Here is a 57671-nt window from a genome sequence, read left to right on the forward strand (position 1 = left end):
GGCACGTCGGCGAGCCCACCCCGGTGGACCGGTTCTCCTGGGAGGACGTGCACATCTACGGCGGCACGGACATGGGCTCCGCCTTCAAGCTGGCGGCGGGCGCCCTGCAGACCCCGCCGATGCCGCAGCGCGCGCTGCCGCCGGTGCTCGCCCTCGCCTCCGACGGGCAGCCCACCGACGACTGGCGGGCCGGGCTGCGCGCCATCGACAGCACGCCGTGGGGCAAGCGCGCCGTGCGCGTCGCGGTGGCCATCGGCGACGACGCGGACAAGAGCATGCTCAAGGAGTTCCTCGGCAACCCCGAGCTGGAGCCCCTCCAGGCGAAGAACCCCCGCCAGCTCGCGGCCGCCATCCGCTGGATGTCCACCGCGGTCGTCAAGGACGCCTCCACCCCGAAGGTCGACGACGGCACGAAGCCCGCGACGCCGATCGACGTGCCGTCGCTGACCAAGGGCGAAGACGACATCTGGTGACCGGCCCCGAGACGACGACCGCACCCGGGCCGGCCGGGGCCGCGCCCTGGGGGCTGCTCGACGGCGCGGTCAAGGGCGTGGCCAAGCGGTACAGCCAGGACCGGGGCACCGCGCTGCCCGTCGCGGGGGGCCGCGCGGTCGTCCTCGCGGTCGCCGACGGGCACGGCAGCGCCGCGCACTTCCGCAGCGACCTCGGGGCGCGCTGGGCGGTCGACGAGTTCACGGCGTGCGCCAGGCCGTTCGCCCGGGAGGCCGCGCGCATCGGCGCCGACGCGTCGGGCTGGCCCGCGCTGCGCGAGGAGGCGCGCCGCCTGCCGCAGCAGGTGGGCCACCGCTGGCACGGGCGCGCCACGCTGTACGAGAGCAGCGTCCCGGCGCACGGGGCGCGCCCGCTCGCACCGGGCCGGGCGCCCCGCACCGCACCCGGCGCGCACCCGCACCCCCCGGACCTCGCCGCCTACGGCAGCACCCTCATCGGTGCCGTACTCACCGAACACATGCTGTTCTGCTGGCAGTTGGGCGACGGCGACATCGTGCTGGTGGACGCCTCCGGCAGCCCGCACACCCCGCTCTCCACCGGACCCGACATGGGCGATGAGACCGACTCGCTCTGCGAGTCCGAACCCTGGCGCAAGATGCGCTCGCACTGGCAGCCCTTCACCGGCGGCGCGCCACCGTGCGTCCTGCTCTCCACCGACGGGCTCTCCAAGAGCTTCGCCGACCACCAGGGGTTCCTGGACTTCGCCACCGGCCTCGGCGACCGCGCCGCCGAACAGGGCGTGGCGGCGGTGCAGGCGCAGCTCCCGGACTGGCTGGGGCGGGCCGCCAAGTTCTCCGGGGACGACACGACCCTCGTGGGCGCCATAACGGTGCCCCCACAGCGCAGCGACGAACGATAGGGCAGAGAGGAACAGCATGGTGAACGGCATGCTCGCCGCCGGAAAGACCCTGGTGGCCGAGTCGGGGGAGACGCTGAAGGTCGCGGAGCTCTTCGGCTCCGGCGGCCAGGGCGAGGTCTACCGCGTCCTGACGCCCACCGGCGACCGGGCGGTCAAGTGGTACTACCCCCAGCTCGCCGACGCCCGCCAGCGGGAGATCCTCGAAGGTCTCATCGCCAAGGGCTGGGACGACCCCCGCTTCCTGTGGCCCCGCTCCATCGTGATGGACCCCGAGGGCCGACAGCCCGGCTTCGGCTACCTCATGGACGTACGGCCCGCACGCTTCTGCGACCTGCCCGCCCTGTTCCGCCGCGACCCCTCGGTGGCCTCCGCGACGATGCGCACCCTGGTGACCGTGGCCCTGCACACCGTCGAGGCCTACCGCGCCCTGCACTCCCGGGGCATCGCCTACCGCGACATCAACTGGGGCAACATCTTCTTCGACCCGGCCACCGGCGACGTCCTGGTCTGCGACAACGACAACGCGGTCGTCGAGGGCGCCGAGGCCGCCGTCGCGGGCACCATGGACTTCATGGCGCCCGAACTGGTCCGCGGCGACAAGGGCACACAGCCCGGCACCCAGAGCGACCTGCACTCCCTGGCCGTACTGCTCTTCCTGCTCCTGATGAACGACCACCCGTTCAACGGCGCCCTCGCCCTCAGCATCCGCTGCATGGACGAGGCCGCCAAACGCCGCCTGTACGGCACCGACCCCGTCTTCGTCTACGACCCGGCCGACACCCGCAACCGCCCGGTCCCCGGCGAGCAGCCGACCGTCGAGGCGACCTGGGGCGCCCTGCCGCAGATCCTGCGCGACCTGTTCATCCAGACGTTCACGGACGGCCTGCGCAGCCCCAAGCTGCGGGTGCGCGAGTCGCAGTGGCGCGACGCGCTCAGCCAGGTCCTCGACGCCATCACCCAGTGCGGCGGCTGCGGCAAGCAGAACCTGACCCAGCCCGACGGCGCGCCCCCCGCCTGCTGGAAGTGCCGCACCACCCTGACGCTGCCGCCCCGCCTCGAACTGGTCACCGGCACCGGCACCCTGCGCACCCGGCGCGGCATCAGGCTCGCGCCGAACGCCCGCGTCTACGCCCACCACCTGCGCGACGACCCCGACCGGCACGACTTCTCCGCCGTGGTCGGCGAAGTGACCGAACACCCGCAGCAGCGCGGCCGGTTCGGCCTCACCAACCGCACCCGGTCCGTGTGGACGGCCCGCAAGGACGACGGAACGGTACGCGACGTGGACCCGGGCAAGACGATCGCGCTGCGGTCGGGGCTGCTCATCGAGTTCGGGGGCGGGACGGAGGCGGTCGTCAAGGAGTAGGGGAGAGGGGCAGGGAGGAATACTCTTTCCGTGAGCCGACAGGTCCGGCACTCTCCGGGCGGAGGAACGTGACCGCATCACCTCGTGTCCGCATCGCCTCGTCCTCGCGCGAGCCGCACACCTCCGCGCTCGCCCGCCGGCTGACGGCGGTGCTCAGGGCGCGGGGCGTCACGGTGCTCACGCGTCCGGACGACGCCTGTACGCACTTCCTCGCGGTCCTCTCCGCGGACCAGGCCCCCGAACCGCACCTCGTGGACGCGATCGGGGGCGCCGCGCAGAGGCACCGGACGCACGGGGAACCCGCGCTGCTCGTCCTGGCGCCCGACGGCACCGACCTCGACCGGCTCATCGCGCCGGCCGCCCCGTTCCGGCGCGTGCGCGGGTGCGCCGGGTTCGGCGAGCAGCTCGACGAGGTCTGCCGGGCGCTGGACGTACCGGCGACGGTGCCGGGCGGAGCCGCCGGACTGATCGACGACAAGACCGCGGGCTTTCTGGGCCGTGAGTACGTCTTCGACGCGATCGACGCGTTCGTGGCCACCGCGCGAGGGGGCTACTTCCGCCTGGAGGGCGATCCCGGCGACGGCAAGACCGCGATCATCGCCGAGTACGTGCGGCGTACGGGCTGCGTCGCGCACTTCAACGTACGCAGCCAAGGCATCGTGAGCGCCCGCCAGTTCGTCGGAAACCTCGGCGCCCAGCTGCGCGCCAAGTACGGCATCGGCGCCCCCGCCGACCTCAACGACACCGCCCGCTACGGCGAACTCGTCGGCCGCATGCTCGCCGAGGCCCGCGCCGCCCTGCCCGGCGAGCTGCCGCTGATCGTCGCGGTGGACGCCCTGGACGAGGCGGAGGCGGCCAGGCCGGGGGAGCCGGGCGCGGTGAACGTGCTGTACCTGCCGCCCGTGCTGCCCGACGGCGTGTACTTCGTGGTGAGCAGCCGCCGCGCCGAGGTGCCGCTGCGCATCGAGACGGCCGACGTCCGGTACGACCTGGGCGAGCATCTGGGCGCCACCATGGTCGACATCCGCGCGCTGCTGCACCGGACGGGGAGCACCCGTCCCGCTCTGGTGGCCCGGCTGGCCGAGGAGCACATCCCGCTCGGCCGGTTCGTCGACGTCCTCGCGGCGAAGAGCGAGGGCAACTTCATGTACCTGCGCCACGTGCTGCCCGAACTGGGCGACGGCCTCTACCGCGGCCTCGACATCCAGCAGCTGCCCCACGGCTTGGAGAACTACTACGAGAGCCACTGGCGGCTGATGGGCATGACCGCGCGGCCGTCCCCGCGCACCAAGGTGTGGGTCATGTACGTGCTGTGCGAGCTGGCCGCACCGGTCTCGACCGCCCTGCTCACCAAGGTGATGGGCGAGGTCAACCCGGAGGTGGACGCCATCGCGATCCAGGAAGTGCTCACCGAATGGCGGCAGTTCCTCCGCCGGGAGCGCACCCCGGACGGGCCGCGCCACAGCATCTACCACAGCAGTTTCCGCGACTTCCTGCACCAGCGGGAGACGGTCGCCAGCGCGGGCCTGAGCCTCGCCGGGGTCAACGAAGTGATCGCCGACGTGTTGTGGGAGCACGAGTACGGGCAGGGGTGAGGCGGTTGAACGGAACCGGTCGTATCCCGGTGGGGTATGCCGCCCCGGACTACGGGAGCGTCCCCGACTGGGTGGCCGCCGTGGGCACGGCCGCGGCCACGCTGCTGCTCGCGGTGGGGCTGCTGCGGGAGATCCGGCAACGCCGCCTCGACGACGCCCGGGCGGCCACGGAACGGCGGGCCGCCGAGGCCAACCAGGCCCGCCTGGTGAGCGTGGCCTTCCGGGCGCGCGGCAGCGGGCTGCGCGTGGAATGCGTGGTACGCAACGACAGCACCGCACCGGTCAGGGACACGGTTCCCTGGCTCTCCTGGGTCGATCCGGCAGGCGCCCTGCACGTCCCCGAGACGGAAGCCGGCCCCGCCACACCGCTGTTGGGGCCGGGAGGCACGGCCGAGCTGACCCTGTCCGTCACCGACCGGGCGGAAGCCCCGGACGGGCCCGCGTCGTTGCGGTGCGCGATCGCCTTCACGGACGCCGACGGACGGCGCTGGGTCCGCACGGCGAACGGCGCTCCGACGGCCGTGCTCGACGACGAACCGCGGGCGTTGAAACGGGCCGCCCGCGGCGACCAACGGCGCGGGCTCTGAGAGCCTGTCTTTGAACCCGCCGGACTCACCGGACCCAGACGAACCGGGGCGCGGATGAACACCGACGATGTGCGACTGGACGACGAGATCGGCAAGTTGGCGCTGGACGGCCTGGCCGCTCACCTCGGCGCGGCGGGCCGGGTGGACCGTCTCCTCCAGCTGTTCCGGGACGACCGGCGGCTGCGCAGGCGCGTCACCCCCGAAGCCCGCCTCTGGGACGGCTACCAGAGCGACGTCGACACCGCGTGGGACGCCGTGGACCGGGCCCTGGCCGAAGACCCGGGGCGGGTCCCCGACCCGCTCGGCGGCTGCGTCAGGCTGGCACTCCTGCGCGGCTCGATGAAGGCGGCGGACGACGTCCCCTCGCGCCTCGTCGTCGCCGCGGTGGCCACCGGAGTCTGGACGGCGCCGCGTGCCCTGTCCACCATCGGCCGCGCCGCGTCCCCGGGCGAACAGGCCGACGGCTACTACCGGATGCTCGCGTTCGCGCCGCTCGACGAGGCCACCCGCAAGACGGTCCAGGCGCGGATCGTCGCCCTGGCCTCCCTGCCCGGCGGCGAGATCCCGGGCCGTGCCCTCCTCGAAGGAGCCGTCCTGCTCGACGCCGACGCCCGGGCCGCGGTCGCCGCGGGCGTCGAGGAGACGGCGTCGATCGTGAGCTGGCAGGTGCCCGCCCGGTTCGCGCCGAAGAGGATCAGGCCCGAGGAACTGGAAGCGGGCGAAACGGTGACCCTGCTGCGCGCCGTGCCGGAGCTCCGCCGCCCCCGCCTCGTCGAGCGGGTCGCCCAGGCGCTCGTCGACGACCTGGCCGGGCTGACGCGCAAGGACGCGGAGCCGCGGCCCGCCGAGCGGGGCGACGCGCGCCTCCTCGCCCAGTTGCAGCGGGACTCCTTTGCCTGGCTCACCGACCCGGGGCTCCGCCTGGCCAGGACGGGACAGGCGCTGGCGGAGCTCGCCCCGCTGCTCGCCGGGCACCCGGCACGGGAGCGGCTCGTGGACCGGCTCGGCACGCTGATCGCCACCGTCCGGGACGCGCGGACGCGCTCGCGCCTCGCCGACGCGTACGGGCTGACCGTCCCCGTCGACGCCGATCCGGCCGCTCCCGGCACCGCGTCCGAACCCGACACGGCCCGGGCCCGTCGCCTGTCCCTCGTACGCGACGTGGCCGACCGGCTGACGAGCCCGCTGCCGGAGCCGTCCGCCCCGCCCCCGCCGACGGACTCGGCCGACGACGGCACCGCTGCCGCCACACTCGACGAGCTGACCCGCCGGTGGTTCGCCGAGCAGTGGCCGCACCAGGAGCGGGAAGAGCCGCGGGACGAAGCGCCCGAGGAGCCGGGGGGTGGCGAGGGCGCGCGGCCGGCCGACTCCGAGGGTGACCGGCTGCGGGAGTTCCGCGCCTTCACCCGCAGGTCCGGCGGCCCCGCGCTGATCGCCTCCTTGCTGACCGTGCAGGAACTCTCCGACGACTCGGTCGGCGCCATGGTCGAAGCCGTCTACCTGCCGCACGAACTCCCGGGCCAGCTGGCCCTGGTGGAGCTCCTGACGAACCACCCGGACCTGGTCGACGCCACCACCGCCGTACGGAAGGTCAAGGGACACCTGCTGCGCTGCGCACTCGCGCACACCCCGGTCAGCCCGCAGACGGCGTGGGACGGCCTCTCGGCGGAGCAGCTCCGGGACGCCGACTTCCGGCCCGCGCTCGACTTCGCGCTGGGGCTCCCCGCCGAGCAGCGGCGCAGCGCCTACTGGCACACCGCGTCCGGACACGGCATCCCGCCGGACGTGCGCACCGTCCCGCGGCTGGCCGCGCTGGCCCTCGTCCTGCCCCATCTGGACACCGGTCAACGGGCGGAGGCCTTCGCGAACGTCCTGGCCGTCGAGGACTCCGAGGTGCGCCTGCTCGGTCTCGAACTGTTCGGCCCCTACCTGAGTGCGGAGCAGGTCGCGCGGGCCGTCGACTCGCTGCGCGCCGCGCCCGACGCGCGCGAAGTGACGTGGTTGCTCGGCGAGTTGGCGGCGCTCCTCGACCCGGCCTGCGAGGCGCGCGGCGAGCTGGAGGAGCGGGCCGCCGATGTCCTCGCGCGCGTCGACGCCGGAGCGGACCTCGCCGAGGGCGTCCTGCACCGGCTGCGGCGGGCGGGCCGGCCGCTCGACGCGGCGTCCCTGGGGCCGGAGACGTCGGCCCTCCTCCACCGCATGGACCCCAACAACCGCCTCGACGCCGTGCTCGTCCTGCTCTCCGGGACCGACGGCGCCATCACCGCGGAGCTCGCCGCGGTGATCGTGGGGCTGCCGGTCGTCAACGACTCCACCACCTACAGCTGCCGAGGCTTCGCCCTGGCGGCCGCCGCGGAGCGGTTCGCCGACGACTGGATCCCCGCGGCCTGGTACGCGGCCCAGGAGCTGCCCCGGCGCCTGACCATCGGTGACGCCCCGGCCTGGGGGTGGGACTGGGGTTACGAGTACCCCTACGCCGCGGCCGTCGAAGCCCTCGCCCCCCGGCTGCGCGGGCCCTTGGCGCGGCAGGCGTTCGAGGCGGCGAAGGAGATGCCGTGGGAGCCCCGCGAGCGGATCACGCGGCTGCTCGCCGAGCACGCCGACGACGGACTGAGCCGCGACCTGTTCGACCATGCCACCGCGGTCCACCGTTCCTATCAGGAGCTGCCCGACACGGTGGAGCCGCCGTTCCCGCTGGAGGGCACTGTGGTGACGCAACCCGTGACGGACTTCAAGGGACTGCGGGAGGTGCAGCTCGCCGAGCTGACCGCCGCCGTCGTGACGCGCCTCGACGCCGACCGGCTGGCCGAAGCGGCGCGCCTGGCCTGCGCGTTCTCCAACTGCGGCCCGCGGGCATGGCTTCCCGCCAAGCTGCTGCCCGCACTGCCCGCCTCGCCCGCGCCGGACTCCGGGCTCCGTGCGGCGCTGGTCGCGTCGGGCACGGTCGCGGCCCTGGAGTTCATCGCGGGAGAGACCGACCGCCTCGACCTTCTCGCTGAGCTGCTTCCCCATCTGCGCGAGGCGACCGAGGAACGGGCAGCGCCCGTACGGGAGTTCGTCACGCGGCACGTCCCCCGGCACGGCAGCGGATTCGTCCTGTCCCGCGACGAGCTCGCCTCCCTCGACGGCGAGCGGACCGAGGAGTACTTCCGGCTCCTCGGCGTCGAGGACCGGGCCGAGGTGGAGGAGGGCCTGTCCGGCGGCGACGACGACCGGCGGCGGTTCCTGGTCCGGGTCATCCTGCGCCCGTTCTTCGCGGGCACCCTCGAACAGACCCTGACGCAGCTGCTCGTCGACGCGCCGGTCCTCGCCCGGGCAGCGGTGCTCGACGCGACCGCCGGGATCCTGGAGCCGGGCAACCACCGGGCGATCGTCGACCACACCGTGGCGCAGTTGCTCGGTGAACCGATGGACGAGACGGAACGGCTCGAAGCCCTCGGCGCGATCCTGCCGATGCTCACGCAGGCCCAGCGGGACGAGCTCGTCGAGATCGCCACGGACCCCGAAGGGCCGGGGCTCCAGGAGAGCCGGGACGTGAGCCGGAAGGTGTTCGCCCTCCTCCTGGACGATCTGCGGACGCCCGCGCACGCGGACGTCCGGTTCTCACGCGTCCGGCACAACCGGTATGCCCACACGGTCAGGAACCAGGTGCGCGAGGACCGGGTCAAGGACACGCTGGGTCTGGTCCACGGTGGGCGTGCCGAGTTCCTCGCCGTCCTCGCCGAACACCTCACCGAAGCCGCCGCGCGACGACTGGCCGAGCGCGTCGCGGACCTCCCCGACCTGGAGCGGGCCGACGCGATCGTGACGCTGCTGCCCCTGCTGTCGGGCGAAGCCCGCGCGACGCTGGTCGCGGCGATCCGTGACATGGCGGATCCCTTCGCCCGGTTCTGGGCGGTGTTCGTGAGCCAGGAGCATCTCGACGCGGACGCCGATCCGTCCTGGACCGCGTTCGTCCACGACACGGCCATGGCGTTCGACGACAGGGAGGGCCGGGGAGACCGGGAGGGCCTGGCGGACGCCTGTGCCTGTCTGTGCCTGCTCATCGGGTACGCGGACGCCGACACCAGGCAGACGTGGTGCGCCTGGATGATCTCCCGCCTCGGCGGACTGGGGGACGAGGACGCCCTGCGCGTCACGGCGGGCCTCGCCGCCGTCCTGCGCGACGACGGGCCTCTGAGCGCGGCGCTCGTCGACGCGGTCTGCTCCCGGCCGGCCGACGGGACGGTGCACGCGGGCGTCCTCATCCTGGCGCGCCACGGCATCGACCTGAGCGCACTCGCGGACCCGCACCGAACGCGGCTGCACGCCCTGCTCTCCCGCCGCCTGCGCGGACTCGCCGACCGCGGTCGCCCCGACCTGCTCGCCGCGCTCGCCGCCGAGTCACCCCTGATCGGTGCGCTGAGCACCCAGCAGGAGCTCGCGGCCATCGCCCGAGGGGTGCACGAGGTGTGCTTCACGTGGCGCTGGCCGTGACACCGGCCCCGCGCCCCCGGTCGCCCCGCGCCCCCTGTCACCCCGCCCCCACCCGCCGTCGCCAGCGCCGCCACCACGCCGACCACCAGGGCGTCACCGGCGGTGGCAGAGGCGGCGGGGGCGGGGGTGCCGCGGGCAGGACCGCGCGGGCCGGGGGCGTGGCGATGGCCACCGCGTCGGGACGGGGGAGCGGAGTGACGGTGACGGTGCACTCCGCGGCGGACACGGGAAGGGTGACGGGGGCCCCGGCGCGGTGCGCGCTGCGGGGGATCCGCCGTTCGCCGCCGCGCTGCCCGTCGGTCCAGGCCGCGCGCACCAGGACCGCGGGCTCCGGCCAGTCGAAGTGCAGCTCGGCGCGGTCGACGGCGACCCGGCGTACCGTCAACTCGCTTATGGTCGAAGGGTGTTCGATGACGAGACTCGGCCCGGACACTGCCCGCTCACCGAGCACGCTGACGGCCGTCACCCGCACCCGCTGCTCGGGCCCCGGCGTCAGCTCGGCCCACGATTCGCCGCCCGACGCGGTCGCCGGGATCCGGTCCACGAGGCCCACGATGCCGGAGACGTCGGTGCCCGGCGCGACCGGGCCCGCCGTCCACGGCAGAAGCAGACCGTCGCCGAGCTCGGGCGGACGCCACGCGATGGTCACCCGCCCGCCGTCCGCGTGCCGCCGTACGGTGAGTTCCTCCACCGGTGAGGGCCACTGCTCGGCGCGGGCGGTGACCGTGACGCCGCGCGACCACACCAGGTAGCCGTCCGGATCGCGGTAGCCGCAGCGCACTTCGTAGGTGTACGTCCCCGGCGCGAGCGGCGCGTCGAGCACCCCGTCGTGCTCGCAGGGCACCCGTACGAGCGACGACTCACCCCACCCGCCGGTCTCCGCCCCGGTGCCGGACCGCGTCACCCGCACCTCGGCCGCCGCCGCGTCGGCCCGCCAGCGCAGCCGCACCCCGCCGGGCACGACGGTGCTCCGCAGCTCCGTGACCACGGGCGTGATGAGTACGGGGGCGGTCGCGCGCGGCACTCCGGCGATGCGGCCGCGGCGCAGCGGCACGACGGCGTACCGCACGGGCCTGCCGACGGGTGCGTCCGCGTCGAGGGCGCCGGGCCCGCTCTCGCCCGCCGCCGTCTCGACCGCCAGGTGCGGTGCTCCGTCGGGGAAGCGCAGGACGCGGTACGTGACGCCGTCCGGCCGGCGCGGCGGGGCGCACCACGAGAGGCGTACGGCGCGCTCGTCGGGCACGGCCGTCACGCGCGCATCCGTAGGGGCGAGCGGGTCGTCGGCGATGAGTGCGGCCACCCGCAGCAGACCCGACTGGGCGTCCGCGTCGTCCCTGGCGAGCCGCAGGGCGCCGAGCCAGGCGCGGGCGGCCTCGCGCGTCGCGCCCGCGGCTTCGGCGGCGGCGCCGTCGGCGGAGAGCCGCCGGACCTCGGCGGCCCGCGCGCGGACGGCGCCGACGAGCGCGGCGAGGCGGTGGTCGTCCGGCCCGTCGGGGTAGTCCGCGGCGCGCGGGAGCCGCGCCACGACCCGCTCGGCCTCGCGCAGCCGCACGCCCGGCCAGACGTCGTTGAGGGTCTCGGCGGCGTGCCGCGCGGGACCGGCCGGGGGGAAGCCCGCGGCGACCGCGGCGGCGAGCGGCCCCGCCTCGCCGCGGTGCACGCCGAGGGCGACGGCCTCGGCCTCGCCGGGCCGTTCGCCGCCGTCCCTGAGCAGGCAGCAGACCTCCCACAGGACCAGGCGGCGCAGTCCCGCCGCGTCGTCCCGCACCAGGGTCTCCAGGGTGTCCACCAGCGCCGCCGCCGTGTCGGCGCGCGGATCCGACGAGGAGAGCCACCGCCCGCGCGCCTGCCGCACGTACGGCAGGTCGGCGCGGTGCCAGATGCCGCCGCGGCCGGGGAACCACAACCCGTCGAGCACCCGGAAGCCGTCGTCCGTGGTGGCTCTGGGGAGCGTGCCGAAGACGGAGCCGTGCGCGGGTGCGGGGGCCGGGGCGCGCAGCACGTCGGCGGCGTGCCGGAAGCCCAACTGCCGCAGTGCGTCGTGCAAGTGGACGTAGCTGCGCAGGCCGGGGCAGCGCGGCAAGGTCGGCGGCGGCAGGCGGACGCCGCCCGCCTTCGGGTCGTCGCCCGGGCGCAGGACCGCCATGGCTCAGCCGCCCGGGGTGATGTCGCCGGGGCCGGTGTCGCCGGGAGCCGTGTAGAAGTACACGCGGACCACCGCGGTCTCCGCCCGTCTGCCGAGGCTGTGGTAGTCGTCCGTCGCCGTCTTCTCGGTGAACATCTCCGGACGGGCCCTGCCGAGCAGGCCGTTGACGCGGTGGGCGTAGACCGTGCCGTTCGAGCTGCCGCCGAAGGTGAGCACCAGCGCGGCCTCGCGGCCCGGCCACTTGCGGGTGTCCTTCGCGATCTGCCGGACGATGTCGCCCTTGTCGTCGCCCGCCACCCGGAACTCCTGGGGGTGGCGGTCCACGGAACGGGGCCCCACGGGGGTGGCCGGGCCGCTCTTCGAAGGGGAGGGCTCGGGACGGTCCTCGTCCTTCGCGCCTCCCGGGTCCGGGCGGTCGCCCATCGACACCAGCGCGAGCACGAGCAGCAGATCGGCGAAGAGCCACCCCGCGAGCACGACGATCCCGAGCCGCCCGCCGCGCCGCCGCAGCGCCCGGCCTCGGCTCACGCGGTGCCCCCGTCCCGCGGGGCGGGCGGCGGCAGGCGCGTCGTGGGCGGGTCGAGCGGCGTATCGAGCGGGTGCTCCGTCGGCGGGTCCGTCACCGGGTCGACGGGACGGCTCGGCGCGGGGACGGAACTCCCTTCGGCCGGGCGGCCGTTGACGGGGGCGCCGTACCCGGCGCCGTTCCCGTACCCGTACGTCCCGTACATCATGGCCGACGCGGGCGCGGGCGTCAGCGTGGGCAGCGCGCCCGCCAGCGTGTCCATACGGGCGTCGAGGCGGGCCGCCGCGTCCTGCCAGTGGGCCGCCGCCGCGTCCCAGCGCTCCGTGGCCTCGCGCATCCCGTCCACCGCCTCGCCGGTGCGGCTCGTGCTCGCCACCAGGGCCTGCGAGGCCAGTTCCGTGGCCTTCGCGACCGACTCGGACTTCACGACGAGCGACCGCTGGGCGGTGACCAGGGCCTTGAGGGAGGCCTCGACGGTGTCGCCCGCCGCCTTGACGTGGTCGGCGATCCCCTGCGCCGCGCGCGCGTTGGTGCGGCCCGCCTTGGCGGTCTCCTCCGCGCCGGTGCGCAGTGTGGTGTCGATGCGGTTCGCCGCGTCGCCGAGCTTCGGCACCTCCGCCGTGAGGGACAGCGTCGCCTGCCGGAGGGCGTCGACGGCCTGGCCCACGGAGGCCGTGGCGCCGGTGAGCGCCTGATGGCTCCGCTCCGCCTTCTCCGTCACCAGCTGCATCTTCTCGGCGGCCTTCGTGAGCTGCGCGGTGAACTGCTGCGGGGACGCGCTGCGGTGCGCGGCGAGCAGCATCTGGGTGCGCGTGAGCACCGACGCGAGCTCGGCCAGGAGCTTCTCCTCGTCGGCGTCCTGGGCGTCCTCGTGGCGTTCGGTGCGCACCCGTACGCGCGCGTGCCACACCGAGAGCGCCACGAGCAGGGCGATCAGGAGGACCGCCATCAGGGCCACGTTCTCGAAGCGCCCGAGCGCGCCCAGATGCCCGCCGAAGCCCGACTGCCACAGCTGGAGGAAGGGGCGCACGCTCTCCTCGGGGTCGTCCTCGGCGAGCTCCCCGTAGGCGCGCACGGCCTCGCGCAGGCCGAACCAGGTGATCAGGAGCGGTACGAAGACCAGTACCCCGAGGGCCCCCTCCAGGAGCCGGTCGTGCCGTCCCGGCTCCCGGCCGGGGGACGCCCGGACGCTCTCGGGGCGTACGTAGGCCCGCACGAGGTCGATCTCCGCCCACCGGTCGAGCTGGTTCGATGCGGCCAAGTCCTGATGGAGTACGGCCAGTTCGGCGGACCGGGGGGCGAGCGCGGGCAGGTCCGCCAGTCGCCTCAGCTCCTTGACGATCAAGGCCTTGTCGAGCAGTTGTGCGGGCGTCAAGCGGGTCCCTCCCTGGCTTGCGGGGTGCTTCACGGAGGCGGGTCCAGGGGCCTCTGCCCGAGGACGTCCCCCCGGCCGCGCCGGTTCCTGCCGTCACGGTTCAACCGCCGCAACAGCGCATCCGCGTCGAGGTGTTCAGGGTCCCATGTCAGGCACTTCCCCAGGGCCTCAATCGCCTCATCCCGCTCCCCGCGCCGGTCGAGCTCCACGGCGTGCCGGTAGGTCCGTTCGGCGAGCAGGCCGCGTACGCGCACGTTGGTCGGGTCGTGGTTGTACGCGCAGTTGAGCCACTGCTCGGCGGCGGCGAAGTGCTCGGGCGCCATGTCGGCCATCGCCGCCGCGCAGTGCACGTCGATCATCGCGTCCAGCACGTCGGCGCCGGTCGGCCGGGTCGCCGCGTCCTGCCAGGCGATGTGCGCGGCCTGCACGGCGTGGTCGTACCTGCCGAGCGACAACAGGGTCTTGGCGCGGTCGAGTTGGCGCCGCGACGCGAGGTCGAGGACCGGGGCGGGGGCGTGCTCGGGCGCCGGGGACGGGAGGGGTGCGGGGGCGGGCGGGGTGCGCTCCGGCGCGGGGCGGCGGGACGGGGCGCGGTCGGACGGGGCGCGGTCGGACGGGGTCAGGGGGCGGTCCAGGGAGGCGAGCAGTTCCTGGGCCTCGGCGATGATCTCGCGCAGCAGCGTGGCCGCCTCCGCCGTTCTGCCCTGACGGCGCAGCAGCCGCGCCCGCTCCAGGTCAGGGGCCCCGCCGCCGTGCGGGGCGAGGCGCGGATCGGGCGCGGGGCCCGCCTCGCGGACGGCCCGCGGGTCTGCGGCGCCCCCGTCCCGCCGTACGGTGCTCTCGCCCGCGCTGATCTCCCGTACGCCGTTCTCCGGAGCACCGTGCTCCCGTACGGCGCCCTGCCCCCCCGCGCCCCCCGGCTCCCCGTCCTCCGCGCCCACCACCAGCGTCGCCGCGAGCGGCGGGGCGTCGGAGAGGGTGTCGTGGGACGAGGCGTCCGGCTCCAGCGGGCCCTCCTCCAGGGCGGCGGGGCCCGAGGAGGCCGCGCCGCCCGCGAGGCGCACCGCGTGCTTCAGCGCGCCGAGGGCCAGGAGCTCCGGCGGCGCCTGCACGCTCCGGCCGCCGAGCCCGGCCACCCGCGAACGCACCTGCTCCATCAGTGTGTTGCCGCCCACGAGCAGCAGCGTGTCGACGTCCGCGGGCGTCATCCCCGACTGGTCGAGCAGCGCCCGCGCCCGGTCCAGGGTGCGCCCCACATGACGCTCCAGATAGGTGTCGAGATCCGGCCGCGCGAACCGTACCCACAGGGCGGGCCCGGCGCCGAGCTCCAGGTCGAGGACCGCCGCCGCGGGGCCGTCCGGCGCGCCGAGCGCCTCCCGCGCCTCCTGCCCCCGCGCGCGGAGGTCCTGCCAGACCGCCGCGTCGACCCCGGTGACCGAGCCGGCGCCCCGGTGCCGGCGCAGCAGCCGCACCGCCGACGACAGCGCCTCCGCGTCGAAAGCGCGTCCCCCCGACGTCGCCCCGCCCTCGTAGCCGAGCGAGCGGAAGTGGCCGCGCACACTGCGGATCAGGCCGAGCTCGAACCCCTCGTACCCCATGCCGTAGACCAGGCAGGTGCCGCTGTCCCGGTCCGTCATGTGGCCGATCACCGCGGCCATGGAGTCGCTGACGAGCCGGGCCGGTTCGAGGCCCGCCTCGTGCGCCGCGTCCCGCAGCGCCGCCCGCTGCGCCGAGCCGAAGTGCGCGGGAACACTGATCACGGTCTGGGTCACGCGCCCCGGCGCCGCCGCCTCCACCCGCTCGCGTACCGACCGCAGCAGACGCACCACGATCCGGTCCGCGTCGACCGGCTTCCCGCCGAGGTGGACCGGGCGGCCGCTGCCCAGGCGGCTCTTGAGGCTCGGGAAGGTCACCGGCAGTTCGCCCGCCTCGGCCGGCTCGCACAGCAGCCACGGCCCGTCGCCCCACTCCGGCACCAGGCGCCGTCCCGGCCCGCCCGGCAGTGCGTGGAGCGCGCGGATGCCCGTGGCGCCGAAGTCGATGCCGAGGCTGACGGGCGCCGGGCGGGTCTGCGTCATCCGCCCGCCGTCTCGTCGGCGAACCGCAGGATGCCCTCGTAGTCCGGCTTGTCGGGCAGGATCGGCACGGCCCGCTCGGACTGGGCCACCGCCACCAGGTTGACGAGGTTGCGGGCCTGCTGGGCGGTCTGCACCCGGTTGCCCTGCCGGTGGGCCTGCTTGACGTACTCGACCGCTTCGTTGATCTGCCGGACCGTGTCCGGCGGCGCGCCCTCCGAGGCGAGCTCCGCCTGCCGGAACTGGCTCGCCAGGCCGCACTGGCGGTACATGTCGTCGAGCAGCAGCTCGGTCAGCCGCTTGTACTCACCGCTGTCGCCCATCGCCGCCGCCCGCTGCGCCTGCTCGATGTCGCGGCGCACCTTCATGGCCTGCACCGGCTCGATGTAGGGCCCGTACCGCCTCAGGAAGTGGTCGGCCTCCCGCTCGGCGTAACCGAGCTGTTCGCGCAGCACCGCGCTGTCCAGCTCCTCGACGGGCTCGGGGGGCGGGGTGCGCGGCTTCTCCCGGTTGGGCGTGGCCTCCAGGGTCATGTCGGTGCCGCGCACGGAGATCCGCACCGTGATGATCCGGTCCGCCGAGTAGTTGAAGGAGACGTCCACCTGGCGGTTGACCTCGATCTCCTGCGGCAGCTCGAACTCGACGACGCCCTGCTCGTGGTTCTCGCTCGCCACCTTGCTGTCGCCCTCGTAGACCGGCACCCGGATGCGGCGGCTGTCGGTGGCGTGGAAGGTGCGCTGGCGCGGCTCGGAGAGCGGGTACGGCGAGCCCGCCTCGATGATCTCCACGAAGACGTCGCGCTGGCCGCCCTTGATCGCGGCGATGCCCATCGCCATCGGCGTCGACTCGTACAGACCCGTGTCGCCCTTGGAGCGCCCGTCGGCCAGGCTGCGGCCGCACGCCGTGCAGACGTCGGAGCCGTAGTCGTTGAGCTTGGCGCACTCCGGGTCCGAGCACTCGACGCCGTGCAGCGTCTCGGCGAGCACGCCCGCGCCGAAGGCCACGCACTCCATGGGGTTGATGTTCCGGCGCACCTTGTCCGCGCCGAAGAACGCCTCGACCGCCTCGTACACCGGCCGCGTGAGCGTGCCGCCGCCCACCAGGAGCACGTCGGAGATGTCGTCGGTGGAGAGTTCGTAGCGGGCCAGGGACTCCTGCACCAGGCTCATGGTCCTGGACACCAGCGGCGCGATCATCGACTGGAACTCGCCGCGCGTCAGCTTCATCTCGACGTCCAGGACGCCGTTCTCGCTGCGGTACGCGGCCGGGATCACGATGTACGTCTCGGGCAGGTCGTTCAGCTCCCGCTTGGCGCGCTCGGCCGCCTTCTTCGCCTGGAACAGGAACGCCTTGTCCTCGGCCGGATCGACGTGGTGCTCCTCGCGCATCCACGCGATGATCCGCTCCACGATCGCCAGGTCGAAGTCGTCGCCGCCCAGCCAGATGTCGCCGGCCGCCCGCAGCACCTGGAACTGGCTCCTGCCCTCCTTGTCCTTGACCGTGTTCAGGATCGAGATGTCGAAGGTGCCGCCGCCCAGGTCGTAGACGAGCACCCGGCTGCGCGCACCGCCCGGCTTGTGCAGGCCGAAGGCGACCGCGGCCGCCGTCGGCTCGTCGACGATCTTCTTCACGACCAGGCCGGCCTTCTCGGCGGCCTCGCGCGTGGCGGCGCGCTGCGCGTCCCTGAAGTAGGCGGGCACGGTGATCACGGCGTGCGTCACGGGCTCGCCGAGGACCCGCGAGGCGTCCCTGACCAGCTTGTCCAGGATCACGCTGGAGATCTCCGCGGGGGTCCGGGCGCGCCCGCCGAGCAGTACGTACGCGCGCGGGTCCTCGTCGGGGCCCGCCACGATGTCGTAGCTCATCCGGTCCCGCGCCTTGATCACCGGCGCGTCGGCGAAGTCCCGGCCCATCAGGCGCTTCACGGAGACGATGGTCTCCTTGGGCTGCCTCACCGCCCAGTTCAGCGCGTCCTCACCGACCAGCGGCTGGTCCTTGCCCTCGCGGTGCACGACGCCGACGACGGACGGCGTGAGCCGCTCGCCCTTGCTGTTGGTCAGCACCGCGATGTCCGCGCGGTGCGGATCGTGGGCGGCGACCGCGCTGTTGGTGGTGCCGAGGTCGATGCCGATGGCCTTCATTCCCGATCCGTCCCTTGCTCCGTGCCGCCCTCGACGGCGACGACCACCCGGGCGGCGCGCAGCACTTGCCCCCGGTATCGATACCCGCGCTGCAGAATCTCAAGGACCTCGTCGCCGTCCGTTCCGGGCGGCGCGGCCCGCACCTCGGTGATGTGGTGCGTCGCCGGTTCGGCCCGCTCGCCGACGCGCCCGACGCGTTCGAGCCCTTCCGCCGCCAGGTCCCGCTCCAGCTGCCCGGCCACCAGCGCCAGGCTCGCGCGGTACGTCTCCACGTCGCTCGCCGCGCCGTCGGCGAGGAGCCGGTCGAAGCAGTCGATGACGTCGGCGCAGCGCAGCAACAGCCGTTCGGTGAGCGCCCGGTGGGCAGCGTCACGGGCGGCCAGCGCGCGGGCGTGCTCGTACCGCTCGTAGGCGAGCCGGGCTACCGGGTCAGACATCGAACCGGATCAGGTCGTCGAGGAGGCGTGCGACGGCCTCCTCCGGGAGGGGATCGCCCGGCGGGACCCGCCCGGTGCCTTCGGCGGCCAGCTCCCGGTCGATGTCGGCGGCGGCCGACGGGAGTTCGGCCGCCAGGTCCACGTCGTACAGGAGCAGGTCGACGAGCAGTCTGCGGCGCACGCCGCGCACCTCGTCCCACGCCTGCTGGGCGGCGGGCGTCATCAGGTGCCGGGCCAGCAGCTCGAAGGAGACGTCCTGCATGTCCTTGTGCGTCGTCCAGGGGGTGACGCCCGCCGGGGCGAGCACCTCGTAGGGGGACGGTCCGCCCCCGCCCGGGGAAGGATCCTCGATCACGCGACGCTGCCTCCTGCTTCGTTGTCGTGGGCTTCGGTCCGGGCGGCGAGTTCGGCGAGCCAGCGCCGGGCCGCGCCGAGCAGGGCCCGTCTGATCCGGCTGTCGGTGGGCTCCGCCCGGGTGGCGCGGATCAGGTGGTGCAGGGCCCACAGGATGTCGCCGCCGAGCAGCGCCCGCTCGGCCCGGCCGGTCAACTCCGCCGCCCAGGACGGCAGATCGTCGTCGTCGGGCGGGGTCTCCTGGCCGTCGCTGCGGATCAGGTCGCCCATGCCCTCGACGCCGAGGTGCCGGGTGATCAGCTTCTCCATCTCGTCGAGGGCCTCGCCGAGCGTCTCGCGGTAGCGGTGCGTCAGTGCCTGCCCCAGGCCCACGTCGAGCAGGCCGAGCGCCTCGTGGAGCAGTCTCAGGCGCGCGGGCACCTCGTACGTCCGCTCGTCCAGGGTGAAGACCAGGGCGCGCGCGAGATTGTCGCGGGCGTGGCTGGACTCGGGGTTGAGGGCGAGCGCCCTGCGCAGGTCGGCCTCGGCGCCGCCCATGTCGGAGCGCATGCCGTGCTTGGTGCGGGTGTAGCCGCGCCACACGCCGCGCATCGACAGCAACGCCGAGAGTTTCGCGTGCAGTTGGCTCAGGAGCTCGCGTTCGAGCGGATACAGCACGCCGATGGCCGACTCGACGAGCGTGACCGCCTCGTCCAGGCAGCTGCCGAGTTGGACGCCCTCCTCGTCGGTGAGCGCCTCGACCCGGCCGAGCACGGTGCGGACCACGGCCTTCTTGGAGCGGGCCTGCATCCCCGCGTTGCGGGAGACCTTCACCAGTTCGTCCCAGTGCGCCAGCGCCTCGTCGAGCCCGCCGTCGCCGCGCGTCAGGGCGGTCCTGGCGAGTGCGAGGCGCACGTGCACGGCGAGTTCGACGCCGTCCTGGAGGAGGCGCGCGTGGCGCCGCGGGAGGCGGACGTAGGCGGGGTTGCGCGCCAGGAAGTCCTGGCAGTGGTCGCACGTCTCGGTGTGCCCCGCCCGCGCCGCGGGCCCCGCGCAGTCCTCCGGCAGGGTGATCAGCGTGCGGAAGACCGGCAGCGAGCGCAGCGCAGCCCCGAACTTGCGCACCTCGCAGAGCGCGAAGCTCTGCGCCAACTCCGAGAAGGACCAGCGCAGTTCGCGCACCGCGGACTCGCCGGGGTCCTTGCCCTGCTGGGCGGCCGCGTCGAGGGTGGCGACGAGTTCGGCGAGCGGCTCCTGGAGCCCCAGGAGGCGCAGGTAGCGCGGCCCGCAGGCCAGCGTGGCGCCCGCGCCCGGCACGGACGGCAGGCCGCCCACGTCCTTGAGGACCCGCGCGCCGCCCAGCTCGGACTCCAGGAGGGCCGCCAACGCCTGGTAGGCGTCGGCCTGTTGGGGCCGCTCCTGCTCGGTGTGCCGCTGCTCGTAGGCCGACAGCTGCCCGAAGAGGTGCTGGCTGAGCTCCCAGCGCAGCGACGCCATGTCGTCGTGCGTCAGGTCGCGCCGGTAGGCGGCGGCACGCTCGGCGCGCCAGCCGTCCCAGTACTCGTCGTCGCTGAGCAGCGTCGCCCAGAACGCGAGCGCCGCCTCCCAGGCGTGCACCGCGTGCTCCCACGCCCCGCTCTGCTCCAGCTCCTGCGCCTGCCACAGCCGGGCGGCGGCGAGCCCGTGCACCACCGCCATGTCGCCGGGCGCCTCCTTCAGCCGCCGCTCCCACTCGGCGGCGGCCGCCTCGCGGCCCCGGGCGAGGAGCAGCAGCAGCGGGGCGTCCTGCGGCGAGCGCTCGCACAGGGCGTCCAGGAGTCCGGGCCCGTCGTCCGGCGAGAGCCCGGCGAGTGCGGCGCGCAGCGCGTCGGGGGAGTGCCAGCGATAGAGCAGCGCGTCGAGCTGGAGGCGCCGGCCGGGCAGCCGCAGCCGCTCCAGGGCGACGCGCTCGTGCCACGACATGGTGCCGCGCTCCAGGAGGGTGTACGAGGCGTTCTTCACGACGTCCATGGAGGCGCCGGGGTCGACGCCCGCGTCCCGGAGGGCGAGGTACGGGAACGCCTGGTCCCGTACGGCGAAGGGATCGGCGACCAGGGGAGCGCTGGTCAGTCCGTCCGCCCAGGGCAGCAGCCCGATGAGCCGCCGGAGCCTGCGGCACCGCACGTCGGCCCGGTCCAGGACGCCGCCCGCCCTCTCGTACGCGGCGACGGCACCGCTCCACCACCCGGCCGCCTCCAGCAACCGCCCCTCGGCGTAGTCCAGATGGGCGTCCGCGTCCCGGTACCCCGGGCACTGCCGGAAGGCGTCGGCGGCCCGCTGCCACTCCTGGTGGGCGTCGGCGAGGCGGCCCCGGGCGTAGGCGGCGACGGCGGGCGCGTCGCGGTGCGGCCCCAGGGCGTCTGCCTCGGCGGCCGACGCGGCCCAGTCCGCCTCGGCCTCGGCGGCCCGCACGCGCGCGTACCGCCCCCGCACGGCGGCGTCCGCGCCGCACCCCTCCGCCGACTCCAGCGCCGCGTAGGCCTCGGCGACCCGCTGCCAGGCCTCGGCGTCCCCGGCCGCCTCCTCGCCGAGACGCGCCCGCACGTAGCGCTCCCGGACCTCGCAGTCGGCCCAGTCGCGGTCCAGCTGCCGGTACGCGTCAAGGGCTTGTGCCCACCGCCCGGCCAGCTCGTGGGTACGGGCGAGGGCGTACCGGTAGAGGTGGAGGGGCTCGTGGTCGGGGGGCGGGGTGTCGGGCGTGTCCTGGGGTGCGGCGCCGGGTGCGGGGCCGGGCGGGGCGTGGGGCGGCCGGTCGGGCGGCTCCGGAGCGCCGTCGGGGAAGGCGCGGCCGTGGATCTCGCAGGCCGCCGCCCAGTCACCGTTCTCCTCCGCCCGGCGGCCCTCGGCCTTGCGGCGGAGGGCGGCCACCGCACCCTCGCGGGCCTCGTCCGGAACGCCGGTGAGGAGGCTGAGGACCGCCGCCCAGTCGCCCCGCAGATCGGCGGCCACGCGCGCGCGTGCGTACAGGCGCCGGACGCGCACCTCGCCGCCCGCGTACGTGTCGGGCAGCCGGCCGAACCCGTTGATGACACCGTTCCACTGCCCGCGCGCGTCGGCGGCCCGCCCGCGGGAGTACAGCACCTGGTCGGGTACGTCGGCCAGCTCCGACGGCAGCCCCACGAACAGTGCGAGCGCGTCGTCCCACAGCTCCCGCGCCTGACACAGCCGCCCACGGGCGTACGCGTAGAGGTCGCGGGCGTCGGCGGGTACGCGGTCGTGGGCGCCCGGCGGGCTCGCGGGCCGGGCGGGCCGACCGGGGCGATTCGGTGGGTCCGGCGCCCCGTCGGCGCCTTGGGGGCCGTTCTGGAGGCGATTCTGGAGGCCGTTCGCCTCGTGCTCCACGACGTCCGCACGCCCGGCGCTGTCCGGCTCACCGCCACCGCCACCGCCCCCCGTCGCCTGCGCGCACTCCCCGAACGCCTCCGCCGCCGCACCCCAGTCACCCGCCTGCGCCGCCAACTGCCCCTCCGCGTAACGCCGCAGGGCCCGCGTGGCGCGGTAGTCGGCGGGAAGCGGCGTCAGCTGGGACAGGGCGGCCGGCCAGCGGCCGGACTCCATCGCGGTCAGCGCCGCCTCGTACACGCGGTGGCGCAGGTCACCCAGGTGCGGTTCGGTGTCCCAGTCCCGCGCGGCCGCCGCCGACAGGTCCGTCAGCGCCTCCGCGAAGCGGCCCGACTCCGCCGCGCCCCGCCCCCGTACGTACAAGAGGCGCACCGCGCTGTCCAGGAAGCCGTCGGCCGCCGCGTACCCCTCCGCCGCAGCGCCCCACAGCCCCGCCGCGTCGGCGGCCCGCCCCGCCGAGTAGCCGCTCCAGGGGCGGTGGCCGGGCCCCGCCTGCGCGAAGGCGTCGCGCGCCGCGGCCCAGTCCCCGGCCTCCGCGGCCGCCCGGCCCCGCGCGTACGCCGCCCGCGCCGCCGCGTCGTCGAGCCCCGCACAGGCGGCGTACGCGGACTCCGCCGCCCGCCAGTCCTCGCGCGTCTCGGCCGTCCGCCCGGCCACGTAGGAGACCCACGCCGTGGCCGTCCCGTGGCCCGGGCGCAGCGCGAGGACGGCGGTGTACGCCTGGGCCGCCGCGTCCCATTCGCCCGCCTGCCGCGCCCGCTCGGCGGCCTCGCAAGTCAGCGCCACGTGCAGCTCGTCCCGCGCCGCCGCGAGCCGTTCGGTGACGTCCCGCAGCCCGCCGGGCCGGGCCGCGAGTGCCTCTTCGTAGCGCTCGATCGCCGTGGACCAGTCGGCCGTCGCCTCCGCGGCGCGCGCCTGCTCGACGAGCGCGGCGAGCCGCCGCAACTCGGCCACCTCCACCTCCAGGGCGCCGGGCACCGCGCCCGGCAGGCGCTCGCGCACCACGGCGAGCTGCGCCTCGGCGCCCGCCGCGTCGCGCTCCGCGGCGAGCAGGCCGCAGAGCCTCTCCAGCTCGGGCCAGGCCTGCTCGAAGGCCGCCTCCGCCCGCATCCGCCGCTGCTCGTCGGCGTAGTTCTGGGTCGGCGCGCTGAGGATGCGCTGCACCTGCTCCCAGTGGCCCAGGTCGCGCTGGAAGCGGGCCGCGCCGATCAGCACGGCCGAGCCGACGTGCCCGACGGGGCTGTGGAAGGTGCGCAGCGCGTCCGCGCCCTCGCGCAGCGGGTCCGCCACCGCACCGGCCCCGAAGTCGTCGTCCCGCACCTCGCGCGCCTTGAACAGCCACCCCTGCCGGCACTCCTCGTGCAGGAACAACGCGGGGGTCGCCCACTCCACGGCCGTGTGCTCCGGCTGGTGGTAGATGCGCAGCCGCGCCGCGGCCATGGCCTCGTCGACGGTCTTGTTGGCCGCGATGCCCTTCAGGAGCTCGGGGCTGAACGTGCCCGCGGCGACGTCGCTGACCCGCCCCCGCATCGCCACCACGGCGGGCACCCCGCCTCCGATCAGGGCCTGCGCGAGCCCGGAGAAGGGCTCCAGGCGCGAACTGTCGGCGCCGGAACAGAGGTTGAGCGCGACCAAGCGGAGCCGCCGCGCGTTCAGCAGGGTGGCGCTGAGCAGATCCGCGGGCACCCGGTCGACGCCGCCGCTCTCCGTCTCCAGGGCCACCACGCCCTTGCCGAGCTCCTCGTCGTACGCCCCGTGCGCGATCAGCAGCACGGCCGTGGGGAGGTCGGGGTGCGCGCCGAGCGCCGCGTCGAGGCTCGCGCGCGTCGTCCGCTCCAACACCGTAAGCTGTACGGCCACTTCGGGGAGGTCCCGGCGGAGCGCGGCCACTTCCTCGGCGGCCCGCAGCGGGGCGAGACCCCGAGGAGAAGCGCAGGCCACCAGGAGGCGGATCACGCTGGGTTCGTCCGCGGGTTCGGGAAGCCGCTGCCCCAAGGGGCCGCCGGGCAGTGAACGGACCAGGGAATAGCCGTGGTTGAGGGCGAGGGTCTGCTGCGGGCTGCCGGGCGGCGCGCACAGCGACTCCAGGGGGAGGTCGCGCAACTCGGGAGGGAGGTCGAAGCGGATCCGCAGCCCGCGCGAGGGACGCATCCGCTGGGCGCGGTCGAAGGCGGCTTCGACGCAGACGCCGACGTGGGTTCCGACGCACATCCCGGCGGGCGCGCCGCCTGCCTGGACGCCCGCGCGGACCCCTGCCCCGCCCCCGCCACACGGTGCCTCGGCGCCCCCTTCCGCCACCGTCGGCCCTCCGTCACCGAACAGCAGCCGGAACACACCCCGTCCCAGCGCCCGCAACTGGGGCACGGCGTGCTGCTCGCCCATCGGCCCGTACCCGAGCTCCGCAGTGATCAGCCGGTCCCACTGCTCGCGGAATGCCGCAGGCTCCCCGCCGACCGCGATCACCTCGGCCGCGCACGCCGGGCCGTTGGCGGTCAGCAGATAGCGGGCCGCGCCGACGCGGCGGACCCGGATGCGCAGTTCCTCGTAGGCGAGCACGGCCGTCACTGCTCGCTCTCGTCGGTCTGCCACATCACGTGGTCGAGGTCGGCGACCGCGGCCTCCCGCTGCTCCTCCAGGTCGGGGTCGTCCGGGAAGTGCGCGAGCGCGGCGGTGAGCTGGTCGATGGCCTCGCGCAGGGTCTCCCGCGCGCCCGACAGGCTGCCCGAGCTCCAGCGTGCGGCGGCGAGGCCGCGCAGCACCATGCCGAGGCTGACCTGGGGCCGCAGCAGATGCGGGTTGAAGGCGACGGAGCGGCGCAGGTCGGCGGCGGGCCGGTCGAGCGGGGTCTCCTCGTCGTTGGCCAGGAAGATCCCGCGGTCGGCAAGAACCCGGGCCAACTGCCCTTCGAGGCGCCCGCGTTCATTGGCCCCGATCACGGAGCGTGTCACGTCGAGCGTGGCGACCGCGAGACTCAGCCGCCCCTCGCGGTGCGCCGCACGCGCCGCGCCGAGCGCCATGTCGACGATGGCGGTCTGCGTCTCGCGGTACCGGTCCAGCTCCCTGCTGTGCACCAGCGCGCGGCGCCAGTACGCGGCGGCGGCCCGGAAGTCCGGCCGCACAGCGGTCATTTCGGTGCGTCCCATGCTGAGCCGCGCCTCCAGGGCCAGGCCGCGGGCGTCGAGAGCGAGCCTGCGGTGCTTGTCGGGGAGCCCGGCGTAACCGGGGTTCAGCTCGTCGAAGCGCGCACACCCCGGCTCGCAGACGGCCCCCGTGCCCGGGCCGCCGCGCGCCCGGCAGTCGGCGCAGCGCAGCTCACTGAGGGCGGCGAGGGCGTCGGCGGCCTTGTCGAGCCCCAACAGGAGCTGGGCGAAGCCGAGTTCGGAGAAGGCGTACGTGAGGGAGGGGTACGAGGACTCCGCGTCGTGCGCGGCGGCGAAGGCGCCGAACTCCGCGGTTCTGCCGAGCTCGGCGATGCGCAGCGGGCCGCAGACCAGCGGCGCGCCGCCCCCGGCGGACGGAAGGCCGCCGGCCGCCGCGAGCAGTTTCGCGGCGTCGGCCTCGCGCTGGAGCAGGGGCCCCGGCGCGACGCGCGTCCCGGCGTCGTCGCCGGGCATGCGGCGTTCGAGGACCTCGCGCAGTCCGGCGCGCAGGGCGGGCACGAGGGTGGACTCGACGGCGACGCCGTACCGCCGGGCGGCGGAGCCGAGCACGTGCCCCCAGAAGCGGGCATCGTGCAGCAGGGCGGCCCAGGCGGCGACGCATCGCTCCCACCCCGAACCGGGGTGTTCCGCAGGCGAGTTGAGCAACGCGAGGGCGAGGGTGTGGGTGACCCGGTGATCGGCGGGGTCGTGCCGCACAGCATCCCCGAGCAACGAAACGGCACGCGCGCGCCGCCCGGCGCGCAGGAGGGCGACGGCGTAGAGGGGGGTGTGGGGCCAGGCTGGGGGGCGGTCCTGCTGAGTGAGGCCGACGGCCGGCGAGGCGCCGGCTCCGGGGCCGGGACGGCCTGCTCGGGTGGCGTGGTGCGGCTGGGGGAGGGCGGCCGGCGGTGAGGTGCGGTCGTCCGGCGCGGGGCCGCCTTCGCGGGCGGGGTCGTCGCTCTGGTCGTGTCGGTTTCCTGGTGGGGGTGCGGCTGCCTGTGTGGCTCGGTGCGCTGGTCGGGGGCCGGCTTCGGGTGCCGTGGGGCCGCCCTGCCCGGGTGCGTCCCCTCGCGTGGCGTCGTCGCTCTGCCCGGCCCCGCCTTCCGGAGCAGCTCCGCCCCGCTGACCGCCTCCGTCCCTCCAGCCGACTTCGACCCCCCGAGCCGCTTCGATCAGCTCCCCGGCCCGCTGCCACCCCTCGGCGGCTCGCGGCCCCCTTCGCCGGTCGTCGGCGGGTTCGGCCGAGGCCGACAGGGCGGTGACGGCCGCCCTGCGGAGCCGTAGCGCCACCTCGCGCGCGGGGCGGGCCGTCAGAGCCGCCAGTACCCAGTGAGCCTCGTCGTCCAGCGGGCCGGTCAGGGCCGCGGCGCGCAAGTCGCTGAGCGCGGCCTCCCGGTCACCCGCGCGAGCGCGGACGAACGAGCGCTGGACGAGACTGCGGCGGTGCGGGACGGCACAGGCGAGGGACGCGCTCAGGTGCTGCTCGGCGGCCGCGAGATCCCCGCGGTGCGCGGCCGCGCAGCCCAGCCAGTGCAACGGCCCCGACGCGGCGGGACGCAGGGCGCGTGCCCGCTCGAACTCGGCCTCGGCGCCGTCGGTCTCCCCCCGGGCAAGCAGCACGCGCCCCGCACCGGTCAGCGCCCGCGCACGGACCCGAGCGGCACCTTCCGCCCGCGGTCCACCGAGTCCACGGTTCCCGGCCTGCGCGGCGCCTTCAAGGAGGTCGCCCTCATCAACCGGACCCGCTGCGGTGGCACCTGCCGCACCCGGACCACCGCGCCCACCGTTCCCGACTCTCGCGGCGCCGTCGTGAAGCCCGCCCTCGGTAGCGGGACTTCCCGTGGTGCCGCCTCCCGCACCCGGGTCACCGCTCCCCACCTGCGCGGCGCCTTCAAGGAGGTCGCCCTCACCAACCGGACCCCCCGCGACATCACCCCCCGCCCACGCCAGCGCAGCGAAAAAGTGGTGCTCCGCCGTCGAGGTCGCGCCCCGCGACAACGCCGACTCCCCGTCGGCGCACGCCTGTTCGGCGCGGGACAGGTCCAGGTCCGTACTCGCGGTCCGCGCAGTCACAGTCAGCCCCCGATCCGCGGCGGCCGGCCCGCCGCGTCCTTCGCCGGCGGGTCAGCCGGCGGCCTCGTCCAGGAGGGAACGCCAGCGTCCCTGGGCGCGGTCGTAGTGCAGCGGTCCCACCGTGTACCCGGTCAGGTCCAGTGCGGCGAGCAGCGCGTACGCCTCGGCGGGCAGGTCGGGCTCCAGGACGACGTCGAGCCCGGTGGCCGCGTCCTGCAGAACGATCGGCCGCACCGCGCCCGCGGCGTCCAGGGCGCCGGGGCCGGGCGGCGCCGGACGCGCCGTCCGCCGTACGACCCCCTTGAACGCCTCGTACGCGTCCTTGACCGCCTCCGCCCCGAGCCCGCTCAGGAACGCCTGCAGGGGCAGCGACGCCAGGACGATCCACGGAATGTCGGCGGCCCCGCGGTGGTCGACGGTGCGACGGACCCGGACCGGCGGCGCGCCGAGCCCGTCGAACGCGGCGACCAGCTCCCGGCGCAGGTCGTCGGGGACCTCTCGGTCCAGGAGCAGCTCCGCTCGCAGCGGCGCATCGGTCATGGAGGGGCTTCCTTCCGGGGGCGTGGACGGCAGCCTAGGGGCGTGAGTCGTGCGTACGCGGGGAAACCGGTGATTCGGTGGGACGCGATCCGCCGCGCGCGCCCGGACCGGCGCCGAGCGGGCCGGCCCGGGGCAACGCCCCCTTCCCGCGTGCGCCCCCATGCGCCCCCCAACGCCTCCTCACACGCCCCCGATTCACGCGATGGTGCGATCATGTGCGCCGTTGCGGATGGCGGTTGAGGGACCCGGGTAGGGCCGGGCACATGACGCAACCGTTCGAACTGCCGCACTTCTACATGCCGTACACCGCGCGCCTCAACCCGCACCTGGACGAGGCGCGGGCGCACTCCACGCGGTGGGCGCGCGACATGGGCATGCTGGAGGGTTCCGGCATCTGGGAGCAGCGCGACCTCGACGCGCACGACTACGGCCTGCTGTGCGCGTACACCCACCCCGACTGCGACGGCCCGGCACTGTCCCTGATCACCGACTGGTACGTGTGGGTCTTCTTCTTCGACGACCACTTCCTGGACAAGTACAAACGCACCCACGACCGGTCGGCGGGCAAGGCGCACCTGGACCGCCTGCCCCTCTTCATGCCGATGGACCTTTCGACCCCCGTGCCCGAGGCGCTGAACCCCGTGGAGGCGGGCCTCGCCGACCTGTGGGCGCGCACGGTGCCCGCGATGTCCAGGAGCTGGCGCCGCCGGTTCGCCGAGTCGACCGAGCATCTGCTCAACGAGTCGATGTGGGAGCTGTCCAACATCGACGAGGGGCGGATCGCCAACCCCGTCGAGTACATCGAGATGCGCCGCAAGGTGGGCGGGGCCCCCTGGTCGGCGGGCCTCATCGAGTACGCGACCGCAGAAGTGCCCGCGTCCGTCGCCGGTTCCAGGCCGCTGCGCGTCCTCATGGAGACGTTCGCGGACGCCGTCCACCTGCGCAACGACCTCTTCTCGTACCAGCGCGAGGTCCAGGACGAGGGCGAGCTCAGCAATGGCGTGCTGGTCCTGGAGACGTTCTTCGACTGCACGACCCAGGAGGCGGCCGACACCGTCAACGACATCCTGACGTCACGGCTGCACCAGTTCGAGCACACGGCGGTCACCGAAGTCCCGGCGCTGGCCCTGGAGAAGGGCCTCACCCCGCCGGAGGTCGCGGCGATCACCGCGTACGCGCGGGGCCTTCAGGACTGGCAGTCCGGCGGCCACGAGTGGCACCTGCGCTCCAGTCGGTACATGAACGAGGGCGCGCTCGACGCCTCGCCGCTCGCCGGGCCCACCGGCCTCGGGGCGTCGGGGGCCGGTGTGGGGGCCCTGCTGTCGGCGGTCGGGGCGGAGCGGCTGCGGGCCTTCACCCATGTGCCGTTCCAGAAGGTGGGGCCCTCGCGGATCCCCGACCTCTACATGCCGTTTCCGCTGCGGCTCAATCCGGGCCTGGACGCCGCCCGACAGCGGCTCACCGGCTGGGCCCACGGCACGGGCATCCTGGCGGAGGGCGTCTGGGACGAGGACAAGCTCGACGCGATCGACCTTCCGCTGTGCGCCGCGGGGCTCGATCCCGACGGCACGCAGGAGGCCCTGGACCTCAGCTCGCAGTGGCTGGCCTGGGGCACCTACGGAGACGACTACTACCCCCTGGTCTTCGGTCACCGGCGCGACCTCGCCGCCGCCAGGCTCTGCACGGAGCGCCTCGTCGCGTGCATGCCCCTGGAGGGCGAGCCGGTCCAGGTGCCCGCGAACGCCATGGAGCGCGGCCTCGTCGACCTCTGGGCGCGTACCACCCGCGACATGAGCGACGGGCAGCGGCGGACGCTGCGGCACGCCGTGGCGGTCATGACGGAGAGCTGGGTGTGGGAGGTCTTCAACCAGCTGCACAACCGTGTCCCCGACCCCGTCGACTACCTGGAGATGCGCCGGGCCACCTTCGGCTCCGACCTCACCATGAGCCTGTGCCGGATGGGCCACGGTCCCTCGGTGCCGCCCGAGATCTACCGCAGCGGCCCCGTCCGCTCCCTGGAGAACGCGGCCAGTGACTACGCCATGCTCGTGAACGACATCTTCTCGTACCAGAAGGAGATCGAGTACGAGGGCGAGATCCACAACGGCATCCTGGTGGTGCAGACGTTCTTCGGCTGCGACTACCCGGCTGCCCTGCGGGTCGTCCACGACCTGACGACGCAGCGCATGCGGCAGTTCGAACACGTCGTCGCGGTCGAACTCCCCGTCCTCTACGAGGACTTCGCCCTGTCGCAGGAGGCGGGCGCGGCGATCGACGGCTACGTCGCCGATCTGCGGAACTGGATGGCGGGCATCGTGCACTGGCACCGGGAGTGCCACCGCTACGGCGCCGACGACCTGGCGCGGCGGACTCACGGCTTCGTGCCCGACCTGCGGCCGAGGGTGCCCTCGATCGCCGGTCCGCGCTGATCCGGACCGGCATACCGGAGGGCCTCATTCGGGTGGATTCATCCGGAATGCAGGGTTCGCGGAACTTCACTGGGGCGCCAGGAGTCCTTTGAAGTGAAGGCGGCTTCTGACCGGCCGCGACACGGGGGATGGACACGGGGGTGTTCGATCATGACCGACATCATTGAGCGCATCGCGGAACAACTGGTGGACGATGCCGGAGCGGAGGGTGTGGCGGGGCGGCCGGGCTCGGTAGGTGAACTGGCGCCGTTCGTCGCGCCATTGACCGTCCCGCCGGTGCTCAGGCCCGGCTCCGCGGACGTGCGCGAGGCGACGGAGATCGCGCTGCGGCCGACCTGGGTGCGGCTGCATCCGCAACTGCCGCCGACCCTGATGTGGGGGTATGACGGCTCCGTGCCGGGCCCCACCATCGAGGTGCGGCGCGGGCAGCGCGTCCGCGTCGCCTGGACCAACCGCATTCCGGAGGGCGAGTTCCCCGTCACGGCCGTCGAGGTTCCGCTCGGTGACCCGCGGACCGACCCGCCGCCCAGCACGCTGCCCGGCCGCGCGGGCGTCGAGCCGAACAAGGACGTGGCGGCGCTCCCCGCCTGGTCCGTGACGCATCTGCACGGCGCACAGACGGGCGGCGGGAACGACGGCTGGGCGGACAACGCCGTGGGGTACGGCGACGCCCAGCTCTCCGAGTACCCGAACGACCACCAGGCGGTCCAGTGGTGGTACCACGACCACGCCATGAACATCACCCGGTGGAACGTGATGGCGGGCCTGTACGGCACCTACCTGGTCCGTGACGACGAGGAGGACGCCCTCCAACTCCCCTGCGGGGACCGCGAGATCCCGCTGCTGCTCGCCGACCGGAACCTCGACACGGACGAGGGCGACGGCAGGCTGAACGGCCGCCTGCTGCACAAGGTCACCGTCATCGACCCGAAGAACCCCGAGACGGGCAAGCCGGTCTCACTGCCCTTCACGGGCCCGTACACCACGGTCAACGGCCGTATCTGGCCCTACGCCGACGTGGACGCGGCCTGGTACCGCTTCCGCCTGGTCAACGCGTCGAACGCCCGCATCTACGACCTGGTCCTGGTCGACGAGGACAACAACCCCGTGCGGGGCGTCCTCCACCAGATAGGCAGTGACGGCGGACTCCTGCCGCGCCCCGTGCCGGTCGACTTCGAAGGGGCTCTGCCGGCGCTCGCCGTCGCACCGGCCGAGCGCATGGACCTGCTCGTCGACTTCAGGGGACTGGCCGGTCAGCGGCTCCGTCTGGTCAACAAGGGCCGCGCCCAGGCGCCCGGCGTGCCCGACGTCGCGAACGACGTGCGCTATCCGCAGGTCATGGAGTTCCGGGTGGGGGAGTGCGCCGAGCCGGACACCTTCGAGCTGCCGGAGGTCCTCTCGGGCTCGTTCCGCCCGATCACGCACGACATCGAGCACGGCCACCGCCTGATCGTGCTGACCCCGCCCGCCACCAAGGGCGGCGGCGGACACCCGGAGATCTGGGAGATGGCCGAGGTCGAGAAGCCCGGCGACATCCAGGTCCCGACCGAGGGGATCATCCAACTGCGCGGCGATGACGGCAAGGTGAAGACCTACCGCCGGACGGCCCGCACGTTCAACGACGGCCTCGGCATCACCATCGCCGAGGGTGGCTACGAGCAGTGGAGCTTCCTGAACCTCGCGGTGAACCCGCCGGTCCTCCACCCCATGCACATCCACCTGGCGGACTTCCAGCTGCTCGGCCGGGACACCTATGACGTCTCGGGCTTCGACGTCACCGTCGGCGGCACCCGCGCACCGGTCGCCCCCGACCCGCGACGGCCGGTCCCGCTGGCCCCGAACGAGCGCGGCTGGAAGGACGTCTTCCGGGTGCCCGGCGGTCAACTGCTGCGCGTGATGGGCAAGTTCGACGGTGCGTACGGCCGCTTCATGTACCACTGCCACCTCCTGGAGCACGAGGACATGGGCATGATGCGGCCCTTCGTCGTGATGCCGAAGGAGGCCCTGAAGTTCGACCACGGCGCGGGGCACGGCGGCCACGGGGACCACGCGGCCTAGGCGGTCCGGGCGGCCGCCCCGGCGTGCCGCACGGCGGCTCGGGCCAGCGCTCGCACCATGGGGTGCGGCTGCGAGCCGTCGCCGTACAGTTCGGGCTGGAAGAGGGAGGCCAGGAAGAAGGGGTGGCCGGGGAGCTCGGCCAGCCGGACCTGGCCCTCCTCGTCCGTGCCCGTGAAGCGCAGGCCGTGCGCGCGCAGCGTGTCGAGGTGGGCGCTCGGGCCGTAGGAGCAGTGGTAGCGCTCGACGCTCCGGGTGGCGCCGAGGACCGACTCCGCGAGCGAGCCGGGCGTGATCGTCACCGTGCCCTCGTGGCCGACGAGGGAGCAGGCGAGCGGCGCGATGAGCAGGTCGTCGGCGTCGGGGTCGTTCTCGGCGTGCGCGACGCCGGGCAGGCCGCAGACGTTGCGCGCGTACTCCAGGAGCGTGTGCTGGAAACCGCCGCAGGTGCCGAGGAAGGGCACGCCGTCCTCGCGGGCGGTGCGGATCGCGGCCAGCGCCCCCGCCTCGCTGCGGTAGGGGCTGCCCGGCAGCACCCACACGGCGTCGAAGCCGCGCACCGCGTCCGGCTCCGCGGCGTCGGTGGTCGGGATCCAGTACGCGTCGAGGACGAGGCGGTCCTGCGTGGCGAGGGCGTCGAGGAGAAGGGGGATGCGGGTGTGGGCGACGACGTTCGGCGAACGGTCGCCGATCAACGCGACGCGGGCGGTGGGGGAGGGCTCGACGGCAGGGGAGGTGCGGACGGCGGCGGAGTTCCGCGCGGGATCGAAGGTCATGCCGTTCATCCTGGGCGCGACGCTTCGTTCACGTCCAACGATGAAATCTGCACCCTCCATAAGGGTTTCTGATGGGCTGGGTGATCCTTGAGGAATGGACCCGCACCTCCTGCGTACGTATGTGACAGTGGCCCGGCTCGGCTCGTTCTCCGCGGCCGCCCGCGAGCTCGGCTACACCCAGTCCGCCGTCTCCCAGCACATCGCCGCCCTGGAACAGGACCTCGGCGCCGCCCTGCTGACCCGTCGCCCCGTGGCCCCCACCCCGGCGGGCGCACGCCTCCTGGAGCACGCGGGTGCCCTGCTGCTGCGCCTCGACGCGGCCCGCGCCGAGGTCGTCCGCATGGCGGCCGCCCCCGAACAGGGCCTGACGCTCGCGGCCACGCCGACCGCGCTGACCCGGCGTACGGCCGAGGCGCTGCCCCCGGCGGGCGTCACCCTGTCCGTGCTGCCCCGCGAGGAGATACCCGCGGCCGTCGCGACCGGCGCCGCCGACCTCGGCCTCGTCGACGGCCTCGCCGCCCCGAGCGACCCCCTGCGCCTGCCCGACGTCGCACCGTTGACCGCGCGCGGCGTCGCCGAGGAGCCGGTCGCCGTGCTGCTCCCCGAGGGGCATCCGCTGGCCCGCCGCGCAGGGCTGCGCCTCGGCGACCTCGTCGACGCCCGCTGGCTGGACGCCCCCGGCGCCGGGCTCCCGCTGGCCCAACTCCGCGCGGCGAACGGCACATCGGGATTCCGGCCCGCGCTGCGTTACGACGGCACGGACCTGCGCACGCTGGCCGCGCTGGTCGCCGCGGGCCACGGTCTCGCCCTGCTGCCCCACGCGGTGGCGGACGAGGCGCGGGGGACCGTCGCCGTGCCGCTGACGGCACCTCGCGTCGCCCACCGCACGGAACTGCTCCACGCGGGGGCCCTGCGCGGGCCCGCGGCGGCGCTGGCCGCACAGCTGGACGTCACCCGTTCGTGAGGCGTCGCCGCCGGGTCACTCCGGGTAGAGCTGTGGCCGGAGGCGAGCCATGGATCAGACCACGTTGCGTCCCAAGCCGATGCCGGGCCAGTACCCCGGCGAACACCCCGGCAGGAACTCGGGCCGGAACCCGGGCCCGGCTCCCGGAGAGCACCCCGGAGAGCACCCCGGAAAGCACCCCGGGAAGGGCCACCGGCCGCATGCCGTCCGGCGCCGCGGCAGGCGCCTGGTGCCCCTGATCGCCGGGCTGCTGTTCGCGGTGGCCCTGGTGCTCTGCGGCGTCGGGCTCGGCACGGTGAGCGCCACCGTGATCGGCATGAGCAAGCTGGCCGACCTGCAGAAGGCGGCGCAGGGACCCGCCGGCGCTCCCGGCCCCGGACCCGGCGCCCCCGCCCCGGCACCCGGCCCCACCGCTCCCGTCCTCGGCCCCGCTCCCGTCCCTGCCCCCGCGTCTGCCCCCGCCTCCGCCCCCGCCCTCGCGCCGAGACCGGAGGCGCGTCCGCCCGCGGCCCGGTCCAGGAACGCCACCCTCGGCGTCGAGGCCGTCGACGCGCCCAGGGGTGCGGGCGCGCTGCTGGTCGGGGTGCACATCCCCGGCCCCGGGTACACCGCCGGGCTGGTGCGCGGGGACACCCTGCTCGCGTTCGGCACGGCGCGTATCGACTCGGCGGCGGAGCTCGCCTCGGTGGTCGGCGCGGCCCGCCCCGGCAGGCCGGTGACGCTGACGGTGCGCCACCGGCAGGGCGGGCGTCAGGTCCTTTCGGTGCGGCCGGGGGTCGTGACATGACGCCGCGTCGGTAACGGGCTCGCGGTCGTCCGTGGCGGCGGGCAAGATGCAGGCGTAGCCAACAGGAGGTCTTCATGAGCACCGCGCCCGCACCTTTCACCGCCGACGACTACAGGGCCCGCATGGAGCGCGCCGCGGCCTCGGCCGCCGAAGCGGGCCTGGCGGGTGTCCTCGTCGCCCCGGGCCCCGACCTCGTGTGGCTCACCGGCTACCGGCCGACCGCGGCGACCGAGCGCCTGACCGTCCTGGTGCTCGCGGCCGGGCAGGACCCCGTTCTCGTCGTGCCCACCCTGGAGGCGCCGGACGCCGCGCACGCCGCGGGAGCGTCCGCGCTCACCCTGCGGGACTGGACCGACGGCAAGGACCCGTACGCCGTCACCGCCCCGCTCCTCGACGGGTCGGGCCGCTTCGCCGTGAGCGACAACTCCTGGGCGATGCACCTGCTCGGCTTCCAGAAGGCGCTGCCCGGCACGTCGTACGTGTCCCTGACCGAGGGCCTCCCGATGCTCCGCGCGGTCAAGGACGACGCCGAGCTGGAGCGCCTCGCGGCGGCGGGCGCGGCGGCCGACGCGACGTACGAGGAGATCAAGAAGGTCCCCTTCGCGGGCCGCAGGGAGACCGACGTCGCCGCCGATCTCGCGGACCTGCTGCGGCAGTTCGGGCACTCCCAGGTCGACTTCACGGTCGTCGGCTCGGGGCCCAACGGCGCCAACCCGCACCACGAGGCGGGCGACCGCGTCATCGACCACGGCGACATGGTGGTCCTCGACTTCGGCGGCCTGCTGCACGGCTACGGCTCGGACACCTCCCGCACCGTCCACGTCGGCGAGCCGACCGCAGAGGAGCAGCGGGTCCACGACGTGGTGCGCGAGGCGCAGGCGGCGGGCTGCGCGGCGGTGCGCCCCGGCGCCGCCTGCCAGGACGTCGACCGCGCGGCCCGCGCGGTGATCACCGAGTTCGGCTACGGCGAGCACTTCATCCACCGCACGGGACACGGCATCGGCGTCACCACCCACGAACCGCCGTACATGATCGAGGGCGAGGAGCAGCCGCTGGTGCCGGGGATGTGCTTCTCCGTGGAGCCCGGCATCTACCTGCCGGGCCGCTTCGGTGTGCGCATCGAGGACATCGTGACGGTCACGGAGGAGGGCGGGCGGCGGCTGAACACCACCGCCCGCGAGATGGCGATCGTCGACTGACCCGCCCCCCACCCGGCCTCTACGCCGCGGCCAGGATCACGCACGACTCCGCGGGCAGGCGCACCACGCCGTCCGGGCCGGGCGCGGCGACCGGCTCCCACGCGGCGAGCACGCGCGCGTGGCGGCCGTCCAGCGGTACCACGACGGTCTCCTCACCGAGGTTCACCGCGATCCGCAGGTCCCCGCGGCGGAACGCGAACCAGCGGGCCCCTTCGTCGTAGGCCACCCGCACCGCGGCCAGGTCGGGGTCGGTCAGGTCGCCGCGGGTGCGCCGCAGTGCGATCAGCTCGCGGTACCAGGCGAGGAGCCGCGCGTGGTGGCCGTCGGAGGGTTCGGACCAGTCGAGGCAGGAGCGGTCCCGGGTGCCGTGGTCCTGCGGGTCGGGGATGTCCTCCTCGGCCCACCCGTGTGCCGCGAACTCCCGCCGCCTGCCCCGCCGTACGGCCTCGGCCAGCTCGGGGTCGGTGTGGTCCGTGAAGAACTGCCAGGGCGTGGAGGCGCCCCACTCCTCGCCCATGAAGAGCATCGGCGTGAAGGGACTCGTGAGGGTGAGCGCGGCCGCGCAGGCGAGCAGGCCGGGGGAGAGGGCGGCCGAGAGGCGGTCCCCCTGCGCGCGGTTGCCGACCTGGTCGTGGGTCTGGCTGTAGCCCAGGAAGCGGTACGCGGGCGTCCGCGCGCGGTCCACCGGGCGGCCGTGGGCGCGCCCGCGAAACGTCGAGTACGTCCCGTCGTGGAAGAACCCGCGGGTCAGCGTCTTGGCGAGCGCGGTGAGCGGAGCCCGCGCGAAGTCCTCGTAATAGCCCTGGGACTCGCCGGTGAGCGCGGTGTGCAGGGCGTGGTGGAAGTCGTCGTTCCACTGCGCGTGCAGGCCGAGTCCGCCGCTCGCGCGCGGGGTGACCGTCCGCGGGTCGCCGAGGTCGGACTCCGCGATCAGGAACAGCGGCCTGCCGAGTTCTTCGGCCAGGGAGTCGACGGAGGCGGAGAGTTCCTCCAGGAAGTGGCACGCGCGCGTGTCCCGCAGCGCGTGCACCGCGTCGAGGCGCAGGCCGTCGATGCGGTAGTCGCGCAGCCAGGCCCGCGCACTGCCGATCAGATACGCGCGCACCTCGTCCGAGCCGGGCGCGTCCAGGTTGACCGCGGCGCCCCAGGGCGTCTGGTGCGTCTCGGTGAAGTAGGGGCCGAAGGCGGGCAGGTGGTTGCCCGAGGGGCCGAGGTGGTTGTGGACGACGTCCAGGACGACGCCGAGCCCGTGCGCGTGGGCCGCGTCGACAAATCGCTTCAACGCCTCGGGTCCGCCGTACGGTTCGTGCACGGCCCACAGCGAGACCCCCTCGTACCCCCAGCCGTGCCGGCCGGGGAAGGGGCACAGCGGCATCAGTTCCACGTGTGTGACACCGAGCCGGGCGAGGTGCCCGAGCCGGCCCGCCGCCGCGTCGAGGGTGCCTTCGCGCGTGTACGTCCCCACGTGCAGCTCGTACAGGACCGCGTCCCGCACCCCGCGCCCCGCCCAGGGCGTCCGCCACGCGTACCGGTCGTGGTCGACGACCGCGCTGAGGCCGTCGGGGCCGTCCGGCTGGCGCCGCGAGCGCGGGTCGGGCAGGACGGGGCCCCCGTCCACCGAGAAGCCGTACCGCGCCCCGTCCTCGGCCACCGCCTCGCCCGACCACCACCCCGCGCGGTCCGCGTCGCGCTCCAGCGCGCCGGTGCTGCCCGCGCACTCCAGTTCGACCCGCTCGGCCTCCGGTGCCCATACTTCGAACCTCACCGACGGTTCCCCTTCGTCCGCTGTCCGTCACACCGTGCGTTCATGGTGTGTCCCATGGTGCGTCAGAAAGCCTCCGGACGTGGGGGGAAGCGGCCGATCGGCCGCCTTTCCCGGCGTTCTGGACACCCGGGGCGCGGGTGCCCGACAATTCCCTGGTGACATCGTCTTTCGAGTTCTCCACGTACCCCGCGCGGGTGACGGACGCCGAGCGCGACCGGGCGCTGGACGCACTCAGGGAGGGTGCGGCCGTCGGCAGGCTGTCCCACGACACCTTCCTGCGGCGCATGGAGCTCGTGCTGTCCGCCCGCAGGCCCGACGAACTGGCCGTGCTCACCGCCGATCTGCGGACCGAGGGACGCTGGACGCGCAAGGTGCTCGGCGGCGTCGGCGCGATCTCCGGGTTCACGATGAAGCTGCGCAGGGCCTGGCAGGCGGAGCGGCTGCCGAAGCTGCTGCTGCCCTCGCCCGACAGCCCCCACCCGCTGCGGATAGGCCGCGACCCCGCCAACGGCCTGCGGCTGAGCCACGACACGGTCTCCCGGGTGCACGCCGAACTGCGGCGCCAGGGCGGCATGTGGGTCCTGCGCGACCTCGGCTCCACCAACGGAACCTCCGTCAACGGCCGCAGGGTGACCGGCGTCGCCCTCGTCCAGGACGGCGACCTGGTGAGCTTCGGCCGGATGGCCTTCCGCCTCGCCACGAGCTGACGCGCGCTCCGACCGACAGGCCCGCGCGCTCACCCGTGCGCGCGGCCGCGGTCGAGCTCCGCGCGCGCGTGCCGGGCGGCCGCCATCGTCGTACGGGACTGGTGCTCGACCTGGTCCTCCAGCGGCACCCACCGGGCCCTGAACCGTTCGGCGAACTCCTCGCTCCACAGCGTCACGAGCCGCTCCAGGCGCGGCGCCGACCGGTCGCCCGCCTCGTCGAGCACCCGCAGGAGCATCGCCGCCGCCCGCAGCGGCAGCCGCCTGCCGAAGGCGTCGACGCTCCCGATGTACGCCTTGGAGGTGCCCGCGGGCGGCAGCCGCCGCCAGTCGTCGGCGAGCCCGGGCACCAGGGCCAGCGCCCAGCGCGCCGCGCGCAGCAGCGGCCCTTCCGCGCCGGGCAGCCGCGGCAGCGCCTCGCCCAGGATCTCCTCGACGAGCCGGGCGTCCCGCCGCAGCCGCCGCGCGAGCGCCCGCATCGCCCGCACCGGTGCCGGATGCGCCGCCGCGTCGCCGACCAGGTCGCTCGCCCACATCGGCACCTCGACGATCGCGGTGCGCCCGCCGTAGTGGTGGGTGCGGTGCCAGGTGGTGAGCCGGGCGTCCTCGGGCAGGCTCGGGTACGCCGCGGCCACGCCGGGTCCCGGCAGTACGTGGACGCCGGGCCCGGAGACCCACCAGCCCGCGGCGTCCGACGCCCCCGTCTCGACCGGAATGTGCAACTCCGCCGCCGACTCGGCGAACGGCTCCGCGAGGCCCGGGATGTCCTTCGTCAGCTGGACCCAACTGCCGCCCAGATCGGTGCAGTGCAGGGACACCTGCAGGTAGGGGCGCAGTTCGTCGATGACGGCGGTCAGGGCACGGGTCTCGGGCGGCAGCCGGTCGGGCGGCAGCACGGAGGGCGACCACTCGGGCTGCTCGGGTCCGGCGGGGCGGAAGAAGTTGCGGTGGTAGTCCAGGAGCGAGCGGGGCGCGGGCGTGCGGTGCAGGCTCGCGCCGTCCGGGTCCGCGCAGAGCAGGAAGTGCCAGGAGGTGTCGGCGCGCAGGTGCGGGTCGCGCAGGGTCCGCTCGGCGAGGTGCAGGAGCGTCGAACCGCCGGTCGGCTCGTTGGCGTGCGCGCCCGCGACGACGAGGACCGCGCGGGCGGAGCTCCCCACGGAGAGCAGGTGCAACGGCCGCCCCTCGCGCGAGGTGCCGACCTCGCGCAGAACGCTCAGTTCGGTGCGGTGGGCGGCCAACTGACGTGCGCAAAGCACGAGTTCATGAACACTGGGATAGTGATGCACCGCCAGTCGGCCCCCCGTCCGGCCCCCCACTGAGGCAATCGCAGTACCCCATGCCCCGGAAGGGGTGTCAAGAACGCCCAGCGGTGAGCGGCGCCCCGCGCGATGTCACCTGTACGGCGGTACGGAGCCTGCGCCGCGCGGCGCCCGGTAGCCGTCCTGAACACACCCGCGCGGCCGTTCGCCGCGCCGACGCACAGGTCGGAGCCCGCGGTGCGCTGCCCATCCGTCCCGCCCGGCGGCCCGATACCGGCCGCGGGCCCCTCCGCCGCGCCCCGCAAGGAGCGCGCCCCGGGTCCCCCGCAGGGCCCGGGGCGCACCGACCCGCACGACCGGCGGACCCACCGCACCCACGGCTCCCGGCACACGGCCCGCGCCGCCCGCACGCGCCCGTCGTGCTGCGCCGCGCGGTCCGCCCCGTCGTCGTGGCGGGCACCCCGTTGCCCGCGGGGGCGGTCGTGGTCTGCCTGGTCGGTGCGGCGGGCCGCGATCCCGCGCGGTTCGCCGACCCCGACCGCTACGACATCCTGCGCACGGACCCGGGCGGCCTCGCGTTCGGCGCGGGACGCCACTCCTGCCTCGGCGACGAGCTCGCCGGGCGCGTCGCGGAGTACGGTCTGCTCGCCCTGCTCGACGCCATGGCGGCGATGCGCTGGGCGCCGGGTTTCAGACCGGCTCCCCGGGGGCTGCGGACCCGGGGTCCGCGGACGCTGCTCGTGCGTCCCGGCCGAGCCGCTCGCCCTCGGTGACCCGTTCCAGGAGCGCCACCGGCGACGTGGCGAAGAGCTCCGCCACGCGCGCGTGCCCCTCGAACTTCCGCTCCGGAGCGAGCAGATCGGACCACCGGCCCGCCGGAAGCGCCAGCTCCGTCTCCCGCCAGCCGCCCGCGTCCGCCAGGCGCAGGGAGAGCCGGGTCGCGGCCACCACCACTTCTCCGGAACGGGCGAACGCCACGCAGTGCGCCGCGCCCGGCCCCTCGGCGGCCAGCGGCTCGTACGTCGCCGCGCCCCCGAACAGCTCCGGCCGCCGTCGCCGGAGCCGCAGCGCCGCCGCCGTGAGCACCAGCTTCTCCTCCGAGAGGTCCGCGAGCCCGGCGAGGCCCGCGCCCTCCGGGCGGGCGTCGAGCCGGGCCAGCACGTGGTGCGGGAACCGCACCGGCCGCCGGTTGTCCGGGTCGACCAGGGCGCGGTACTCGCTCTCCGTGCCCTGGTAGACGTCGGGCACGCCGGGCATCGTCAGATGCAGGAGCGCCGCCCCGAGAATGATGGCCCGCACATGGGTGTCAAGACCCTGTGCGAAGGACGCCACCGCGTACAGCGGCGGCCCGCTCGGCCCCGCCTCCACGAACGCCTCCACGGCCTTCTCGTACGCCTCGTCGGGCTCGGTCCAGCTGGTGTGCAGGCCCGCCTCGCGCACGTGCTTCAGGAGGGCGTCCCGCAGCCGCGTGTCGTAGGGGAAGCCGAACCCGACCGACGTCTGCCAGGCGGCCCAGGCCAGTTGGGGGTCGGGCGCGCAGGTGCCGCCCACGCGCGCGGTCTGCTCGGTCAGTTCGGCGAGCAGACCGGCCCACCGGCCGGGGCACTGCGTCAGGACGGAGATGCCCGCCCGTACGTCGGCGCTGCGCTTGGTGTCGTGGGTCGTCAGGACCGTGCCCGAGTACGGCCAGTCGCGCTGCACGCGCGCGCAGTACGCGTGGAACTCCTCGACCGGCACCGCCGGGCGCTCGGGCGCGCCGCCCACCTCCGCCGCCGAGAGGAGCGGCGCGTGCCGGTAGAACGCGGTGTCCTCCACGGCCTTGGCGCGCAGCGCGGACGACGTCTGGGCGAACCGCGCGCGGAACTCCTCCAACGCCTCCCGGGCTCCCGGGACCCGCGTCCGCCCCAGCGCCAAGTCCCGTACGACGTCGACCGCCGCGGCCTCCTCGGGCACGGCGAAGGCGGCCCTGGCCTCGTCGGCGGCGCGTTCGGTGAGCACCGTCTCGGGGGCGTCGCCCCCGCGGACGTAGGGCCGGTAGACGGGAAGCCGGACGAGCAGTTCCCTGAGCGCGGTGCGCAGCGCCCACGGCGCGTGGTCGCGCAGCCCGGGCCCGGCCGCGCAGATCGCGGCGGCGACCCGGGTGAGGCGGTCGACCTCGGCGGCCAGTTCGTGCGTGACGACCTTGTACGCGGCGCGGCGCACCGTCGCGTCCCAGTCGCCGCCCCGGTCCGCGGGCGGCGCGGCGAAGCGCCGGTACTGGCCGAGCAGTTCACCGGCGCCCGCCGGGTCGGTGAAGACGCCGTCGACGTGGCGCAGCGCGTCGTAGCCGGTGGTGCCGGCCACCGGCCAGGCGGCGGGCAGGCGTTCGCCGTCGGCGAGGATCTTCTCCACCACGGTCCAGCGTCCGCCGGTCGCCTCGTGCAGCCTCTGGAGGTACGCGCCCGGGTCCGCCAGGCCGTCGGGGTGGTCGATCCGCAGCCCCTCGACGACGCCCTCGCGGAGCAGCGAAAGGATCTTCCCGTGGGTCGCATCGAAGACTTCCGGGTCCTCGACGCGCACTCCGATGAGGTCCGAGATGGTGAAGAAGCGCCGGTAGTTGAGCTCCGTACGGGCGAGCCGCCACCAGGCCGGGCGGTACCACTGGGCGTCCAGGAGCTCCGGGAGCGGCAGCTCCGCGGTGCCCTCGCGGAGGGGGAACGCGTGTTCGTGGTAGCGGAGTGTGTCGCCGTCGACCCGCAGGTGGGCGAGCTCGTCCCCGAGGCGGCCCCCGAGGAAGGGCAGCAGGACGCGCCCGCCGCCCGCCTCCCAGTCGATGTCGAACCAGCGCGCGTACGGCGACCCGGGGCCTTCGCGCAGCACCTCCCACAGCGCGTGGTTGTGCCGCGGCACCGCCGCCATGTGGTTCGGCACGATGTCCACGACCAGGCCGAGCCCGGCCGCGCGGGCGGTGCGGGACAGCGCCCGCAGCCCGTCCTCGCCGCCCAGCTCCTCCCGCACGCGCGCGTGGTCCACGACGTCGTAGCCGTGCGTCGAGCCGGGGACGGCCTCCAGGACCGGCGACAGGTGCAGATGCGAGACGCCGAGCGAGGCCAGATGGGGGACGGCCCCCTCGGCGGCCGCGAAGGGGAAGTCCGGCTGCAGCTGGAGCCGGTAGGTGGCGGTGGGCGGGACCGCGGGCCCGGGGCGATCCGGCGTCATGCGCGTCATGTGAACGTACGTACCCCTCTCGGCGGCTTTCGTGTCATCGACTCATGCGTGTCCCCGGGACCGCGTCGTTAGCGTCGGACGATGGCTCAGAACACGCGGGACGCGTACCGCACGGTGCTCCGGACGACAGGGGCCCTGCTGCCCGTCCTCTCGTTCTTCGGCAGGCTGCCCGTGGCCATGATCCAGTTCGGCAGCGTGCTGCTCGTGACCGAGACCAGCGGGTCGCTGGCCACCGGCGGGATCGTCGCCTGCGCGCTCGCGCTGGGCCAGGTGGGCCTGGGCCCCTTCGTCGGCCGCCTCGCGGACCGGCGGGGCCAGCGCCCCGTGGTGCTCGCCTTCTCGCTCGGCAACGCCGCGGCGATCACGGCGTACACCCTGGGCGCCGTCGCCGGTCTGCCGACGCCCGCCCTCGTCGCCCTGGGCGTCCTCGCGGGCGCCACGATCCCCGGCATCGGCCCGCTCGCCCGCGCCCGGGCCGTCCCGCTGGTGCGCGCCGCGGGCGGCGACGACCGGCTCGCCGGGGCCGTACTCTCCCTGGAGAGCACGATGGACGAGCTGTCCTTCGTGCTCGGTCCCGCCCTGGTGGGCCTCGCCGCCGTGGCGGGCCATCCCGCGTACGCCTTCGGGGCGGCGGCGCTCCTGGTCGCCGTCTGCGGCACGGCCTTCGCCCTCCATCCGACGGGCCGCACCCCGAAGGCGGCCGCCGAAAGGTCCGCACGCGCGCGGGGCGAACGTCCGCGGCTGCCGCGTTCGGTGTACGTGGTGCGCGCCGGGCTGCTCTTCCTCGGGGTGCTGCTCGGTGCCTGCGGGGCGGGAATCACCGCGCTCACCGAGGAGCTGGGACAGCCGGGGCAGGCCGGGCTCGTCTACGCGGCGATGGGCGTCATGAGCGCCGTGGTCGGGCTCTCCATGGCCGCGGTGCCCGAGCGCTTCGGGCTGCTCGCGCGCTGGCGCGCGGCGACGGCCGCCGCGGCGCTGCTCTCGCTCCCTCTGGTCTGGACCGACAGTCTGGCCGGGCTCTACGCAGTGGTCACCTTCTTCGGCGCGGTCTACGCCCCGAACCTCATCACGGGTTTCGCCCTCACCGAGCGGGGCGTGCCGCCGGAGCGGCTCGCCGAGGGCATGACCTTCGCGGCGAGCGCCTTCGTCGGCGGACAGGCGGTGACGCTCGCGGTGGCCGGGCGGCTCGCGGAGTCCCACGGGGCGGGGGCCGCGTTCGCCCTCGGCAGCGCGGCCGCGGCGGTGGCGTTCGTGATCGCCCTGCTGGCCCGCCACGATCCGCCACGCCCCGAACCGCCCCCTGCCGAAGCCTCCTCTCAGCCGCCCCGAGCCGTCGTCACGCCGGACGCTGCAACACCGTGAGGCTCCGGTCCGCCAGCGTGATCCGGTCGCCGGCCCGCACCTTCGGCCCGGCGTCCGGCGGCACCCCGTCGTCGAGCGCGGTGTCGATCACGATCTGCCACTGCCGCCCGTGGTTGACCGGCACCACGAACTCCGTCGGCTCCGGTGCCGCGTTGAACATCAGCAGGAACGAGTCGTCGCAGATGCGCTCGCCCCGCGGATCCGGCTCCGAGATCGCGTTGCCGTTCATGAACACACTCAGCGCCCGCGCGTGCGAGGCGTCCCAGTCGCTCTGCTCCATCTCGTCGCCCTCGGGCGTGAACCAGGCGATGTCGGACAGTTCGTCGCGCGTGCCCTGGACCGGACGGCCGTGGAAGAACCGGCGCCTGCGGAAGACCGGATGGTCGCGCCGGAGCATCGCCATGGTCCGGGTGAAGGCGAGGAGCGAGTTCTCGCCGTCGGGCCAGCGCACCCACGCCAGTTCGTTGTCCTGGCAGTAGGCGTTGTTGTTGCCGCCCTGCGTGCGCGCGAACTCGTCGCCGTGGCTGAGCATCGGCACGCCCTGGGAGAGCATCAGCGTGGCGATGAAGTTCCGCATCTGGCGCGCCCGCAGCGCGAGGACGCCCTCGTCGTCCGTATCGCCCTCGGCGCCGCAGTTCCAGGAGCGGTTGTGGCTCTCGCCGTCCTGGTTGTTCTCACCGTTGGCCTCGTTGTGCTTCTCGTTGTACGAGACGAGGTCGTGCAGCGTGAACCCGTCGTGGCAGGTGGTGAAGTTGATGGACGCCAGCGGGCGCCGGCCGTCGTCCTGGTAGAGGTCGGATGAGCCGGTGAGCCGGGACGCGAACTCCGCGAGGGTGCGCGGTTCGCCCCGCCACAGATCGCGCACCGTGTCGCGGTACATGCCGTTCCACTCGGTCCACAGCGGCGGGAAGTTGCCCACCTGGTAGCCGCCCTCGCCGACGTCCCAGGGCTCGGCGATCAGCTTCACCTGGCTGACCACCGGGTCCTGCTGCACGAGGTCGAAGAACGACGACAGCCGGTCCACCTCGTGGAACTGCCGCGCGAGCGTCGCCGCGAGATCGAAGCGGAACCCGTCCACGCGCATGTCCGTGACCCAGTGCCGCAGCGAATCCATGATCATCTGAAGCACGTGCGGCGAGCGCATGAGCAGGGAGTTGCCGGTCCCGGTGGTGTCCATGTAGTAGCGGGGATCGTCCATGAGGCGGTAGTACGAGGCGTTGTCGAGGCCCTTGAAGGAGAGCGTCGGGCCCAGGTGGTTGCCCTCGGCGGTGTGGTTGTAGACGACGTCGAGGATCACCTCGATGTTCGCCTCGTGCAGCGCCTTCACGGCCTGCTTGAACTCCAGGACCTGCTCGCCCCGGTCGCCCCAGGAGGCGTACGCGTTGTGCGGGGCAAAGAAGCCGATGGTGTTGTAGCCCCAGTAGTTGTTGAGGCCCATGTCCACGAGCCGGTGGTCGTTCACGAACTGGTGGACCGGCATCAGCTCCAGCGCCGTCACGCCGAGACCGGTGAGGTGCTCGATGACCGCCGGGTGCCCGAGCGCCGCGTACGAGCCGCGGAGTTCGTCAGGGAGGTCCGGGTGGAGCATGGTCAGGCCCTTCACGTGGGCCTCGTAGATCACCGTCTGGTGGTACGGCGTGCGCGGCGGGCGGTCGTCGCCCCAGTCGAAGTACGGATTGACCACCACCGACGTCATCATCTGCGGCGCCGAGTCCAGGTCGTTGCGCACCTCGGGCTCCTCGAAGTGGTAGCCGTACACCTCCTCGCCCCAGTCGATGCGCCCGCTGACCGCGCGCGCGTACGGATCGAGCAGTAGTTTCGCGGAGTTGCAGCGGTGCCCCTGCTCCGGTGCGTAGGGACCGTGCGCCCGGAAGCCGTAGCGCTGTCCCGGCATGACGCCGGGCAGATACGCGTGCCGCACAAACGCGTCGGACTCGCGCAGCTCGATGGCTGTCTCCGAGCCGTCGTCGTGCAGCAGACACAGCTCCACGCGCTCTGCGGTCTCGGAGAAGACCGCGAAATTCGTGCCGGCTCCGTCGTACGTGGCACCTAAGGGATACGCCTGCCCAGGCCAGACCTGCATGTATACGACTCTTCCACTCACGCCCCCTCGAGTTGGGGCCACTTTGGCCAGAGTCTGCCCGAAAGTGGGGCAACCACCCCGGAGTTGAACCCGTCTAACCGTCCGACCACATACTCGGCGTGCCCACCGAAGGGGCGCCAGGGGAGTAGGGGGAGTAAGTGCGAGAAACAGTCAGACGCCACCTGGGGAAGGTGGTGGCGGGCGCGGCGGTCCTGGCGGCCGCGACCGCCGTGCTGGTGGGCGTCAATCTGCCCGGTTCGCAGGCAGGCGGCTCGGGGGACCGCCAGGCCAACGCGGCAGCGGCGGAGCAGGACGCCATCGCGAAGGACGGCGTCGTGGAGTCCGCGCCCCAGGAGGGCGCGAAGGGCATAGGCAGCGACCCGCTGACCGATGAGGAGATAGAGCGCGCGGAGAAGGCCTCGGTTTCGGGCCAGATGCGCTCCAGCGCCCGGGACGTCGAGGGGGACCGCGGCCCGCAGCTGCTGTCCACCAACCTCAGCGAGCCGGAGCCCAGCGACAGCGGCGCGACGCCGCCGCGGCGGGCCGAAGTCGTCTACTACGACTACAAGAAGGACGCCGTCATCACCAAGACGGTGGATCTGCGGACCGGCACGGTGGCCAACACGACCACCTCGCAGAACGTGCAGCCGCCGCCCAGCCAGGAGGAGCTCGCCGAGGGCGCCAGGCTGCTGATCGCCGACCCGCTCGGCAAGGGCCTGAAGAAGGACTTCGAGCACGCCACGGGCAAGGCGCTGGCCGGCCCGGAACAGTTGCAGCTGAGCGGCATGGTCTTCCGCAAGGAGACCGTGAAGCGCGTGCCGTCCGACCTCACCGAGTGCGGCAAGCACCGGTGTCTGCAGGTCGTCACCAAGGTCAAGAACGGTCCGTGGATCGACACCCGGGCCCTCGTCGTCGACCTGAGCACCCGCACCGTGGGCCGCCTCGGCTGATCCGGCCGCCCGCGCACGACACCACACGCCCGCTTCTCCTCGTACGAGGGAGTCCATTCCGCAATGCACGTCAACAGAGTTCCGCGCGCCCGCAAACGGGTCACCATGGCCCTCGCGGTCTCCGCGCTCCTCGGCGGCGCCATATCCGTCGCCGCACCCGCCTCCGCCGCCCCCGAGGCGCCGCCCGCCGCTCCGGTCGCGGCGGCCGACTGCAGCGACGCCTACAAGATCGAGCAGACCGTCGACGGCGGCACGACCTGGCGCATGTGCTGGCACTACAACACGCTCTCCGGCCTGATCCTCGACAAGATCAGCTACCAGCCGAAGGGCGAGCCCAAGCCGATCCCGGTCATGACCAGCGCGCGCCTCGCCCAGGTGCACGTCCCCTACGACGACGGCAAGGCCGAGTACGACGACGTCACCGGCACCGACTTCGGCCAGGCCCTGCAGAACCTCAACCCCGGCGAGTGTCCCGGCGGCACCATCAAGACCGTCAAGGTCCCGCACCGGGGCAACGTGAAGGGCCTGTGCGCCACCACGCGCGCGCGTGGGCACGCGTACCGCCTGAACGACGACCAGAGCACCGGCGGCAACGGAAAGCTCTACACGGGCCAGGGCAAGGACCTGCTCGTCTACACCGTGAACAAGGCCTCCTGGTACGAGTACATCACCGAGTGGCGGTTCTCCTCGGACGGCACCATCACGTCCAACGTCGGCGCGACCGGCAGCCTCTCGCCGTACGACTACGACGGCGGCGACGACCGCGGCTGGCCCATCGGCAAGGGCGACCAGGCCAAGGCCGAGAGCCACGCCCACAACGTCTTCTGGCGGCTCAACTTCGGTCTGGACGGCTCCCCGAAGGCCAAGGTCGAGCAGTACGACTCCAAGGTCACCCCGCCCACCGGCGACGGCAGCCCCACCACGAAGACCACCCGCACCAAGGTCACCAAGGAGCTCACGGGCGACCACAAGGACATGCGCTGGTGGCGCGTGGTCAGCAACACCGGCAAGAACAAGGACGGCCACCCGCGGTCGTACGAGATCGTGCCGGGGCCCAGCAACAAGCACGCGGGCCGGGAATTCACCAAGCACGACGTGTACTTCACCCAGTACAAGGCGTGCGAGCAGTACGCGAGCAACAACCCGGGCTGCCCCAACGGAACGCCGACCAGCGTCGACAAGTGGGTGAACGGCCAGGCCATGGACCACCCCGTCACGTGGGTGCACATCGGCTTCCACCACATCGCGCGTGACGAGGACCAGCAGCCGATGCCGGTCCACTGGCAGGGCTTCTCGCTGGCGGCGCGCGACGTCACGGCTATGAGCCCGCTCACTCCGCAGGACCTGGCGAACCAGAACGGCCAGCCGCCGCTGGGTGGTTGAGAATCCACCCTGCCCATCGGGCTGCACCGCCGGCCGCTCCCGGAGTACCCTTCCTTGATCTTTGACTGGGGGAGTGTTCGGGGGCGGAAGGCGGTGCGCGGGTGAGCTCGGGTGGTCGGGAGCTGCCCCCTGGTGACGAGGGTCACGAGGGGAGCTCCGCGGACGTACCCCCCGGAGCGGTGTCTCTGGCGCGGCCGATGGAGATGGGATCTCAGATCGGACCCGAACTGGACTGGGACGCCGACGCCTGGCGCGAGGTCCGTACGCGCGCACAGCGTGCCGGGCGGGCCTACGTCTGGCTGAACCTGGTGGAGCAGCGGCTGCGCGCGGTCGTGGCCGCTGTTCTGCGTCCCGTCTACGAACCGGTCCACGCCGACGACTGGGTCGTGGCGGCGGCGGGCCCCGCCGGGCAGGAGTGGGTCCAGCGGGCCGTCGCCGTGCGCGAGGTGAGCCGCCGCAAGGGCTACCTGCTCGACCCGGCCGACGACAACGTCCTCAGCTTCCTCACGCTGCCGCAGCTGCGCGAGCTGATGGTGCAGCACTGGCCGTGCTTCGAGCCGTACCTGGACGACCGGCGCGACGTCGAGCTGGCCCTGGACGAGCTGGAGGTCACCCGGAACGTCGTCTCCCGCAACCGCGCCCTCTCGGAGGCCGTCCTCGCCCAGGCCGAGCGCGCCTCGGCCCGGCTCCTGGACATGCTCGGCGCGGGCACCGACACGCCCTCCGCGCGGCGCCTGCCCGTCGACGCCGTCGAGGACCTGGTCGGCGACCGGTACGCGGACGTCGTCGGCGTCCACCCGGACCGGGTCCGGCTCCTGCGGCAGTTCCCCGCCGAGGACATCTTCGGCAGCGCCCGCCGCCTCGACGCCATCGGCATAGGCCTCAACCTCCTCGTGCAGAACTTCTCCGGGCGCCGTCTCGTCCGGCTCGCGGAGTCCGGCTGCCGGGTGCGGCTGCTCTTCATCAACCCGGCGAGCAGTGCGGTCAAGCGGCGGGAGCGTGAACTGGGCCTGAAGAAAGGCGAGTTGAGCCGTTCCGTCGAGATGAACATCTTGCACATGCGCCGGGTCAGGGCCCGTCTTCGCGACCCGGGCGCCTTCGAGATCCAGGTCTTCGACGAGACCCCGCGCTTCACCGCGTACCTGGTCGACGGGGACGGCGCGGACGGCATCGCGGTCGTCCAGTCGTATCTGCGCAGGACCCGCGGGATGGAGGCGCCGGTGCTCGTGCTGCGCGGCGGCGGGCGGGTGGTGAAGTCGGGCGATCCGGGCGAGGGCGGGCTTTTCGTGGCATACCGCGAGGAGTTCGAGGTGGCGTGGGCCGACTCGCGGCCGGTCTCGTGACGGCGGGGCGGGTGCGATGACGGCGTCGGCGGGCGCAGCGGAATGCGGTCCTCGGATTGTCAGTGGCGCATGCGATCGTGGTGGCCACTGGGGGAAAGCACCACGAAGAAGGGGGCGGCCATGGGCTGGCACCGGGAGCTGCTGATCGGTTTCGACCTGGAGACCACGGGGACGGACCCGAGCGAGGCGCGCATCGTCACCGGCGCGGTGATCGAGGTCAAGGCCGGTGAGACGCTGGGCCACCGCACCTGGCTGGCGGACCCGGGGGTCCCGATCCCGGCCGAGGCGGTCGCCGTGCACGGCGTCACCAACGAACGGGCGGCGGCCGAGGGCAGGCCCGCCGTCGAGGTGGCCGACGCCCTCGCCGACGTCCTCACCTCGTACTGGCAGGCGGGCGTCCCGGTCGTCGCGTACAACGCGGTCTTCGACCTCAGCCTGCTCGCCGCGGAGCTCCGCAGGCACGGCCTGCCCTCCCTGCGCGACCGCCTCGGCGGCGGCGAGCCGGGCCCGGTGATCGACCCGTACACGATAGACCGCTCCGTGGACCGCTACCGCAGGGGCAAGCGGAACCTGGAGGCGGTCTGCACGGAGTACGGCGTGGTCCTGGAGTCCGCCCACGACGCCGCGGCCGACGCCCAGGCGGCGGCCCGCCTCGCCGGCGCGATAGCCGACCGCCACCCGAAGGTCGCCTCCCTCGGCCCGGCGGAACTGCACCGCCGCCAGATCGAGTGGTACGCGGCCTGGGCGGCGGACTTCCAGGACTTCCTGCGGAAGAAGGGGAACGCGGACGCGGTGGTGGACGGGGTCTGGCCACTGCGCGGGTAGCGCGGCGGCGGGCCCGCGTGTCAGGCGGTCAGAAGGGGTACCAGCGCACCGTCGCGTCGCCGTCCCGCAGGGACGAGACCCGGCGCCGGAACTCGGCCAGGGCCTTGGGGTTGGCGGGAGCGTGCTGGGCGACCCACGCGCAGCTCGCCGTCTCCCGGGCGCCCCGCAGCACCGCGCACCCCTCCCACTCCCGCACGTCCCACCCGTAGACCGACACGAACCCGTCGTACGCCTCGGGGGCGAGCCCGTACCGGTCGCGGGAGAGCGCCAGCACGACCAGGTCGTGCTCGCGCAGGTCGGCGGAGAACGTCTCCAGGTCCACAAGGACCGGTCCCTCGGGGCCGATCAGGACGTTGCGGGGCAGCGCGTCGCCGTGCACGGGGCCCGGCGCGAGGTGCGGGGTCAGCGCGGCCGAGGCCGCCGCGAAACCGTCCCTGCGCTCGCGCAGGTAGTCCGCGTCGGCCGGATCGATCGCGTCCCCCGCGAGCCGGAGCCACCGCTCCACGCCGCCCAGCAGTTCGCGGCGCGGAAGCGCGAAGGAGGGGGAGTCCAGGGCGTGCACGCGCCGCAGGAGCGCGGCGAGGTCGCGCGGCTCGGCCGGCCGCACGGCCTCCGGGAGCCGGTGCCAGAGCGTCACGGGGTGCCCGTCCACCAGCCGCGCCTCCGCTGCGGCGGGCCGCACGGCGGGCACGCCCGCCTCCTCCAGCCAGCTGGCGACCGCCAGCTCCCGCCGTGCCCGGGCCAGGAGTTCGGGGGCGGCGCGGCCGACCTTGACGACCAGCTCGCCGACGGCGAACACCGCGTTCTCACCGAGGGCGAGCAGCCGGGCCCCACTCACCGGAACGGGCAGCTCCGCCGCGTCCAGTACGTCCCGCGCCCGTGCCTCGTCCATCCCGTGCCTCCCGTACGCCGTGCCATGTTCGCCCGACAGTCTCGCATCGACCACCTGGCGGTTGACGGATGCGGGCCGCGTCAGCACGATGACGGAGGCCGCGCGGGCGGCCGAACACCGGCCGAGCCGCCCGAAGGAGCCCATTCCGTGACATTGGCGACCGCGACGAAGCGGTCAGCGAGAGGCACACCGGGACGCGGGGCCGCGGACCACGGCGCGTGGTTCCTCGTGCTGCCCGCGCTGATCCCGATCCTCGTCCTCAGCGTCGGCCCGCTCCTCTACGGCATCGCGCTGGCCTTCACCGACTCCCAGTCGGGCCGTACCCAGGCCACGCAGTGGATCGGCACCCTCAACTTCCAGGACCTGTGGCACGACACGCTCTTCTGGGACTCGTTCCGGATCGGGCTGCTCTGGGCGTTCGGCGTCACCGTGCCGCAGTTCCTGCTCGCGCTCGGCCTCGCGCTCCTGCTCAACCAGGACCTGCGCTTCCGCTGGCTGGCGCGGGCACTGGCGATCATTCCGTGGGCGATGCCCGAGGTGGTCGTCGGCATCATGTGGCGGCTCGTCTACCACCCGGACGCGGGCGTCCTCAACGAGACGCTCTCCGACCTCGGCCTCGGGGACGGCAAGGACTGGCTGACCGGCACCGGCAGCGCGCTCCTCGCCGTGATCGTCGTCGGGGTCTGGGCCGGGATGCCGCAGACCACCGTCGCGCTCCTCGCCGGGCTGCAGAACACCCCGCGCGAACTGCACGAGGCCGCCGAGATGGACGGCGCCGGTGCCTGGCGCCGCTTCCGCACCGTCACCTGGCCCGCGATCAAACCGGTCGCCCTCGCCATCACGGCGCTCAACTTCATCTGGAACTTCAACTCGTTCGCCCTGGTCTACGTCCTCACCCAGGGCGGCCCCGGCGGCCGCACCCGGCTGCCCATGCTCTTCGCCTACGAAGAGGCCTTCCGCTACGGCCAGTTCGGGTACGCGGCGGCCATGGGCTGCGTCATGGTCGCGGTCATCTCGGTGATCCTCGCCGTCTACCTCGTGGGCCGCCTGAAGGGGGACGACGAGACATGACGCGTACGAAGAAGTCGGTGCGCGCCGCACAATACGCCGCGCTCGCCGCCTACCTCGTCTTCCTCGCCTTCCCGTTCCTCTGGCTGATCTCCACGGCCTTCAAGCCCACCCGCGAACTGGGCAGCCTGCACCCCACCTGGATCCCCGAGGACCCGACGCTGGAGAACTTCCGGCAGGCCTTCGACGAGCAGCCGCTCCTGCGTGCCGCGGGCAACTCCCTGGTCGCGGCGCTCAGCGCGGCCCTGATCGCGGTCGTCATCGCGACCCCCATGGCGTACGTCATGGCCAGGCACCGCAACCGCCTGGCGAAGGCGGCGACGGGCTGGGTGGTGATCAGCCAGGCGTTCCCGTTCGTCCTCATCATCATTCCGCTGTTCCTGATCCTGAAGAACCTGCACCTGATCAACTCGCTGCCCGGCCTGATCATGGTGTACGTGGTGTGGTCCCTGCCGTTCGCGCTGTGGATGCTCGTCGGATACGTCCGCGCGGTCCCCGCCGAACTGGAGGAGGCCGCGGCGGTGGACGGCGCGAGCCGGGTGCGCACGTTCGTCTCGGTCGTCGCCCCGCTGCTCGCGCCCGGCATCGTGGCCACGGCGATGTTCGCCTTCATCACCGCGTGGAACGAGTTCTTCTTCGCCCTCGTCCTGCTCAAGACCCCGGAGAAGCAGACCTTGCCGGTCATCCTGAACCGCTTCATCGGCACGGAGGGCGTCGCCGACCTCGGGCCGCTCGCCGCGGCCGCGTTCCTCGCCACCATCCCCTCGCTGGTCATCTTCGCGATCATCCAGAAGCGGATCACCGGCGGCATGCTGGCCGGGGCGGTGAAGGCCTGATGCGGACGGCCCCGCGCCTCCTGACCGCGACGGTCGCGGCCCTCGCGCTGCTGCTCACCGGCTGCGGCGGCGACTCCGGCGACGACGACGGGAAGATCACCCTCCAGTTCCAGTCCCTGGCCTGGCAGAAGGAGTCCGTCGACGCCAACAAGGCGCTCGTCGAGGAGTGGAACGCCACCCACCCCGACGTCGAGGTCGAGCTCGTCCAGGGCAGTTGGGACAGCGTCCACGACCAGCTGCTCACCTCCTTCGAGGGCGGCGAGGCGCCGGACATCATCCACGACGCCTCGGACGACCTCGCCGACTTCGCGTACGGCGGGTATCTCGCGGACCTCCGCGAGCTGCTCCCCGAGCGGCTGAGGTCCGACATCCCTGGGCGGAGCTGGCAGGCGGCGACGTTCGGCGACGGGATCTACGGAGTGCCGTTCCTTCAGGAGCCGCGCGTCCTGATCGCCAACTCCCGGTGGCTGAAGGAGTCGGGCGTCCGCATCCCGACCCCCCGGAGGCCGTGGAGCTGGCAGGAGTTCCGGAAGGTCACCAAGGAGCTCGGTGACGGCGGCGACGGCAAGTACGGCGTCGCCTGGCCGCTCAAGGAGCCGGTCTCCGCGACGCTCAACCTGTCGCTCTCGACCGGGGGCCGGATGTTCCACCGCGGGGCGGACGGCAAGGTCGACGTGCGCTTCGACGCGGCCGACGAGATCATGCCGCGCACGGTCCACGACCAGGTCAACACCGACAAGAGCGCCTCGGACAGCACGCTCGGCATGGGCGGCTCCGACACCCTGCCCGGCTTCTTCGGCGGCAAGTACGCGATGGTCCCGCTCGGCTTCTCCTACCGTCAGCAGATCGTCCAGCAGGCCCCCGAAGGCTTCGACTGGCAGGTGCTGCCCGCGCCCGCGGGGGAGGAGGGGAGCGCGCAGGGCGTCAGCCCGCAGACGCTCTCCGTCGCCGAGGACAGCCCGCACAAGAAGGAGGCCGTCGCGTTCATCGACTTCTTCCTGCGCCCGCACAACATGGTGAGGCTGGCACGCGGCGACTGGATGCTGCCGACCTCCGAGGAAGCGCTCAAGGACCCCGCCCTGCACACCGAGAAGGACGACTGGGCCACGGGCACCGCCCTCGCCGAGGACCTGCGCCCGGCGCCCGCTCAGTCGGTGCGCGGCTATCCGGAGTGGAAGGACAAGGTCGCGACGCCCGCTCTCCAGGAGTACTACAGCGGGGCGATCGGCCTCGACGAGCTGAGGAAACGGCTGGTGAAGGACGGCAACCTGGTCCTCGCGCGCTACCAGCGGCAGTAGCCGTGCCCTCCAGTCCCGTGCCCTCCAGCCCCGTGCCGCTCAGCCCCGTGTCCCTCAGCCCCGCGGCCCGTTGCCCTGGCCCGCCCGCACCAGACCCGACTCGTACGCGACGATCACCGCCTGGGCGCGGTCGCGCACACCGAGCTTGGCGAAGATGCCGGTGGCGTGGTTCTTCACGGTCTGGACGCCGATCTCCATCCGCTGCGCGATCTCGGTGTTGTCGAGCCCCGCGGCGATCAGCCGCAGGACCTCGACCTCGCGCGGGGTGAGGCCGGAGAGGTCCTCGCCCGGGGGGTGCGCGGCGGGGGCCGGTGTCACGAACGTGGCGAGCAGGCGGGTGAGCAGGCGCGGGGCCACGACGGCCTCGCCGCGGTGCACGGTACGAAGCGCCGCCACCAGCTCCTCGGGGGAGACGTCCTTGGGCAGGAAACCGGCCGCGCCCGCCCGCAGCGCGCCGACCACGTGCTCGTCCATGTCGAAGGTGCTCAGCGCGAGGACCCGGCACCCCGGCACCTCGGCCGTCAGGCGCCCGGTGGCCCCGACGCCGTCGAGCACCGGCATGCGGATGTCCATCAGGACCACGTCGGGGCGCAGTTCGCGGGCGGCCGCGACGGCCTGCTCGCCGTCGCCCACCTCACCGACGACCTCGATGGCGGGGTCCGAGAGCAGGATGAGGGACAGCCCCCGGCGCACCAGCGGCTGGTCATCGGCGATGAGCACGGTGATCCGGCCGGACTCGGCGCCGGTTCCGGACCCGGCTCCTGTTCCGGACTCGGTTCCGGTTCCGGGCTCGGTGGGTGACGTCATCGGACGGTGCCTTCCTTCTCGTACGCGTCGTCGTGCAGCGGCACGCTCGCGGCCACCTCGAACCCGCCTTCCGTACGGCTGCCGACGCGCAGCGAACCGTCGTGCAGCGCGATCCGTTCCCGCATGCCCAGCAGACCGTATCCGCCGCCCCGGACGGCCCCGCCGTGCGCCCTGCCGTCCCCGGCCCCGTCGTCGGTCACCGCGACGGTGACCCGGTCCGGGAGATAGCCGAGCCGCACCGTGGCACGGGCCGGACCCGCGTGCTTGCGGGCGTTGGTCAACGCCTCCTGGACGATGCGGTAGAGGGTGAGGCCGACCGACTCCGGCAGCGGGCGGGGCCGGCCGGTGACGTGGAGTTCGGCCGGCAGGCCCGCGGCGGTCGTGTCGGCGACGAGCCGCTCGATGCCGTCCACCCCGGGCTGCGGCTCCGAGGGCGTCTCCTCGGGGGAGTCGGTGCTGCGCAGCACCCCGAGGAGCTGCCGCATCTCGCGCAACGCCGTACGGCCGGACTCCTCCAGGGTCACCAGCGCCTCGCGGGCGGTCTCGGGGTCGCGGTCCAGCGTCGACCGGGCCCCGCCGGACATCAGGTACATGGTGGTGATGTGGTGGGCCACGATGTCGTGGAGTTCGCGCGCGATGCGGCGCCGCTCCTCGCCCACCGCACGGTCGGCGAGGAGCCTGCGGTTGATGTCGAGCTGGCGTTTCCACTGCCGCACCCCCAGCCCCGCGCCGACCACGAGGGCCGGGGTGACCAGTACGTCCATGACGATGTTCGCGACCGGCAGGTCGCCGAGCACGCCCCGTACGAGCTGGACGGGCAGGGCGGCCAGGACGGCGAGCGCCACGGTGCGCGGCTCGCTGTACCTGGCCACGGTGTAGAGCGCCACGGTGACGGCGCCGCCGTAGCTGTTCGACATGGGGGTGCCCGGGTCGACGGCGAGCCCGAGGTTGACGGCCGTCTGCACGGCCAGGACCGCGCCGATTACCGGCAGGGGGTGGTGGCGCCGGAAGAGCAACGGGGGCGCGGCGGCGACGACGAGCAGCACACCGAGCACGGTGAAGCGCGTTCCTGGCATGCCCTCCTCGCCGGGGGCGAGGTAGGCGAGGATGTCGAGCCCCGTCACGACGACGGCGAGCAGCGCGTCGCCCCACGTCGGCCGCGGGCCGCCCGTGGGCGGCGCGGGCGGGAAGAAGTCGCGGCGCATCCGCGCGCCTCCAAGTCGAGCCGGTCGGCCGGGCCCTGGCGTCCCGATCTCTGAGCACCATTAGATCCCGGGTGCCGGGCGCCCGGATCGGCGCGGGGTCGGTCATCGCGCCCAGTACCGGAGTACTGGGTGGGGCGCCGTACCGGACCCGGGTCCCGGCCGCGTCCCCTTCCGGCGGCCGACGTCCGCAAGGGGCCCGGCGTGATGGCCTGTTGGGAGCCCCGGGAATCCCTCGCGGGCCGCTCCACCGCCCGGGCAACTCAGGGAAAAAGGCATCATGATCCGCAAGCTGACCTCGTTCTCCACCCGACATCGATGGCTGACGGTCGTCGTCTGGACCGTCCTCGGGGCGGCGCTGTCCTTCGTGGGGCAGGCGATGATGTTCGACGTCACCGACTCCCAGGCCGGGGACTTCCTGCCCAAGAAGTACGACTCCGCGGTGGCGCTGCGTACGGCGGAGGAGAAGTTCGGCACCAAGCCCGACCCCAACGCCCTGACCGTGCTCGTCGCCAGGGAGGACGGCGGGAAGCTCACCGCCGGCGACCAGCGGCGGATCGTCGCCACCGCGGCCGGCCTGGGCCGGGACCGGATCGTCGCGCCGAAGCCCGAGCCGCTGCGGAAGGACCACTCGCAGACTCCGCGGGTGTCGCCGGGGGCGGTGGCCCCGGACAGGAGCTTCCGGCTCCTGACGGTGTCGTTGCACGGGAATCCCCAGGACACCGGTCTCCAGGACGTCTACAAGAAGTTCCGTCACTCCGCGCGGGAGAAGTTCGCGGACGACGAGCTGCGCGTCGGGTTCACCGGCGGCATCGCCTCCACCGTGGACGACACGGACGCCGAGGCGGCCACGGGGGAGGTCGTCTCCAGCCTGACGATGGGCCTCATCGTCCTGCTGAACGTGCTGGTGTTCC

Annotated in this window: 40 protein-coding genes (2 of these 40 cut by a window edge); 22 read left to right on the forward strand and 18 right to left on the reverse strand. The window is 74.0% G+C overall.

The genetic code is table 11. The features are described 5' to 3' along the window. The 6 genes from ACZ69I_RS28695 to ACZ69I_RS28720 all read left to right on the forward strand — a co-directional run. A protein-coding gene (locus ACZ69I_RS28695; protein WP_467680469.1) for a vWA domain-containing protein crosses the window boundary here: on the forward strand, positions 1-473 show its 3' portion. Its footprint begins 187 nt before the window's first position; only the last 473 of its 660 coding nucleotides appear in the window; its start codon lies beyond the left edge, outside the window; it ends in the stop codon at positions 471-473. After that, positions 470-1372 (forward strand): protein phosphatase 2C domain-containing protein, encoded by a 903-nt coding sequence (locus tag ACZ69I_RS28700; protein ID WP_470835490.1) that lies wholly within the window; start codon positions 470-472, stop codon positions 1370-1372. Before ACZ69I_RS28695 ends, ACZ69I_RS28700 begins: the two co-directional genes overlap by 4 nt. 16 nt (positions 1373-1388) lie before the next feature. Beyond that, positions 1389-2738, forward strand: coding sequence for a protein kinase domain-containing protein (locus tag ACZ69I_RS28705; RefSeq protein WP_467680335.1), 1350 nt, complete (start codon positions 1389-1391; stop codon positions 2736-2738). A gap of 68 nt (positions 2739-2806) precedes the next feature. Then, a complete protein-coding gene (locus tag ACZ69I_RS28710) occupies positions 2807-4333 on the forward strand; it encodes a hypothetical protein (RefSeq protein ID WP_470835492.1) in 1527 nt (508 codons plus the stop codon). A gap of 5 nt (positions 4334-4338) precedes the next feature. Then, positions 4339-4920, forward strand: coding sequence for a hypothetical protein (locus tag ACZ69I_RS28715; protein ID WP_470835493.1), 582 nt, complete (start codon positions 4339-4341; stop codon positions 4918-4920). Positions 4921-4974: 54 nt separating this feature from the next. Next, the gene (locus tag ACZ69I_RS28720; protein ID WP_470835495.1) at positions 4975-9396 is read left to right on the forward strand and encodes a hypothetical protein; all 4422 of its coding nucleotides are present in this window, start codon (positions 4975-4977) and stop codon (positions 9394-9396) included. Positions 9397-9433: 37 nt separating this feature from the next. Here the strand turns inward: ACZ69I_RS28720 and ACZ69I_RS28725 are convergent, their stop codons facing one another. The 10 genes from ACZ69I_RS28725 to ACZ69I_RS28770 form a co-directional block, all read right to left on the reverse strand. After that, positions 9434-11542, reverse strand: coding sequence for a serine/threonine-protein kinase (locus ACZ69I_RS28725; RefSeq protein ID WP_470835496.1), 2109 nt, complete (start codon positions 11540-11542; stop codon positions 9434-9436). Between the two features lie 3 nt (positions 11543-11545). Then, entirely contained in the window at positions 11546-12070 is a 525-nt protein-coding gene (locus tag ACZ69I_RS28730; protein WP_470835498.1) for a hypothetical protein, read from the reverse strand. Beyond that, the gene (locus tag ACZ69I_RS28735; RefSeq protein ID WP_470835499.1) at positions 12067-13443 is read right to left on the reverse strand and encodes a hypothetical protein; all 1377 of its coding nucleotides are present in this window, start codon (positions 13441-13443) and stop codon (positions 12067-12069) included. The genes ACZ69I_RS28730 and ACZ69I_RS28735 overlap by 4 nt, the downstream gene beginning before the upstream one ends. A gap of 29 nt (positions 13444-13472) precedes the next feature. Continuing rightward, positions 13473-15521, reverse strand: coding sequence for an Hsp70 family protein (locus ACZ69I_RS28740; protein ID WP_470835501.1), 2049 nt, complete (start codon positions 15519-15521; stop codon positions 13473-13475). Continuing rightward, the gene (locus ACZ69I_RS28745) at positions 15518-17659 is read right to left on the reverse strand and encodes an Hsp70 family protein (protein ID WP_470835502.1); all 2142 of its coding nucleotides are present in this window, start codon (positions 17657-17659) and stop codon (positions 15518-15520) included. Before ACZ69I_RS28745 ends, ACZ69I_RS28740 begins: the two co-directional genes overlap by 4 nt. Further along, a complete protein-coding gene (locus ACZ69I_RS28750) occupies positions 17656-18096 on the reverse strand; it encodes a nucleotide exchange factor GrpE (protein ID WP_470835503.1) in 441 nt (146 codons plus the stop codon). The genes ACZ69I_RS28745 and ACZ69I_RS28750 overlap by 4 nt, the downstream gene beginning before the upstream one ends. Then, entirely contained in the window at positions 18089-18451 is a 363-nt protein-coding gene (locus ACZ69I_RS28755; RefSeq protein ID WP_470835504.1) for a hypothetical protein, read from the reverse strand. Before ACZ69I_RS28755 ends, ACZ69I_RS28750 begins: the two co-directional genes overlap by 8 nt. Beyond that, positions 18448-24399 carry a CHAT domain-containing protein gene (locus tag ACZ69I_RS28760; protein WP_470835506.1) on the reverse strand — a complete coding sequence of 1984 codons (5952 nt, stop codon included), beginning with the start codon at positions 24397-24399 and terminating at the stop codon, positions 18448-18450. Before ACZ69I_RS28760 ends, ACZ69I_RS28755 begins: the two co-directional genes overlap by 4 nt. Next, positions 24372-26570 (reverse strand): tetratricopeptide repeat protein, encoded by a 2199-nt coding sequence (locus tag ACZ69I_RS28765; RefSeq protein ID WP_470835507.1) that lies wholly within the window; start codon positions 26568-26570, stop codon positions 24372-24374. The genes ACZ69I_RS28760 and ACZ69I_RS28765 overlap by 28 nt, the downstream gene beginning before the upstream one ends. A 504-nt stretch (positions 26571-27074) precedes the next feature. After that, complete coding sequence (locus ACZ69I_RS28770; RefSeq protein ID WP_470835508.1) at positions 27075-27563, reverse strand: hypothetical protein; 489 nt, start codon at positions 27561-27563, stop codon at positions 27075-27077. 263 nt (positions 27564-27826) lie between these two features. Between ACZ69I_RS28770 and cyc2 the strand changes: the two genes are divergently transcribed. Both cyc2 and phsA read left to right on the forward strand, forming a co-directional pair. Further along, complete coding sequence (gene cyc2, locus ACZ69I_RS28775) at positions 27827-29992, forward strand: germacradienol/geosmin synthase Cyc2 (protein ID WP_470835509.1); 2166 nt, start codon at positions 27827-27829, stop codon at positions 29990-29992. A gap of 150 nt (positions 29993-30142) precedes the next feature. Beyond that, complete coding sequence (gene phsA / locus ACZ69I_RS28780) at positions 30143-32050, forward strand: O-aminophenol oxidase PhsA (RefSeq protein WP_470835510.1); 1908 nt, start codon at positions 30143-30145, stop codon at positions 32048-32050. Here the strand turns inward: phsA and ACZ69I_RS28785 are convergent. Further along, positions 32047-32823 (reverse strand): CTP synthase C-terminal region-related (seleno)protein, encoded by a 777-nt coding sequence (locus ACZ69I_RS28785; protein ID WP_470835512.1) that lies wholly within the window; start codon positions 32821-32823, stop codon positions 32047-32049. The genes phsA and ACZ69I_RS28785 overlap by 4 nt on opposite strands. 94 nt (positions 32824-32917) lie before the next feature. Between ACZ69I_RS28785 and ACZ69I_RS28790 the strand changes: the two genes are divergently transcribed. The 3 genes from ACZ69I_RS28790 (at position 32918) to ACZ69I_RS28800 (ending at position 35773) form a co-directional block, all read left to right on the forward strand. Continuing rightward, positions 32918-33787: a LysR family transcriptional regulator gene (locus ACZ69I_RS28790; protein ID WP_470835513.1), complete on the forward strand. Its 870-nt coding sequence runs from the start codon at positions 32918-32920 to the stop codon at positions 33785-33787. A gap of 49 nt (positions 33788-33836) precedes the next feature. Next, on the forward strand, positions 33837-34574 hold the full coding sequence (locus ACZ69I_RS28795; RefSeq protein ID WP_470835515.1) for a PDZ domain-containing protein: 738 nt from the start codon (positions 33837-33839) through the stop codon (positions 34572-34574). 74 nt (positions 34575-34648) lie between these two features. Then, positions 34649-35773, forward strand: coding sequence for a M24 family metallopeptidase (locus ACZ69I_RS28800; RefSeq protein ID WP_470835517.1), 1125 nt, complete (start codon positions 34649-34651; stop codon positions 35771-35773). Positions 35774-35792: 19 nt separating this feature from the next. Here the strand turns inward: ACZ69I_RS28800 and treZ are convergent, their stop codons facing one another. Then, positions 35793-37538 (reverse strand): malto-oligosyltrehalose trehalohydrolase, encoded by a 1746-nt coding sequence (gene treZ / locus ACZ69I_RS28805; RefSeq protein ID WP_470835518.1) that lies wholly within the window; start codon positions 37536-37538, stop codon positions 35793-35795. Between the two features lie 155 nt (positions 37539-37693). On the opposite strand from treZ, the gene ACZ69I_RS28810 reads away from it, so the two are divergent. Continuing rightward, positions 37694-38245 carry an FHA domain-containing protein gene (locus ACZ69I_RS28810; protein WP_467680384.1) on the forward strand — a complete coding sequence of 184 codons (552 nt, stop codon included), beginning with the start codon at positions 37694-37696 and terminating at the stop codon, positions 38243-38245. A gap of 29 nt (positions 38246-38274) precedes the next feature. Here ACZ69I_RS28810 and ACZ69I_RS28815 read toward each other — a convergent pair whose 3' ends face one another. Beyond that, positions 38275-39498, reverse strand: a complete 1224-nt coding sequence (locus ACZ69I_RS28815; RefSeq protein ID WP_470835519.1) for a M14 family zinc carboxypeptidase — start codon at positions 39496-39498, stop codon at positions 38275-38277. An 80-nt stretch (positions 39499-39578) separates the two neighbouring features. Between ACZ69I_RS28815 and ACZ69I_RS28820 the strand changes: the two genes are divergently transcribed. After that, on the forward strand, positions 39579-40274 hold the full coding sequence (locus tag ACZ69I_RS28820; protein WP_470835520.1) for a cytochrome P450: 696 nt from the start codon (positions 39579-39581) through the stop codon (positions 40272-40274). On the opposite strand, the gene treY is transcribed toward ACZ69I_RS28820, so the two are convergent. Continuing rightward, positions 40192-42699: a malto-oligosyltrehalose synthase gene (treY, locus tag ACZ69I_RS28825; RefSeq protein ID WP_470835559.1), complete on the reverse strand. Its 2508-nt coding sequence runs from the start codon at positions 42697-42699 to the stop codon at positions 40192-40194. The two genes, ACZ69I_RS28820 and treY, sit on opposite strands and share 83 nt — an antisense overlap. Before the next feature lie 90 nt (positions 42700-42789). Here treY and ACZ69I_RS28830 point away from each other — a divergent pair, with 90 nt between their 5' ends. Next, positions 42790-44070, forward strand: a complete 1281-nt coding sequence (locus ACZ69I_RS28830; protein WP_470835522.1) for an MFS transporter — start codon at positions 42790-42792, stop codon at positions 44068-44070. Here the strand turns inward: ACZ69I_RS28830 and glgX are convergent. Next, the gene (gene glgX, locus ACZ69I_RS28835) at positions 44045-46153 is read right to left on the reverse strand and encodes a glycogen debranching protein GlgX (protein WP_470835523.1); all 2109 of its coding nucleotides are present in this window, start codon (positions 46151-46153) and stop codon (positions 44045-44047) included. The two genes, ACZ69I_RS28830 and glgX, sit on opposite strands and share 26 nt — an antisense overlap. 158 nt (positions 46154-46311) lie before the next feature. Here glgX and ACZ69I_RS28840 point away from each other — a divergent pair, with 158 nt between their 5' ends. From ACZ69I_RS28840 to ACZ69I_RS28855, 4 genes are all read left to right on the forward strand, one after another. Then, entirely contained in the window at positions 46312-47103 is a 792-nt protein-coding gene (locus ACZ69I_RS28840) for a Tat pathway signal sequence domain protein (RefSeq protein WP_467680394.1), read from the forward strand. A 63-nt stretch (positions 47104-47166) separates the two neighbouring features. Next, complete coding sequence (locus tag ACZ69I_RS28845) at positions 47167-48486, forward strand: copper amine oxidase (RefSeq protein ID WP_470835524.1); 1320 nt, start codon at positions 47167-47169, stop codon at positions 48484-48486. A 101-nt stretch (positions 48487-48587) separates the two neighbouring features. Continuing rightward, positions 48588-49829: an SAV2148 family HEPN domain-containing protein gene (locus tag ACZ69I_RS28850; protein ID WP_470835526.1), complete on the forward strand. Its 1242-nt coding sequence runs from the start codon at positions 48588-48590 to the stop codon at positions 49827-49829. A 120-nt stretch (positions 49830-49949) separates the two neighbouring features. Beyond that, complete coding sequence (locus tag ACZ69I_RS28855; RefSeq protein WP_467680400.1) at positions 49950-50654, forward strand: exonuclease domain-containing protein; 705 nt, start codon at positions 49950-49952, stop codon at positions 50652-50654. A gap of 28 nt (positions 50655-50682) precedes the next feature. Here the strand turns inward: ACZ69I_RS28855 and ACZ69I_RS28860 are convergent, their stop codons facing one another. After that, positions 50683-51546 carry a phosphotransferase enzyme family protein gene (locus ACZ69I_RS28860; RefSeq protein ID WP_470835527.1) on the reverse strand — a complete coding sequence of 288 codons (864 nt, stop codon included), beginning with the start codon at positions 51544-51546 and terminating at the stop codon, positions 50683-50685. A gap of 147 nt (positions 51547-51693) precedes the next feature. On the opposite strand from ACZ69I_RS28860, the gene ACZ69I_RS28865 reads away from it, so the two are divergent. The 3 genes from ACZ69I_RS28865 to ACZ69I_RS28875 are packed head-to-tail and all read left to right on the forward strand — an operon-like array spanning position 51694 to position 54748. Continuing rightward, entirely contained in the window at positions 51694-52617 is a 924-nt protein-coding gene (locus ACZ69I_RS28865; protein WP_470835528.1) for a carbohydrate ABC transporter permease, read from the forward strand. Continuing rightward, positions 52614-53450, forward strand: a complete 837-nt coding sequence (locus ACZ69I_RS28870; protein WP_467680404.1) for a carbohydrate ABC transporter permease — start codon at positions 52614-52616, stop codon at positions 53448-53450. The genes ACZ69I_RS28865 and ACZ69I_RS28870 overlap by 4 nt, the downstream gene beginning before the upstream one ends. Next, complete coding sequence (locus tag ACZ69I_RS28875; protein ID WP_470835529.1) at positions 53450-54748, forward strand: ABC transporter substrate-binding protein; 1299 nt, start codon at positions 53450-53452, stop codon at positions 54746-54748. The genes ACZ69I_RS28870 and ACZ69I_RS28875 overlap by 1 nt, the downstream gene beginning before the upstream one ends. Positions 54749-54802: 54 nt before the next feature. Here ACZ69I_RS28875 and ACZ69I_RS28880 read toward each other — a convergent pair whose 3' ends face one another. Next, positions 54803-55555 (reverse strand): response regulator, encoded by a 753-nt coding sequence (locus ACZ69I_RS28880; protein WP_470835530.1) that lies wholly within the window; start codon positions 55553-55555, stop codon positions 54803-54805. Further along, positions 55552-56760, reverse strand: coding sequence for a sensor histidine kinase (locus ACZ69I_RS28885; RefSeq protein WP_467680414.1), 1209 nt, complete (start codon positions 56758-56760; stop codon positions 55552-55554). The genes ACZ69I_RS28880 and ACZ69I_RS28885 overlap by 4 nt, the downstream gene beginning before the upstream one ends. 277 nt (positions 56761-57037) lie before the next feature. On the opposite strand from ACZ69I_RS28885, the gene ACZ69I_RS28890 reads away from it, so the two are divergent. After that, on the forward strand, positions 57038-57671 hold the 5' portion of the coding sequence (locus tag ACZ69I_RS28890; RefSeq protein ID WP_470835531.1) for an MMPL family transporter. The gene runs 1616 nt beyond the window's last position; only the first 634 of its 2250 coding nucleotides appear in the window; its start codon is at positions 57038-57040; its stop codon lies off the right edge, out of view.

The sequence above is a fragment of the Streptomyces sp. NPDC036815 genome (assembly GCF_055609205.1).

Excerpts from the sequence above, each read along its gene's own strand:
- ACZ69I_RS28705 (WP_467680335.1), top strand. The coding sequence starts at position 1,389 with ATGGTGAACGGCATGCTCGCCGCCGGAAAGACCCTGGTGGCCGAGTCG.
- ACZ69I_RS28720 (WP_470835495.1), top strand. The coding sequence starts at position 4,975 with ATGAACACCGACGATGTGCGACTGGACGACGAGATCGGCAAGTTGGCG.
- ACZ69I_RS28725 (WP_470835496.1), bottom strand. The coding sequence starts at position 11,542 with ATGGCGGTCCTGCGCCCGGGCGACGACCCGAAGGCGGGCGGCGTCCGC.
- ACZ69I_RS28740 (WP_470835501.1), bottom strand. The coding sequence starts at position 15,521 with ATGACGCAGACCCGCCCGGCGCCCGTCAGCCTCGGCATCGACTTCGGC.
- ACZ69I_RS28745 (WP_470835502.1), bottom strand. The coding sequence starts at position 17,659 with ATGAAGGCCATCGGCATCGACCTCGGCACCACCAACAGCGCGGTCGCC.
- ACZ69I_RS28750 (WP_470835503.1), bottom strand. The coding sequence starts at position 18,096 with ATGTCTGACCCGGTAGCCCGGCTCGCCTACGAGCGGTACGAGCACGCC.
- ACZ69I_RS28770 (WP_470835508.1), bottom strand. The coding sequence starts at position 27,563 with ATGACCGATGCGCCGCTGCGAGCGGAGCTGCTCCTGGACCGAGAGGTC.
- cyc2 (WP_470835509.1), top strand. The coding sequence starts at position 27,827 with ATGACGCAACCGTTCGAACTGCCGCACTTCTACATGCCGTACACCGCG.
- phsA (WP_470835510.1), top strand. The coding sequence starts at position 30,143 with ATGACCGACATCATTGAGCGCATCGCGGAACAACTGGTGGACGATGCC.
- ACZ69I_RS28785 (WP_470835512.1), bottom strand. The coding sequence starts at position 32,823 with ATGACCTTCGATCCCGCGCGGAACTCCGCCGCCGTCCGCACCTCCCCT.
- ACZ69I_RS28790 (WP_470835513.1), top strand. The coding sequence starts at position 32,918 with ATGGACCCGCACCTCCTGCGTACGTATGTGACAGTGGCCCGGCTCGGC.
- ACZ69I_RS28795 (WP_470835515.1), top strand. The coding sequence starts at position 33,837 with ATGGATCAGACCACGTTGCGTCCCAAGCCGATGCCGGGCCAGTACCCC.
- ACZ69I_RS28800 (WP_470835517.1), top strand. The coding sequence starts at position 34,649 with ATGAGCACCGCGCCCGCACCTTTCACCGCCGACGACTACAGGGCCCGC.
- ACZ69I_RS28820 (WP_470835520.1), top strand. The coding sequence starts at position 39,579 with ATGCCCCGGAAGGGGTGTCAAGAACGCCCAGCGGTGAGCGGCGCCCCG.
- treY (WP_470835559.1), bottom strand. The coding sequence starts at position 42,699 with ATGACGCCGGATCGCCCCGGGCCCGCGGTCCCGCCCACCGCCACCTAC.
- ACZ69I_RS28830 (WP_470835522.1), top strand. The coding sequence starts at position 42,790 with ATGGCTCAGAACACGCGGGACGCGTACCGCACGGTGCTCCGGACGACA.
- glgX (WP_470835523.1), bottom strand. The coding sequence starts at position 46,153 with ATGCAGGTCTGGCCTGGGCAGGCGTATCCCTTAGGTGCCACGTACGAC.
- ACZ69I_RS28845 (WP_470835524.1), top strand. The coding sequence starts at position 47,167 with ATGCACGTCAACAGAGTTCCGCGCGCCCGCAAACGGGTCACCATGGCC.
- ACZ69I_RS28855 (WP_467680400.1), top strand. The coding sequence starts at position 49,950 with ATGGGCTGGCACCGGGAGCTGCTGATCGGTTTCGACCTGGAGACCACG.
- ACZ69I_RS28860 (WP_470835527.1), bottom strand. The coding sequence starts at position 51,546 with ATGGACGAGGCACGGGCGCGGGACGTACTGGACGCGGCGGAGCTGCCC.
- ACZ69I_RS28870 (WP_467680404.1), top strand. The coding sequence starts at position 52,614 with ATGACGCGTACGAAGAAGTCGGTGCGCGCCGCACAATACGCCGCGCTC.
- ACZ69I_RS28875 (WP_470835529.1), top strand. The coding sequence starts at position 53,450 with ATGCGGACGGCCCCGCGCCTCCTGACCGCGACGGTCGCGGCCCTCGCG.
- ACZ69I_RS28880 (WP_470835530.1), bottom strand. The coding sequence starts at position 55,555 with ATGACGTCACCCACCGAGCCCGGAACCGGAACCGAGTCCGGAACAGGA.
- ACZ69I_RS28885 (WP_467680414.1), bottom strand. The coding sequence starts at position 56,760 with ATGCGCCGCGACTTCTTCCCGCCCGCGCCGCCCACGGGCGGCCCGCGG.